The sequence below is a fragment of the Mesorhizobium sp. WSM4308 genome, from assembly GCF_002294905.1.
In the GTDB taxonomy this organism is placed as follows: Bacteria; Pseudomonadota; Alphaproteobacteria; order Rhizobiales; family Rhizobiaceae; genus Mesorhizobium.
This window is the reverse complement of record NZ_NSFW01000026.1, coordinates 1-54,003: the sequence shown is the minus strand read 5'-3', so window position 1 is coordinate 54,003 and position 54,003 is coordinate 1. Positions and strand designations below refer to the sequence as shown.

At 62.0% G+C, this 54,003-nt stretch carries 64 protein-coding genes and 2 pseudogenes (1 of these 66 only partly in view); 11 read left to right on the top strand and 55 right to left on the bottom strand.

Annotated elements, in window-relative coordinates; all coding sequences use genetic code 11:
• The 4 genes from kdsA to CK227_RS37925 all read right to left on the bottom strand — a co-directional run.
• Positions 1-333 carry the start of a 3-deoxy-8-phosphooctulonate synthase gene (gene kdsA / locus CK227_RS33610; protein WP_019858015.1) on the bottom strand. The gene continues 528 nt to the left of window position 1, outside the view, so the window shows 333 of its 861 coding nt (coding positions 1-333); the start codon lies at positions 331-333; its stop codon lies beyond the left edge, outside the window.
• Positions 330-1,220: a VOC family protein gene (locus tag CK227_RS33605; protein WP_095775776.1), complete on the bottom strand. Its 891-nt coding sequence runs from the start codon at positions 1,218-1,220 to the stop codon at positions 330-332. Before CK227_RS33605 ends, kdsA begins: the two co-directional genes overlap by 4 nt.
• An 87-nt stretch (positions 1,221-1,307) precedes the next feature.
• On the bottom strand, positions 1,308-1,598 hold the full coding sequence (locus tag CK227_RS33600) for a Dabb family protein (protein WP_095775777.1): 291 nt from the start codon (positions 1,596-1,598) through the stop codon (positions 1,308-1,310).
• Positions 1,599-1,768: 170 nt separating this feature from the next.
• Positions 1,769-1,903, bottom strand: coding sequence for a hypothetical protein (locus CK227_RS37925; protein WP_257784390.1), 135 nt, complete (start codon positions 1,901-1,903; stop codon positions 1,769-1,771).
• 281 nt (positions 1,904-2,184) lie between these two features.
• Here CK227_RS37925 and CK227_RS33595 point away from each other — a divergent pair, with 281 nt between their 5' ends.
• Positions 2,185-3,441: a cyclopropane-fatty-acyl-phospholipid synthase family protein gene (locus CK227_RS33595; RefSeq protein WP_095775778.1), complete on the top strand. Its 1,257-nt coding sequence runs from the start codon at positions 2,185-2,187 to the stop codon at positions 3,439-3,441.
• 129 nt (positions 3,442-3,570) lie between these two features.
• Here the strand turns inward: CK227_RS33595 and CK227_RS33590 are convergent, their stop codons facing one another.
• On the bottom strand, positions 3,571-5,550 hold the full coding sequence (locus CK227_RS33590) for a bifunctional 2',3'-cyclic-nucleotide 2'-phosphodiesterase/3'-nucleotidase (RefSeq protein ID WP_095775779.1): 1,980 nt from the start codon (positions 5,548-5,550) through the stop codon (positions 3,571-3,573).
• Positions 5,551-5,699: 149 nt separating this feature from the next.
• Entirely contained in the window at positions 5,700-6,965 is a 1,266-nt protein-coding gene (locus CK227_RS33585) for an NAD(P)/FAD-dependent oxidoreductase (protein ID WP_095775780.1), read from the bottom strand.
• Between the two features lie 162 nt (positions 6,966-7,127).
• Between CK227_RS33585 and CK227_RS33580 the strand changes: the two genes are divergently transcribed.
• Positions 7,128-7,778 (top strand): 5-formyltetrahydrofolate cyclo-ligase, encoded by a 651-nt coding sequence (locus tag CK227_RS33580; protein ID WP_095775781.1) that lies wholly within the window; start codon positions 7,128-7,130, stop codon positions 7,776-7,778.
• Positions 7,779-7,810: 32 nt separating this feature from the next.
• On the opposite strand, the gene CK227_RS33575 is transcribed toward CK227_RS33580, so the two are convergent.
• On the bottom strand, positions 7,811-8,284 hold the full coding sequence (locus tag CK227_RS33575; protein ID WP_095775782.1) for an Lrp/AsnC family transcriptional regulator: 474 nt from the start codon (positions 8,282-8,284) through the stop codon (positions 7,811-7,813).
• Positions 8,285-8,441: 157 nt separating this feature from the next.
• Between CK227_RS33575 and ald the strand changes: the two genes are divergently transcribed.
• The 3 genes from ald (at position 8,442) to CK227_RS37640 (ending at position 10,492) form a co-directional block, all read left to right on the top strand.
• Positions 8,442-9,557, top strand: coding sequence for an alanine dehydrogenase (gene ald / locus CK227_RS33570; RefSeq protein WP_095775783.1), 1,116 nt, complete (start codon positions 8,442-8,444; stop codon positions 9,555-9,557).
• Between the two features lie 420 nt (positions 9,558-9,977).
• A complete protein-coding gene (locus tag CK227_RS37645; RefSeq protein ID WP_245318367.1) occupies positions 9,978-10,262 on the top strand; it encodes a hypothetical protein in 285 nt (94 codons plus the stop codon).
• 77 nt (positions 10,263-10,339) lie between these two features.
• Positions 10,340-10,492, top strand: a complete 153-nt coding sequence (locus CK227_RS37640; protein ID WP_245318368.1) for a hypothetical protein — start codon at positions 10,340-10,342, stop codon at positions 10,490-10,492.
• 230 nt (positions 10,493-10,722) lie between these two features.
• Here the strand turns inward: CK227_RS37640 and CK227_RS33560 are convergent, their stop codons facing one another.
• The 6 genes from CK227_RS33560 to CK227_RS33535 form a co-directional block, all read right to left on the bottom strand.
• A complete protein-coding gene (locus tag CK227_RS33560; RefSeq protein WP_095775784.1) occupies positions 10,723-11,190 on the bottom strand; it encodes a DUF1203 domain-containing protein in 468 nt (155 codons plus the stop codon).
• Positions 11,191-11,371: 181 nt separating this feature from the next.
• Positions 11,372-11,929, bottom strand: a complete 558-nt coding sequence (locus CK227_RS33555; RefSeq protein ID WP_095775785.1) for an OmpA family protein — start codon at positions 11,927-11,929, stop codon at positions 11,372-11,374.
• Positions 11,930-12,029: 100 nt separating this feature from the next.
• Entirely contained in the window at positions 12,030-12,593 is a 564-nt protein-coding gene (locus CK227_RS33550) for a GNAT family N-acetyltransferase (RefSeq protein ID WP_095775786.1), read from the bottom strand.
• A gap of 5 nt (positions 12,594-12,598) precedes the next feature.
• Positions 12,599-13,495 (bottom strand): 3-mercaptopyruvate sulfurtransferase, encoded by an 897-nt coding sequence (gene sseA, locus CK227_RS33545; protein WP_095775787.1) that lies wholly within the window; start codon positions 13,493-13,495, stop codon positions 12,599-12,601.
• A 39-nt stretch (positions 13,496-13,534) separates the two neighbouring features.
• Entirely contained in the window at positions 13,535-14,278 is a 744-nt protein-coding gene (locus CK227_RS33540; protein WP_095775812.1) for an alanyl-tRNA editing protein, read from the bottom strand.
• Complete coding sequence (locus CK227_RS33535) at positions 14,278-15,312, bottom strand: cysteine synthase A (protein ID WP_095775788.1); 1,035 nt, start codon at positions 15,310-15,312, stop codon at positions 14,278-14,280. Before CK227_RS33535 ends, CK227_RS33540 begins: the two co-directional genes overlap by 1 nt.
• Positions 15,313-15,538: 226 nt before the next feature.
• Between CK227_RS33535 and CK227_RS33530 the strand changes: the two genes are divergently transcribed.
• Both CK227_RS33530 and CK227_RS33525 read left to right on the top strand, forming a co-directional pair.
• Positions 15,539-16,360 (top strand): SDR family oxidoreductase, encoded by an 822-nt coding sequence (locus CK227_RS33530; RefSeq protein ID WP_095775789.1) that lies wholly within the window; start codon positions 15,539-15,541, stop codon positions 16,358-16,360.
• A 94-nt stretch (positions 16,361-16,454) separates the two neighbouring features.
• Positions 16,455-17,429, top strand: coding sequence for an alpha/beta fold hydrolase (locus CK227_RS33525; RefSeq protein WP_095775790.1), 975 nt, complete (start codon positions 16,455-16,457; stop codon positions 17,427-17,429).
• A gap of 107 nt (positions 17,430-17,536) precedes the next feature.
• On the opposite strand, the gene CK227_RS33520 is transcribed toward CK227_RS33525, so the two are convergent.
• Entirely contained in the window at positions 17,537-18,958 is a 1,422-nt protein-coding gene (locus tag CK227_RS33520) for a DEAD/DEAH box helicase (RefSeq protein ID WP_095775791.1), read from the bottom strand.
• 391 nt (positions 18,959-19,349) lie between these two features.
• On the opposite strand from CK227_RS33520, the gene CK227_RS33515 reads away from it, so the two are divergent.
• The gene (locus CK227_RS33515; protein WP_095775792.1) at positions 19,350-20,882 is read left to right on the top strand and encodes an acyl-CoA carboxylase subunit beta; all 1,533 of its coding nucleotides are present in this window, start codon (positions 19,350-19,352) and stop codon (positions 20,880-20,882) included.
• Between the two features lie 11 nt (positions 20,883-20,893).
• Here CK227_RS33515 and CK227_RS33510 read toward each other — a convergent pair whose 3' ends face one another.
• Entirely contained in the window at positions 20,894-22,423 is a 1,530-nt protein-coding gene (locus CK227_RS33510) for an NAD(P)H-hydrate dehydratase (RefSeq protein ID WP_095775793.1), read from the bottom strand.
• Positions 22,424-22,777: 354 nt separating this feature from the next.
• Here CK227_RS33510 and CK227_RS33505 point away from each other — a divergent pair, with 354 nt between their 5' ends.
• Positions 22,778-23,116: a P-II family nitrogen regulator gene (locus CK227_RS33505; protein WP_006205430.1), complete on the top strand. Its 339-nt coding sequence runs from the start codon at positions 22,778-22,780 to the stop codon at positions 23,114-23,116.
• Positions 23,117-23,178: 62 nt separating this feature from the next.
• A complete protein-coding gene (gene glnA, locus CK227_RS33500) occupies positions 23,179-24,588 on the top strand; it encodes a type I glutamate--ammonia ligase (protein ID WP_010909302.1) in 1,410 nt (469 codons plus the stop codon).
• Positions 24,589-25,205: 617 nt separating this feature from the next.
• Here glnA and CK227_RS33495 read toward each other — a convergent pair.
• Positions 25,206-25,461: pseudogene (locus CK227_RS33495) on the bottom strand (transposase); the annotation flags it as partial.
• Between the two features lie 132 nt (positions 25,462-25,593).
• The gene (locus CK227_RS33490; RefSeq protein ID WP_095775794.1) at positions 25,594-26,634 is read right to left on the bottom strand and encodes a glutamine synthetase beta-grasp domain-containing protein; all 1,041 of its coding nucleotides are present in this window, start codon (positions 26,632-26,634) and stop codon (positions 25,594-25,596) included.
• A gap of 316 nt (positions 26,635-26,950) precedes the next feature.
• On the opposite strand from CK227_RS33490, the gene CK227_RS33485 reads away from it, so the two are divergent.
• Positions 26,951-27,142 carry a DUF2735 domain-containing protein gene (locus tag CK227_RS33485; RefSeq protein ID WP_095775795.1) on the top strand — a complete coding sequence of 64 codons (192 nt, stop codon included), beginning with the start codon at positions 26,951-26,953 and terminating at the stop codon, positions 27,140-27,142.
• Between the two features lie 76 nt (positions 27,143-27,218).
• Here CK227_RS33485 and CK227_RS33480 read toward each other — a convergent pair whose 3' ends face one another.
• The 38 genes and pseudogenes from CK227_RS33480 to tuf all read right to left on the bottom strand — a co-directional run.
• On the bottom strand, positions 27,219-29,108 hold the full coding sequence (locus CK227_RS33480) for an MFS transporter (protein ID WP_095775796.1): 1,890 nt from the start codon (positions 29,106-29,108) through the stop codon (positions 27,219-27,221).
• A 185-nt stretch (positions 29,109-29,293) separates the two neighbouring features.
• The gene (locus CK227_RS33475) at positions 29,294-30,085 is read right to left on the bottom strand and encodes an ATP12 family chaperone protein (protein WP_095775797.1); all 792 of its coding nucleotides are present in this window, start codon (positions 30,083-30,085) and stop codon (positions 29,294-29,296) included.
• Positions 30,086-30,097: 12 nt separating this feature from the next.
• Positions 30,098-30,967 carry a DMT family transporter gene (locus tag CK227_RS33470; protein WP_179296569.1) on the bottom strand — a complete coding sequence of 290 codons (870 nt, stop codon included), beginning with the start codon at positions 30,965-30,967 and terminating at the stop codon, positions 30,098-30,100.
• 47 nt (positions 30,968-31,014) lie between these two features.
• Complete coding sequence (locus tag CK227_RS33465) at positions 31,015-31,995, bottom strand: RluA family pseudouridine synthase (protein ID WP_019857981.1); 981 nt, start codon at positions 31,993-31,995, stop codon at positions 31,015-31,017.
• Between the two features lie 61 nt (positions 31,996-32,056).
• Entirely contained in the window at positions 32,057-32,431 is a 375-nt protein-coding gene (gene crcB / locus CK227_RS33460; protein ID WP_095775799.1) for a fluoride efflux transporter CrcB, read from the bottom strand.
• 47 nt (positions 32,432-32,478) lie between these two features.
• Positions 32,479-34,131: a hypothetical protein gene (locus tag CK227_RS33455; RefSeq protein WP_095775800.1), complete on the bottom strand. Its 1,653-nt coding sequence runs from the start codon at positions 34,129-34,131 to the stop codon at positions 32,479-32,481.
• A 323-nt stretch (positions 34,132-34,454) separates the two neighbouring features.
• Positions 34,455-35,285, bottom strand: coding sequence for an aspartyl/asparaginyl beta-hydroxylase domain-containing protein (locus CK227_RS33450; protein ID WP_095775801.1), 831 nt, complete (start codon positions 35,283-35,285; stop codon positions 34,455-34,457).
• A gap of 159 nt (positions 35,286-35,444) precedes the next feature.
• Positions 35,445-36,122 carry a DUF930 domain-containing protein gene (locus tag CK227_RS37635; protein WP_245318369.1) on the bottom strand — a complete coding sequence of 226 codons (678 nt, stop codon included), beginning with the start codon at positions 36,120-36,122 and terminating at the stop codon, positions 35,445-35,447.
• 5 nt (positions 36,123-36,127) lie between these two features.
• Positions 36,128-37,435, bottom strand: coding sequence for a replication-associated recombination protein A (locus tag CK227_RS33440; protein WP_095775802.1), 1,308 nt, complete (start codon positions 37,433-37,435; stop codon positions 36,128-36,130).
• Between the two features lie 41 nt (positions 37,436-37,476).
• A complete protein-coding gene (locus CK227_RS33435) occupies positions 37,477-38,970 on the bottom strand; it encodes a DegQ family serine endoprotease (protein WP_095775803.1) in 1,494 nt (497 codons plus the stop codon).
• Positions 38,971-39,151: 181 nt separating this feature from the next.
• Positions 39,152-39,583, bottom strand: coding sequence for a 50S ribosomal protein L17 (rplQ, locus tag CK227_RS33430; RefSeq protein WP_095775804.1), 432 nt, complete (start codon positions 39,581-39,583; stop codon positions 39,152-39,154).
• A 104-nt stretch (positions 39,584-39,687) separates the two neighbouring features.
• Positions 39,688-40,698, bottom strand: a complete 1,011-nt coding sequence (locus tag CK227_RS33425; protein ID WP_006205443.1) for a DNA-directed RNA polymerase subunit alpha — start codon at positions 40,696-40,698, stop codon at positions 39,688-39,690.
• A gap of 104 nt (positions 40,699-40,802) precedes the next feature.
• Positions 40,803-41,192 (bottom strand): 30S ribosomal protein S11, encoded by a 390-nt coding sequence (rpsK, locus tag CK227_RS33420; protein WP_006205444.1) that lies wholly within the window; start codon positions 41,190-41,192, stop codon positions 40,803-40,805.
• A gap of 136 nt (positions 41,193-41,328) precedes the next feature.
• Entirely contained in the window at positions 41,329-41,697 is a 369-nt protein-coding gene (rpsM, locus tag CK227_RS33415; protein ID WP_006205445.1) for a 30S ribosomal protein S13, read from the bottom strand.
• A 218-nt stretch (positions 41,698-41,915) separates the two neighbouring features.
• Complete coding sequence (locus tag CK227_RS33410) at positions 41,916-42,512, bottom strand: adenylate kinase (RefSeq protein WP_095775805.1); 597 nt, start codon at positions 42,510-42,512, stop codon at positions 41,916-41,918.
• Entirely contained in the window at positions 42,509-43,849 is a 1,341-nt protein-coding gene (gene secY / locus CK227_RS33405) for a preprotein translocase subunit SecY (RefSeq protein ID WP_095775806.1), read from the bottom strand. Before secY ends, CK227_RS33410 begins: the two co-directional genes overlap by 4 nt.
• A gap of 194 nt (positions 43,850-44,043) precedes the next feature.
• Positions 44,044-44,517, bottom strand: coding sequence for a 50S ribosomal protein L15 (rplO, locus tag CK227_RS33400; RefSeq protein WP_095775807.1), 474 nt, complete (start codon positions 44,515-44,517; stop codon positions 44,044-44,046).
• Between the two features lie 22 nt (positions 44,518-44,539).
• Positions 44,540-44,737 carry a 50S ribosomal protein L30 gene (rpmD, locus tag CK227_RS33395; RefSeq protein WP_006205449.1) on the bottom strand — a complete coding sequence of 66 codons (198 nt, stop codon included), beginning with the start codon at positions 44,735-44,737 and terminating at the stop codon, positions 44,540-44,542.
• Positions 44,738-44,761: 24 nt separating this feature from the next.
• Complete coding sequence (rpsE, locus tag CK227_RS33390; protein WP_032933400.1) at positions 44,762-45,325, bottom strand: 30S ribosomal protein S5; 564 nt, start codon at positions 45,323-45,325, stop codon at positions 44,762-44,764.
• Positions 45,326-45,401: 76 nt separating this feature from the next.
• The gene (rplR, locus tag CK227_RS33385) at positions 45,402-45,761 is read right to left on the bottom strand and encodes a 50S ribosomal protein L18 (RefSeq protein ID WP_010909284.1); all 360 of its coding nucleotides are present in this window, start codon (positions 45,759-45,761) and stop codon (positions 45,402-45,404) included.
• A 140-nt stretch (positions 45,762-45,901) separates the two neighbouring features.
• Positions 45,902-46,435: a 50S ribosomal protein L6 gene (rplF, locus tag CK227_RS33380; protein WP_010909283.1), complete on the bottom strand. Its 534-nt coding sequence runs from the start codon at positions 46,433-46,435 to the stop codon at positions 45,902-45,904.
• An 87-nt stretch (positions 46,436-46,522) separates the two neighbouring features.
• Positions 46,523-46,921: a 30S ribosomal protein S8 gene (gene rpsH, locus CK227_RS33375; protein WP_006205453.1), complete on the bottom strand. Its 399-nt coding sequence runs from the start codon at positions 46,919-46,921 to the stop codon at positions 46,523-46,525.
• Positions 46,922-46,933: 12 nt separating this feature from the next.
• Entirely contained in the window at positions 46,934-47,239 is a 306-nt protein-coding gene (rpsN, locus tag CK227_RS33370) for a 30S ribosomal protein S14 (protein ID WP_010909282.1), read from the bottom strand.
• A 27-nt stretch (positions 47,240-47,266) separates the two neighbouring features.
• Positions 47,267-47,845, bottom strand: a complete 579-nt coding sequence (gene rplE / locus CK227_RS33365) for a 50S ribosomal protein L5 (RefSeq protein ID WP_010909281.1) — start codon at positions 47,843-47,845, stop codon at positions 47,267-47,269.
• Positions 47,838-48,152, bottom strand: a complete 315-nt coding sequence (gene rplX, locus CK227_RS33360) for a 50S ribosomal protein L24 (RefSeq protein ID WP_095775808.1) — start codon at positions 48,150-48,152, stop codon at positions 47,838-47,840. The genes rplE and rplX overlap by 8 nt, the downstream gene beginning before the upstream one ends.
• 12 nt (positions 48,153-48,164) lie before the next feature.
• The gene (gene rplN / locus CK227_RS33355; RefSeq protein WP_006205457.1) at positions 48,165-48,533 is read right to left on the bottom strand and encodes a 50S ribosomal protein L14; all 369 of its coding nucleotides are present in this window, start codon (positions 48,531-48,533) and stop codon (positions 48,165-48,167) included.
• Between the two features lie 84 nt (positions 48,534-48,617).
• Positions 48,618-48,857: a 30S ribosomal protein S17 gene (gene rpsQ, locus CK227_RS33350; RefSeq protein ID WP_010909280.1), complete on the bottom strand. Its 240-nt coding sequence runs from the start codon at positions 48,855-48,857 to the stop codon at positions 48,618-48,620.
• An 11-nt stretch (positions 48,858-48,868) separates the two neighbouring features.
• A complete protein-coding gene (gene rpmC, locus CK227_RS33345; RefSeq protein WP_006205459.1) occupies positions 48,869-49,069 on the bottom strand; it encodes a 50S ribosomal protein L29 in 201 nt (66 codons plus the stop codon).
• Between the two features lie 13 nt (positions 49,070-49,082).
• Complete coding sequence (gene rplP / locus CK227_RS33340) at positions 49,083-49,496, bottom strand: 50S ribosomal protein L16 (RefSeq protein ID WP_010909279.1); 414 nt, start codon at positions 49,494-49,496, stop codon at positions 49,083-49,085.
• A gap of 27 nt (positions 49,497-49,523) precedes the next feature.
• A complete protein-coding gene (gene rpsC, locus CK227_RS33335) occupies positions 49,524-50,249 on the bottom strand; it encodes a 30S ribosomal protein S3 (protein ID WP_027028840.1) in 726 nt (241 codons plus the stop codon).
• Positions 50,249-50,638: a 50S ribosomal protein L22 gene (gene rplV, locus CK227_RS33330; RefSeq protein ID WP_006205462.1), complete on the bottom strand. Its 390-nt coding sequence runs from the start codon at positions 50,636-50,638 to the stop codon at positions 50,249-50,251. The genes rpsC and rplV overlap by 1 nt, the downstream gene beginning before the upstream one ends.
• A 2-nt stretch (positions 50,639-50,640) precedes the next feature.
• Positions 50,641-50,919 carry a 30S ribosomal protein S19 gene (gene rpsS, locus CK227_RS33325; RefSeq protein ID WP_006205463.1) on the bottom strand — a complete coding sequence of 93 codons (279 nt, stop codon included), beginning with the start codon at positions 50,917-50,919 and terminating at the stop codon, positions 50,641-50,643.
• Positions 50,920-50,935: 16 nt separating this feature from the next.
• Complete coding sequence (gene rplB, locus CK227_RS33320) at positions 50,936-51,769, bottom strand: 50S ribosomal protein L2 (RefSeq protein ID WP_095775809.1); 834 nt, start codon at positions 51,767-51,769, stop codon at positions 50,936-50,938.
• Between the two features lie 22 nt (positions 51,770-51,791).
• Positions 51,792-52,085 (bottom strand): 50S ribosomal protein L23, encoded by a 294-nt coding sequence (locus CK227_RS33315; protein WP_010909275.1) that lies wholly within the window; start codon positions 52,083-52,085, stop codon positions 51,792-51,794.
• Entirely contained in the window at positions 52,082-52,702 is a 621-nt protein-coding gene (gene rplD, locus CK227_RS33310) for a 50S ribosomal protein L4 (protein WP_019857964.1), read from the bottom strand. The genes CK227_RS33315 and rplD overlap by 4 nt, the downstream gene beginning before the upstream one ends.
• The gene (gene rplC / locus CK227_RS33305; protein ID WP_095775810.1) at positions 52,702-53,430 is read right to left on the bottom strand and encodes a 50S ribosomal protein L3; all 729 of its coding nucleotides are present in this window, start codon (positions 53,428-53,430) and stop codon (positions 52,702-52,704) included. The genes rplD and rplC overlap by 1 nt, the downstream gene beginning before the upstream one ends.
• A 61-nt stretch (positions 53,431-53,491) precedes the next feature.
• Positions 53,492-53,800 (bottom strand): 30S ribosomal protein S10, encoded by a 309-nt coding sequence (gene rpsJ, locus CK227_RS33300; RefSeq protein ID WP_010909272.1) that lies wholly within the window; start codon positions 53,798-53,800, stop codon positions 53,492-53,494.
• 69 nt (positions 53,801-53,869) lie between these two features.
• Positions 53,870-54,003 (bottom strand): annotated as a pseudogene (tuf, locus tag CK227_RS33295) (elongation factor Tu); the annotation flags it as partial.

Genomic DNA, 54,003 nt, shown 5'->3' with positions numbered 1-54,003 from the left:
CTGTTCCTCGGTGTGGACATCGGTCAGCACGGGGAGCGAAAATTCCTTGCGCAACTCGTCGAAGACCGGAAGTGCGGCGTCCATGCCGGCGCCGCGCGTTGCCGACAGCGAGGTGCGGTTGGCCTTGTCGTAGCTGGTCTTGTAGACGAGGCCGATGCCGAGCTTGGCAGTCAGTTCCTTCAGCGCGCCGGCCATGTCGAAGGCATGCTGGCGCGACTCGAACTGGCATGGGCCGGCGATCAGCGCCAAAGCCGCCTTGTTGTCGAACACGACATTACCGACCGTTACCGACGAATTGGGTGCCATCGAATTGGGCACTTGGGGCTTGTTCATTGTATCTCCCGGAAGATGAAAGCCGCGCCCTGTCCGGATGCCGGCCGCACGACAATATCAGTGCCCGCTATATCGTGCTGGACAGCATTGGCTGCAAGCAGGCTCGACGTGGCATCGATGCTGCGGACAGCAAAGACGATCGCGGCGAAGCGCAGCTTTGTGGACGAACCCGCCGGAATGCCAAAGCGAGCGGTGAAGAATTTGGGGTCGAGCACGCTCAAGGTTGCGTTTGGCAGGAAAAACGCCCCGCCCTCGCCGCTGGCAGCAGGATCGTTCGCCGCGATGGACACCAGCCTATGCTGTTCGGCGGGCTGGTCGCTGATCGCCACCACCTCCAAAATGCCGGTGGCGCCATTGGCGTGGGCCTGCAAAGCCGTACGGTCCAAGTCAGGCGCATTGATCCGCTGACAGGCAAACAGGAACGCGTCGGTTGCTCCGCGGGTCGCAGCAAAGGCGAGCTTGAACGATGCGATATCGCTCTTGCCCGACGTATCGGCGAAAGCGCGCGAAAAGCTCAGAATGTCTCCCGCCGACAGACCGGCGCCGACAAAGCGTGAATGGTCAGCATCGGCATTGTCGGTCGCCAGGACCACAGCCGAAAACCCCTCATCGCCACGGCTGTCGCGATAGAGGCGATCGCGCGCGACGAAGACGTTGCCGGCGGCCGTCGCATCGATCGCTGCCTGCTCATCGCCAATCGCGAGCGGCTCCAGATAGGTGCCGTCGGCGAGGAAGACGCAGCAGTTTACCGTTCCAAAGGGATGGATACCGGTCGGCGCAACGACGAAGCCCAGCGCAGTGAGCCGGGCTCGCGCCACCTCGAGGTTCTGCGTCGGCAGAACGAGATGGTCAAGCGGATGCGTGCCGGTGGTTGGTCTGTCGGTCATCGGGCGCGGTGTGCATCATTCGGGAGCGCGGTTCAAGGCCGTTTCCGGTCGGCGGCCGCAGGCACTTGTCGAGATCCGCGCCCGGGATCAGCTGCCGGCGACGACATCGGCGGAATAGCGCAGTTCGCGTAACGGTTTGACCTTGGCTGTGGTCTGTGCATAGAGCGGATGCGCCTTGTAGGCGGCCAGCGCCGCGTCGTCGGCGAACTCGGCGTAGACGACGACATCAATTTCATCCGACAGCGGGTCGACCTTGGTGTTCAAAGTGACCTCGAAGAAACTGGAATGCGGAATTTTGCCGAGTGCCAGCAGGCCGGTGCGCACCGCCTCCACATCCTCCTTGCGCCGCGCGCTGAAGAAAACGATATGCCGGATCAATCCCGCCTCCTCGATCTGAATGCCGGGGTCTTTTGTGACGGCGGTTTCGTCGCGTCAACCGTTCATGGCGCCACGCGTCCTTGCGACGCGCCCCAAACGATGCGAGTGCCAATCCCGCGGCGACGGGCACATCGTGCGACGCGCCAGGCTGCGCTCTTCGGGAGGGAAATTCAGGCCTTGCCGGTCACGTAACGCACGACGTGGTTGAGCTCCCTGACCGAGATGTCGAGATACCGGCCCTGGTTGTAGAGACCGTCCCAGATCAGGAAAAACGCGATTGCCGCAATGACGATTACATAACGCATGGCTAAAGCTATCGCACATGCGCTGCGACGACCATAGACGTTTTGGATCGTGGACAGCAGCAACTTGACGCAAGGCGCCGATGCCAGACGCCACGTGGCACAGCCCAGCCAGTGGCCTGCCTCTTGAAGTTCCCCCTCATCACGTGGAAGATTGTGGCAGGCATTCACTGGGAAGCACTGGGAGCTACCTGGACAGGCAAGGCTTTCGAACCTGGCGAATGATCCAAGAGAACCGTGACCCGGCAATTTGCGCCGGCACCACGGAAATCCAGGGGCGTGAAATGGCAGACGGGGACCATCAAAGCGTAGCGCCGGGCGAAGCGGTCAGGCTCGACGAGTTCAATTTCGCCGAGATCGTCAAGGGCCTGCCCGCCAAGGCGCGCATGGTGCTGTCGGCGGCAATGAACCTGCCGCGCGGTTCGCTCAAGGTCAGGATGCCGGATGGCCGCGCCGTTCTGGTTGGCGGCAAGGGGCCCGGCCCGGACGCCGAGCTGGTGCTCAAGAACTGGCGCCTGCCAGGCCGCGCCTTTTCCGGCGGTACGATCGGCGTTGCCGAATCCTACATGGACGGCGATTGGGAAAGCCCCGACGTCACCAGCTTCCTGGAATTGTTCGTGGTCAATTCGGCGATCGGCGAACGCGTCGCTGGCGGCGCCAGCTGGCTCATCAACACCGTCCAGCGCATCCGCCACTGGTTCAACGAGAACACACGCACCGGTTCGAAGCGCAACATCTCGGCGCATTACGATCTCGGCAACGCCTTCTACAAGGAGTGGCTCGATCCGAGCATGACCTATTCCTCGGCGCTCTACGCGAATGGCGCCAACGACCTGGAGAGCGCCCAGGCCGCCAAATATCGGGCGCTGGCCAGGGACACGGGTATCGGCGGAAAGGACCATGTGCTGGAGATCGGCTGCGGCTGGGGCGGTTTTGCCGAATTCGCGGCACGCGAAATCGGCTGCCGCGTAACCGGGCTGACGATCAGCCGCGAACAGCACGATTTCGCCAAGGCACGCATCGCCAAGGCCGGGCTTGCCGACAAGGTCGACATCAAGTTGCAGGATTACCGCGACGAAACAGGGACTTACGACCGAATCGCCTCGATCGAGATGTTCGAAGCGGTCGGCGAGAAATACTGGCCGGTGTTCTTCTCGAAGATGAAGTCCTGCCTGAGGCCCGGCGGCACCGCGGGCCTGCAGATCATCACCATCAACGAGGCCTCCTACGACACCTATCGCGCCAGGCCGGATTTCATCCAGCGCTATGTGTTCCCGGGCGGCATGCTGCCAACACCGTCGATCCTGAAGGCGCTCGGCAAGGACCATGGCCTCGCGCATCTGTGTGAGCGCGTGTTTCCCAACGACTATGCGCGCACGCTCGCCGAATGGCGCAACCGCTTCTGGGGATCCTGGGAGAAGATCGTGCCTCTCGGCTTCGACGACCGCTTCAAGAAGCTCTGGGAGTTCTACCTGCACTATTGCGAAGCCGGTTTCCGCGCCAGCTACATCGACGTGCGGCAGGTGGTCTACAAGGCGTAGGCTTTACACGCGTCGGTATCATTTGCCTGCGGCAGACGCCGATACCCCGCAACCAACGGAAGCCGCCGTTTCGCGACCAAGCCCACGCTTGTATGGCGTGGGCCTGTCTCCAAGGGATCGCCGATACCCTCAAAGAAGGATGCGATATTTCGCAAACCCTGCTTCGCCCTCGCCCGCCGGTTCGATCTTCAGCGCCTTCACATCGGCAATGAAATCCTTTGCCTTTACGCCTGTCTCGAACACGACGCTGGTTCCCGGCAGTGGTGCGAACGACCAGTTGCCGTCGGCCGACGGGTTGATCGTGCCCTGGCTCACAATGTAGCGAACGATGACGTCGCGGTTGGTGTCCGGCGCCTCGTAGATGATCTTCGAGGCATTGATGTCGGGGAAATTGCCGCCGCCGCCGGCACGGTAATTGTTGGTCGCAACGACGAATTTCTGATTGGAATCAATTGGTTCGCCGGCGAACATCAAGTCGACGATGCGATTGGCGCCGGCATTTGCCACTCCGCCCTTGGTGTCATATTTCGGCGGCTGCGCGAGATCGATCTTGTAGGAGACGCCATCGATGACATCGAAATTGTAGGACGGGAAATCGGTGTTTATGAGAGCCTGGTCGGCCTTCCCCACCTCTATCCTGTTGAAAATGCCGGCCGACATCTCCAGCCATTCCTTCACCTGGGCCCCCGTGATCTCCACGGCCCGCACGGTGTTCGGGTAGAGATAGAGGTCGGCGACGTTCTTGATGGCGATGTCGCCGGCCGGCACGTCGGTATAGTAGTCGGCGCCGTTGCGCCCGCCCGCCTTGAAGGGAGCAGCGGCCGACAGCAGCGGCACGTCCTTCCACTGCGTACTTTTGAGAATATCCTTCAAGTACCAGGTCTGCGCCTGGCTGACGACCTGCACCGACGGATCGTCGGCGACCAGCGCGAAATAGGAATAGAGCGGCGCGGAGGTCTTGCCGACCGGACGGCGCACATAGGTCAATGTCGCCTGGTGGTCCTGTTCGAGGGCGGCGATGATGCGCTTGTCGTCGGGGACAGTCGGCTTGTTCTTGTTGTCGACGCGCTCGAAGATCGGCCGCGCTTCGGAGGTCGCGGAGACAACCTTCCATTTCGATCCGTCACGCTCCAGCATCAGGTCGATCAGACCCATATGCGAGCCCCAGAAACCGCCCATCACAGCGGGCTTGCCCTGCAGCGTGCCTTTCTGCGTGTCGACGCCTTCGAGCGACTGGAAGTCCTTCTTGCCGGGGAACACCAGATGCTGGTGGCCGGTGAACACGGCATCGATGCCATCGACGCCGGCAACGAAGAACGAGGCGTTCTCCATCATGTCGCCCTGCTTCACGTCGATGCCGGAATGCGAGAGCGCGATGACGATGTCGGCGCCCTCTTCCTTCATCTGAGGCACCCAGGCCTTGGCCGCCTCGACGATGTCTCGCGTCTTGACGTTGCCTTCGAGATTCTTGAGATCCCAGACCATGATCTGTGGCGGCACGAAGCCGATGATGCCGATCCTGATCGGCTGTTCGGCGCCCGAACCGTCCTTGATCTTCTTGTCGAGGATCACATAGGGCTTGAGATAGAGCTTGTCGTCGCGCGGGTTGGCGGCAAGCTCGGTGCCGCGGATCAGATTGGCGCAGACGAAGGGGAAATTGGCGCCCGCCAGCACCTTGTCCAGGAAGGAGAGGCCGTAGTTGAACTCGTGGTTGCCGAGCGTCGAGCACTCGTAGCCCAGCAGGTTCATGCCTTTCATGATCGGATGCAGATCGCCGTCCTTCAGGCCCTTCTCGTAGGCGATGTAGTCGCCCATCGGGTTGCCTTGCAGCAGGTCGCCATTGTCGATCAGCATCGAATTGACGGCTTCCTTGCGCACCGCGTCGATCAGCGACGCCGTGCGCGAGAGACCCATCGTGTCGTTGGCTTTGTCGGCGTAGTAATCATAAGGCAGCACGTTCACGTGGATGTCGGTGGTCTCCATGATCCGAAGATGCGCCTGGTTGGCTTGAGCGCGGGCGGAGAAGGGATGAAGCACGATCAGCGCCCCTGTGGCTGCGGCGCCGGCGAGGAAACCGCGGCGGGAGACTGGATGGAGCAGTTGCGACATGTTTTCTCCTCATTGACGACGTGACACGCCCTGCCCCAAGCAAACTTCGCGCCGAAATCAGCTCAAGTCCATTCAAGAAGTCGCGCGCATCCGCACGTCAATCCATCAGCACCAGATGACGGGCGGATGAATGGGACAGCGAAGAAGAGTCAGGTCTTGTCGTTGTCACCCTGGGTGATCAGCCGGGCGCTGCGCTGGCCCGTCAAGTAGATCCATAGCCAGCTCAGGGAAACCGCAAGCCGGTTGCGGAAACCGATCAGGAAATAGATGTGCGCGATGCCCCACAGCCACCAGGCGAGCCAGCCCGTGAGCTTGATCCAGCCGAAGTCGATCGCGGCGGCGCGTTTGCCGATCGTCGCCAGATCGCCGGCATGTTTGTATTGAAATGGCCGCGTGGTGTCGTCACCGCCGAGCCTGGACTTGATGGTCGCGGCGACGTGGCGACCCTCCTGCTTGGCGGAAGGCGCCACGCCGGGTACCGGCCGTCCATCGGGCCGCAGCACAAGGGCGGCGTCGCCGATGACGAAAATCTCCGGGCTGCCCGGCACGCTGAGGTCAGGCTCGACGAGCACCCTGCCCGCGCGGTCCGCCTTCGCTCCCAGCCATTCGGCGGCGGGCGAAGCGGCAACGCCAGCTGCCCACAGGATCGTTCGGGCTGCCAGCTGCTTGTCGCCAAACACGACACCTTCGGCGTCGCAGCGTGTGACGGCCCGGCCGAGCTCGACCGTCACGCCGAGCCGCTCGAGCGCCTTGCTGGCATAATCTGAGAGTCCTGGCGCGAAATTGGCCAGGATGCGGTCACCGGCCTCGATCAGCACCACGCGCGTTTGCCGCGTGTCGATGTTGCGGAACTCGCCGCGCAGCGTGTCGTGCGCCAGCTCGACGATGGTGCCGGCCAGTTCGACGCCAGTCGGCCCGCCGCCGACGATCGCAATGGTCAGCAGCGCCTGGCGTCTGGCGGGATCGGTTTCCCGCTCCGCCTGCTCGAAGGCCGTGAGAATGCGCCGGCGAATGGTGGTGGCGTCCTCCAGCGTCTTCAGGCCTGGCGCGAAAGGCTCCCATTCGTCGTGGCCGAAATAGGCGTGACGGGCGCCGGTGGCGAGCACCAGCGTGTCATAGGCGACTGTGCTGCCGTCGTCGAGCAATACGCGTTTGCCGGTACGGTCGACGCCGGTGACATTGGCCAGCAGCGTCGTCACGTCCTTGCGTTTGCGCAGAAGATGGCGGATCGGCCAGGCAACCTCGGAGGTCGCCAGCGCGGTCGTCGCCACCTGGTAGAGCAGCGGCTGGAAAAGATGGTGGTTGCGCTTGTCGATCATGGTGATGCGCACGGGCTGTCCAGCCAGCGCGTGGGTGAGTTCGAGGCCGCCGAACCCCGCGCCGACGACGACAACATGGTGGCTGACCTGGTTCATCTCGTTCACCCCAATGGCAAGATGCCTGTCCCGGATGTAGGTATTTTTGTGCAATGCAACAACAGAAGGATAGTGCCCGGGACTCGCCGTCCCATGTCGTGAATGCACAAGTTGTATCGTGTCGCGAGGTATAGCGTCACCGAATACGCTATGAGGTGACGCATGGCCAACAATCATGACGACCAGGGTCCGGCACAGTATGCCTCGCCGCCCTGTTTCATGCATGAACTCGATCCGGAATTCCGGGCGCCGCTGTCCGACTGGACCGATGTGCGGCGCTGGCGCAAGGCCGAACGCGAGCGGCTGATCGCAGCCCGCCTTGGAGTTTCGGCCGACGCGCGAACGGCAATGTCCCGGCGCATCGCCGAAGGGCTCGACACGATCATAGGCGAGATCCGCGGTCGCATGGTCAGCCTTTACTGGCCGTTTCGCGGTGAACCGGATCTGCGGCCATGGATGGCGTCCGTCAACGAGCGCGGCGGCAGCACGGCGTTGCCCATCGTCGTCGAGAAAGGGCACCCCCTGATCTTCCGTGCCTACAAACCGGGCGACCGATTGGAAAAGGGCGTCTGGAATATCCCGATCCCGGCCGAGGGCGATCCGGTGCTGCCTGACATCGTCATCGCGCCGATCGTCGGCATTGATCCGGCAAATTATCGCCTGGGTTATGGCGGCGGCTTCTTCGACCGCACGTTGGCCGCCATACCGTCCAAGCCGCTGGTCATCGGCGTCGGCTACGAACTGCAGCGCATCGCCACCATCTATCCGCAGCCGCACGACATTCCGATGAATCGGATCGTCACTGAAGCCTGAAGCCTGTTTAGAGCAAGGTCAGGCCGGCAAGCTCAAGCCATCTCCGGCTTCATGCCCATGGCGGTGCGGTCGACGATTTCGCGCAAAGCGAAGGACGAGTTGATCTTGGTCACATGCGGCATCGCCGACAGCCATTCCTTGTGGATGCGCTCATAGTCGACCAGGTCTTTCGCTGCGATGCGCAGGATGTAGTCGTACTCGCCCGACATCAGGTGGCAGGACAAGACATTGGGGCAACGCTTGATGGCTGCTTCGAAATCCGACAGCGTCTTCTCGAACTGGCCCGACAGCGATATATGCACGATGGCCGTCATCCGATGGCCGAGCGCGGCATTGGACAGCCGGGCGTGGTAGCCACGAATGGTTCCGGATTTTTCCAAATTATCGAGCCGGCGCGAACAGGCCGACTGCGACAGGCCAACCTTCTCCGCGAGCGCCGCATTGGGTATCCTGCCATCCTTCTGCAAAGTCTCAAGAATGGCGATATCGATCCTGTCGAGCGGCATTTTTCGTGAATCCTGCGAATATCCTGCTATTTCGCGCAAGGATTATCGAAACCTGCCTGTCCGCGCAAGCGCATTCGCAAACACTTGCGAGCCGATTCATGGTTCACTCCGACAATACAGGGAGTGAGCCCAAAAGGGCCCGGATCAGGAGAAGAAAATGCGCGTCGGCTGCCCCAAGGAAATCAAGAACCACGAATATCGTGTCGGCCTCACACCAGGCTCGGTCCGCGAATATGTGGCGCACGGCCACGAAGTTCTGGTCGAAGCCGGCGCCGGCGCCGGCATCGGTGCCGATGACAACGCCTATCGCGCCGCCGGCGCCAGCATCGCCAAGACCGCCGCCGACGTGTTCGCCAAGTCGGACATGATCGTCAAGGTCAAGGAGCCGCAGCCCAATGAGTGGGTTCAGCTGCGCGACGGCCAGATCCTCTACACCTACCTGCATCTGGCTCCGGATCCGGAGCAGACCAAGGGCCTGCTCGCTTCGGGCGTCACGGCGATCGCCTACGAAACCGTGACCGACGATCGTGGCGGCCTGCCGCTGCTCGCGCCGATGTCGGAAGTCGCCGGCCGCCTGTCGATCCAGGCCGGCGCCACGGCGCTGCAGAAGGCCAATGGTGGCCGCGGCGTGCTGCTCGGCGGCGTGCCCGGCGTGCTGCCCGGCAAGGTCACCGTGCTCGGCGGCGGCGTCGTCGGTCTGCACGCGGCCCGCATGGCCGCCGGCCTTGGCGCCGATGTCACCATCATCGACCGCTCCATCCCGCGCCTGCGCCAGCTCGACGACCTCTTCGCCGGCCGTGTGCACACCCGCTACTCCACCGTCGAGGCGCTCGAGGAAGAATGCTTCTCGGCCGACATCGTCGTCGGCGCCGTGCTGATTCCCGGTGCCGCAGCACCGAAGCTCGTCACCCGCGAAATGCTGTCGGGCATGAAGAAGGGCTCGGTGCTGGTCGACGTCGCCATCGACCAGGGCGGCTGCTTCGAGACCTCGCATGCGACGACTCACGCCGAGCCGACCTACGAGGTCGATGGCGTCATCCACTATTGCGTCGCCAACATGCCAGGTGCGGTGCCGGTCACTTCGGCCCACGCCCTCAACAATGCGACGCTGCACTACGGCTTGCAGCTCGCCGACAAGGGCCTGAAGGCGCTGGTCGACGACCATCACCTGCGCAACGGCCTCAATGTCCACAAGGGCAAGATCACCAACCGGGCGGTCGCCGAAGCGCTCGGCTACGAGTTGGTCGAGCCGAAAGCTGTTCTGGCCGCCTGATACACCCAGAAAAAGTCAACTTGCTATTGTTGCCCGCCGGTCCACGCCGGCGGGCTTATTATTGGCCGATCTAGGGCGGTGGCCTGGTTACTGGGCAGAACAGTGTCAGCCGCAGGTTTTGGTTTGCCCAAAACTATTGCACATTTGTCATTCCTAATCTGACCGACTCCCTGCTAGAGACGCGGTGGGTTTATTGATTACCGTTATACGCGCTTCGGCACCAAGGAGGATCTCCTCTCGGAGGCCGGCCTTATCGGGGCTCCGGATGGCCTTCTCAACCTCGATACGTCGCGGCATACGTTCCAGATTGCGGCCAACTATCGTTTTGGCGCCCGGAATGGCGGCGGTGCTACTTTTGAAACCCCTGCATACAACTGGACCGGCTTCTATATCGGCGGCGCGGCTGGCGCGGGTGCGTCCGTGCACCAAATCGAAATCCCGCCGCTCGGCGGCGCCAAGTTCAATGGCCTCGGTGGCGAAGGCGCGTTTGGCGAGTTGAACGTTGGTTACGACCAAGACTTTGGCAACTGGGTTGCAGGCGTTATGGTCGACGCCCGCTACTCCGGCATGACCTCGAAGCTGGACCTTGGCGGCGGATCGATCAATGTCGACACCGACTACGGTTTCGACGTGCTCGGCCGCGTCGGCATGAAGATGAACGAATCGACGCTTGCCTACGCACTGGCTGGCAGCATTTCGACATAAATGCTTCCGACCCGATCGGCGATATCCTCGACTGGGGTTCCAGCGGTTTCTCGGTTGGTGGCGGTCTGGAAACGGCAGTGTCCAGCAACGTCACGGTCGGTGTCGAGTATCGCTATTCGCAGTTTGCCAAGAAGGATTTCTCGTCGGAGTTGGGGCTGCCCGACGACTCCATCACATCCACTTCTTCTTTCCATACCGTGCGTCTCGGCGCGAAGTACAAGTTCAACTAAAGCCCTCCAGGTAAAAGTTGCGGCCCGCCGGCCTAGCCGGCGGGCTTTTTTTTGCGCTGAAGGCTTTTGCGCTGGACCCAAGCAACAAAAAAGCGGAGCCAAAGCCCCGCTTCCTCGGTATCGAGATTGCCGCCGGTTCATCCGCGGTCGGCCAATCTATCGACAATCGGGTTCTATCGCATCTATGCGACGGGAGTACGACAGGCTTCCCGAGCGCAGTCCTTTGCGTTTCAGGCCCGCTCAATCCGGCACTGGTAGCAGTTGTTACGCGCCGAGCGGACATGCACATAGGCGATGTCGTCGCGCTCGAACAAAGTCTCGGCCCGTGCCGCAATCGCTTCGGTAGGAATGACCCCGCCACTGCCGTAGACGATTCGATCATCCCTGCCATAGCCGCGCACGATGTAGTCCGGGCTTTCGAGGACCTCGGGAAGCAATTCGGTCTCGGCCGCACGCTCGCACTCTTCCGCATGCAGAAAGATCGGCCCGGTTTCAGCATAGGGCTGAAGCTCCGGAAAGGGGCGGTAGGCAAGGATGAGATAGGCATCGCCGGCGGCGATGTTCTTCAGGCAATGCCGGCAAGGCATGCCGTCGCCGTCGGAAATCCTCCGCTCTGGCCTCTGGCCGTAAGCGTCGAGACCGCCGCGTTGCAGCGTCCTGACTTGTTCGCTGGGTAGCGCCTTGAACTGAATGGCCATGATGAAAACCTCCGGTTTGCTGACCGGAAATTATGTGCTCGGGCCAATGTTTCCCACCCGATTCTTGCCAAGGGATCGAGGGACCGATCCGATGTCGGTCCCTCCCATAGATCAAAAAGCATCATCGATAGGGCCGACCGATTAAAACAAGCCAGCTAATTAAAGTTGATCGAACCCTGGTTCACCGAATGAAATCGTCGAAGCGTCGCAATGTCACCCTGCGATTCTGCCAGTTTTCGTTCTGCGTCGGCACGAGCAGGAACTCCTCGCCGTAGCCCACGGTTTCCAGGGCATAGCCGGGCACGCCGAATTCGCGCACCAGCGTACGTTTCAACGAAGCGGCCCGTCGTTCGGAAAGGATCTGGTTCGACTGGAAGGAACCGACGGCATCGGTATGCCCTTCGATCAGCACGCGGGCGCCGGGATCGCGGCGCAGGATGCGCCGCAGCGCGTCGGCGATATTCTCGATCTTGTCGTATTGCGAACTGGAAATAGCCGCCGAGCCGAAGGCGAAATTGATCGACTGGATGTCGATCGAGCGCGCCATGCGGCGCAAATCCGGCCGGCGCTTGAATTCGCGGATGGTGACACGCTCGTTGGGCCGCAGCTTCACCCGGGGCGCCGCCTCGAGCTTGCGCTCGATCGTCGCGGCCGAAGGCGTCGTCGCTTGGGCGGCGGCAAGGCTCGGCATGGCGATCGCTGCGATCAGCGCGGCGACGAGTGTACGGCGTGTCAGCATATCTATTTCTCCTTCGGCCTCGGCCGCATTGATGATGCGGGCAAGATGCCAAAGGCAGGCTGAAGCGCCGATGAACGGCCGGTTCAGGTTCCGGCCAATGTCACGGGCGCATGACGCTGGCCGAGCGCTCGGCGAAAGGCAGCGGATGCACGACCTCGTTCTTCTGCGCGACCGGCTTGAAGCCGAGCTTCTGGTAAAGCGGCAGAGCTGCCGGATGGTCCAGCGTGCAGGTCTGCACCGTTACCCGTTTTGGCCCATGCGACCAGGCGGCTGAAATCGCCGAACCCAGGAACCAGCGGCCAATGCCTTGCCCGGTGGCATGTTCCATCATGCCGAAATAGGCGAGTTCGACTTCATCAGGCAGATGCGGCTTGAGGTCAAAGAAGCCGGCTGGCGCGCCGTCGAGGTAGAGCACCCTAATGTCGCGGTCCTCGCGGTGGATGCCGGCCGAAAGCTCCTCATCGTCCAGCCTGAGAACATTCACCCAATGCCATTTGCGGCCGACCCGGTCCATCAGATAGCGATAGAAATGCAAGGGGATGTCCCTGGTCTTCAGCAGCGCGATCTGGCGGTTGTAGGGCACTGGCGGGGAGACCGCAGGAGGGGCATGCATTTCGAGAAAAGTCACCGTGACTTCAATGTCCTGCAGCACACCGTTTTCCATCGCGTTCATTCCTTGCCGCCCTTGGCGGGGCCGGTCTTGGCGGGGCCAACCGTCGCGGGGCCGGTCACGACAGGCGTATCGGAGAGCCCGCCCCATTCCGTCCATGAGCCGTCATAAAGCCTGTTGTCGGTGTGGCCAAGCGTCTCCAGCGCGAGCGTAACCACCGCGGCGGTGACACCGGAGCCGCAAGACGTGACGACGGGCTTCGACAGGTCGATGCCGGCGTCCTCGATCACCTTGCGCAAACGGTCCTTCGACAACAGCATGCCGTTTTCCGACAGTGCGGAGTACGGCACGTTGCGTGCGCCCGGCATATGGCCGGAGCGGACACCCGCGCGCGGCTCGGGCTCGACGCCGGTGAAGCGGCCGGGTCCACGGGCATCGGCAATCTGGCTGGCGCCGGTCTCGACGATCCCTCGCATGTCGGCAAGGCTGGCGACGCGGCCGGCGTCGAAATCGGCATGGAACACGCTTGGCGCGATCTTCGTCGGCTCAGACGTTACCGGGCGGCCGGCCGCCTTCCAAGCGTCGAAACCGCTATCCAGGATATAGGTCTGGAAAACACCCATGATGCGGAACATCCACCATGCCCGGGGTGCCGAGAAGAAACCCGGACCATCATAGACGACAATGGTGTCGTCGGCGGACACGCCCATCGCACCGACATATTGCGCGAAATGCTGAGGCGAAGGCAGCGTGTGCGGCAAGGCAGCGTCGGGATCCGACACCGCGTCCTGGTCCAGGAAGCGGGCGCCTGGAATATGGGCGGCATTGTATTCGGCGCGCGCGTCGCGCTTTTGCGCCGGCAGGTACCAGGACGCGTCCACGATGGACAGGCCGGGCTCGCCCAGGCGCGCCTGCAGCCAGTCCGCGTCGACGGTGAAAGGACTGTCTTCGGCCATTCTGGTTCTCTCTATTGCGGGTACGGCAAGGGTTGCGTGTCAGGCGGCCGGCATCGGGCCGAAACGGATGCGGAAGCGCCTGTTCTCGCGACCCTTCTTTTCGATCTTGCCGATGTGGATTTCACCGATTTCGCCGGTGCTTTTCACGTGTGTGCCACCACAGGGCTGGCTATCGACCGCGCCATTCTCACCAATGCAGACCAGGCGGATCCTGCCGGTGCCGACCGGCGGCCGGACGTTCTTCGACTTGACCAGGCCGGGGTTAGCGGCGAGTTCCTCGTCGCTGATCAGCCTGGTGAAAATCGGATGATCGGCGCGCACCAGATCCATCAGGCTGGCGGTGACCTCTTCCTTCGAGAAACTGGCGTCCGGAATGTCGAAATCGACCCGGCTATCGTCCTCGGAAACCGCCGCACCGGTGATTGGAAACGGACAAACGACGGTAAGCAGATGGCAAGCCGCGTGCATGCGCATCAACAGGTGCCGACGTTCCCAGTCTATCGCGAGGTTGACCTTCTCGCCAACCACCAGATCCGCCTGCTCCGGCGCCGGCACATGGATGATCTCGTCCTTGGTCTCACCTGTGATGGTGGCGGCAATGGCGATGCGGCTGCCATCGGCACGTACGAGATAGCCGGTATCACCCGGCTGGCCGCCCGAGGTGGCATAGAAGATCGTCCGGTCGAGGATGATGCCGCCACGATCATTGACTGCGGCAACCGCCGCATCCGCCGTACGCAGATAGGCGTCGTCGCGAAACAGCGCTTCCGTCTTGTGCGCCATCATGCGACCTTTTCGAAAGGCACCGAAATCTTGCTCTGCAGTTCCATCCAGCCCGGCACCGGGAGATTCTTCTCACGCAGGAATTCCGGATTGAACAGCTTCGACTGGTAGCGTGTGCCGTAGTCGCAAAGAATGGTCACGATGGTGTGGCCCGGGCCCAATTCCCTGGCGAGCCGGATAGCGCCGGCAATGTTGATGCCTGTCGAGCCGCCGACGCACAGGCCTTCTTCCTGGATCAGGTCGAAGACGATCGGCAGCGCGTCCTCGTCCTTGATCTGGAACGAGAAATCCGGCGTGAACCCTTCGAGATTGGCGGTAATACGCCCTTGCCCGATGCCTTCGGTGATCGAACTGCCTTCGGACTTCAATTCGCCGCTGGTATAGAAACTGTGGAGCGCGGCGCCAAGCGGGTCGGCAAGCGCGATTTTCACATCCTTGCTCTTGGCCTTCAGCCCGAAAGCGACGCCGGCCAGCGTGCCGCCTGAACCCACCGCCGAGACGAAACCGTCAACCTTGCCGCCGGTCTGGGTCCAGATTTCCTCCGCCGTGGTGCGGATATGCCCATCGCGGTTGGCGACATTGTCGAACTGGTTGGCCCAAATTGCGCCGTTGGGCTCGGTCCTAGCCATCTGCTCGGCCAGCCGCCCCGACAGTTTCACGTAATTGTTGGGGTTCTTGTAGGGCACGGCCGGCACCTCGATCAGCTCGGCGCCGAGCAACCGGATCGTGTCCTTCTTCTCCTGGCTCTGCGTATCGGGAATGACGATGACGGTGCGATAACCCAATGCCTTGGCGACCAGCGTCAGCCCGATGCCCGTATTGCCTGCCGTGCCCTCGACGATGACGCCGCCCGGCTTCAACAGGCCGCGCTGTTCGGCGTCGCGGATGATGAAAAGGCCGGCGCGATCCTTGACCGATTGCCCCGGATTCATGAATTCGGCCTTGCCCAGGATCTCGCAGCCGGTTTCTTCGGACGCTTTGTTAAGGCGGATCAGAGGCGTGTTGCCGATCGCGTCGATCACAGAACGGGGCATTCAGGATTCCTTGTGTGCGTGCGCCGAAACCCTAGAAACCCGAAGCTTCGGTTTCAAGGCAAGAATTCGCCTGGTCCAGTCGCATTTCCGGCACTGCTGTGCGTCTACACCCTTTGCAGCCTGCTCGATATCCCACAGTTCATTTGCATCCGTGGTCGAAAAGCACTCTTTTCATTCGATTCCCTGACCGCTAGAGCAAGGCACCAACAACTCGGCAGGGCGCAGCATGACACTCTATCGGGCAGATCCGAAACACGGCGTCGCCTGGGTCACGGGCGGCAGCAGCGGCATTGGCCGCTCGCTGGCCAGGGATCTGGCGTCCCAGGGCTATGCGGTGGCGGTAACGGCTCTGGATGACGATCCGATCGACACGCTCATCGTCGAGACCGCGCAGATGCCGGGCAGCGTCACGGCCTTTCCCTGCGACGTCACGGACGAGCCGCGCATGGCAAGAACGGTGGCCGCGATCGAGAAGGAGCTCGGCCCCATCGTGCTCGCCGTCTTCAATGCCGGAAACTACATTTCGACGCCTGGAGAGGCTCTCGTCGTCAAAGACTTTCGCCGGTCCTTCGAGGTCAACTATTTCGGCATCATCAACGGCTTGGTGCCGGTCGTGGAGTATATGCGCGTGCGGTCGCGCGGCCATGTCGTGCTGGTCGGATCGGTCACCGCCTATTTCGGCTGGCCAACGACGGCCGCCTATGGCGGCACCAAGGCGGCGATCAATATCCTGGCCGAGTCGCTGAAGTATGATTTCGACAAGATGAACATCCGCGTCCAGGTGATAAACCCCGGCTTTGTCGACACGCCGCTGACCGAAAAGAACATGCTGCCAATGCCAGGCCTGATGCCGGTCACCCGGGCGACGCGCCGCATGGTGAAGGCAATCAAATCCGGCGGCTTCGAAGTCACTTTCCCGTACCGCACGAGCTGGCCGCTGAAATTTCTCGCTTTGTTGCCCAGGCCGATAAGCCGATGGGTGATCACCTTGATGACCAGCTGGAAGGCACGGCCGCTGCATTACGAGCGCAAGTCACCCAACGAATAGGATGCCCACAGGATTTGGTGGTGCGACGGCCTGAACGGTCGTTGCCTGTTCATGGCCACCGCCATAGGCTTGTTGTTGTTGCGTGGAGTCTGCGATGGGGCGACGGATCGTGCTTGCTGTGCTGACCCTGGTCGCCGTCCTCGCATTGGCTTTCGTCTTCGGCCCGCGCGTTCCCGTCGACACCACGATCCGCTTCGATCCTTCCGTCATCGGTGACGATCCGCAGGCCTATGTGGCGAAGGTGGAAGCCGCCGTGCCCGGTATCCGCGACGGGCTCGAGAAGGAGATCGTCTGGGCCAACCCCATGGTGCATGCCAAGACGCCGCTGTCGATCGTCTACATCCACGGTTTCTCGGCCTCGAAGGGCGAGGTCCGCCCCCTGCCCGACGACGTGGCCGACCTGCTGGACGCCAATCTCTTCTACACCCGCCTGACCGGTCACGGGCGGGACGGCGCGGCGATGACGCAAGGCAGCGTCAACGCCTGGATCAACGACTATGAGGAAGCGCTCGCCATCGGCCGGGCGATCGGCGACAAGGTGATCGTCATCTCGACCTCGACCGGCGGCTCGCTGGCGGCATGGGCGGCAACGCAGCCGGGTGCATCGGATGGGGTGGCGGCGATTGCATTCATCTCGCCCAATTTCGGCGTCAAGGCATCCGGCGCCGAGATCCTGACGATGCCCTGGGGCAAGCAGATCGCGGAACTCGTCATCGGCAAGGAGCGCAGTTTCGTGGCGCGCAACGCGCTGCACGAGAAATTCTGGACCACCAAATATCCGGTTGCCGCGACGCTGCCGATGCAGGCGTTGACGGAACTCGCCTATAGGGCGCGGGTGGAGAAGGCTGATATCCCTGCCCTGTTCATCTTCTCGGATTCGGACAGGGTGGTGCGGCCAGACCGCACCCGCGAAATCGCCGGGCGCTGGAGGGCACCCCACGAACTGGTGCCGGTCGACGACACCGGCGACCCGGACAACCATGTCATTGCCGGCGATGCGCTGTCGCCATCGACCACGGCATTTCTGGCGCAACGGATTGCCGTCTGGATCGAGGCGGTGGCGAAGTAAGGTGCGCAGACGAAAAAGGCGGCTGAAGCATCGCTTCGGCCGCCTTTTTCTGTGTCAATCAGGCAACCAGCCAAGCGCCAAGGCTTGGCCCGCCTTCATGAGGCTGGTCAGGCAGCCCGCGCTGCCGGACGCTTGCCGCCGAAACGGCGCTTGTTGTTGCCCTTGAAGGGCTTGGCGCCTTCCGGCTTGCGCTCACCGGCAAAGGCCGGCTTGTCGCCGAAGCGCTTCTTGCCAAAGCCGTTGCCCTTGTTCTCGCCGCCCGGCCGCCGGCCGTCACGACGGCCATTGCGGTCGTTGCGATCATTGGCGGGCTCGAAGCGTTCGTGCTTTTCAGCCGGATTGCGCTGCGGATCGGGGCTGCCGAGATGGTCGGCGACGATCGGCAGTTTGGTGCGGATGATGCGCTCGACCTGGCGCAGCTTGCTGTTTTCCGAAGGATCGCAAAGCGTGATCGCAATGCCGTCCATGCCGTTGCGGCCGGTGCGGCCGATGCGGTGGACATAGCTTTCAGCCTCGTCCGGCAGGTCGAAATTCACGACATGGCTGATACCGGGGACGTCGATGCCGCGCGCCGCGATATCGGTCGCGACCAGAATGCGGACCGATCCATCGCGAAAATCGTTCAACGCCTTCTGACGGGCATTCTGCGACTTGTTGCCATGGATGACGGCGGCCTTGAAGCCATCGCGCTCGAGATCCTTGGTCACCCGGTCGGCGCCATGCTTGGTGCGCGAAAAGATGATGACGGACTTCATCGCCTCGTCGGCAAGCATCGTCGACAGCACCTGGCGCTTCTGCTTGGTGCGGGCGAAGACGACGCCCTGGACGATCTCGGCCGCCGCGGTGCTTTGCGGCGAGACTTCGATACGGACCGGGTTCTTCAGAAGACCCTTGGCCAGTTCGGCGATCTCGTCCGGCATGGTGGCCGAGAACAGCGCCGTCTGGCGGTCAGGCGCGGTCGCCTTGGCGATGCGCTTGACGTCGTTGATGAAGCCCATGTCGAGCATGCGGTCGCCCTCGTCCAGCACCAGCCATTTGGTGTCGGAGAGGATGAGGTCGCCCTCGCGCACCAAGTCGGTCAAGCGGCCGGGCGTGGCAATCAGGATGTCGACGCCGGGAGCAACCTTCTTCACCTGGCTGAAGCGCGAGACGCCGCCCAGCACGAGTGCCGTCGAGACATGCGCGCCCTTGGCGAGGATCTTGATCGTGTCCTCGATCTGCACGGCGAGCTCGCGGGTCGGCGCCAGGATGAGCGCACGGGTCGTCTTGGCGCGCCGCTTGGTGCCGAGCGCGATGATCTTCGACAGGATGGGCAGCGCAAAGGCCGCGGTCTTGCCGGAGCCGGTCTGCGCGATGCCAAAAATGTCACGGCCTTCCAGCTGCGGCGGGATGGCCTGCATCTGGATCGGCTTCGGCTCCGTGAAGCCGGCATTGTGGGTGGCCTTGAGCAGCGCACCCGTGATTCCCAGTGCTGCGAAGCCGGAGAGTTCCACGGTTTCGTTGCTGGGCAATGTGTTTTCGTTGGTCAAAATATTCTTCTTTCACGCGGCTTCTTGGCCGCAAACATCAATGGCGGCAGGGCGCAACCTGCCGTCGAAAAACTGATATGAAACGACAAGGCGGGCGGACGCGTGCGTCCGCTCGGCTGCGCTGTCGTGCCCGCAGGCATCATGCCACGGGGCTTTTTCGCCGCCTTACCGATTTGCCGGAAAGAGGGAAAACAGACGCAACCAGTCTCATTTGTCGAGAAGGCCGGAATCTCCCGGCCCAAGCGCCTATGGGCTGCATATGGCTGAGTTCGCCCCGGAATGCAAGGGGCGTCATGTTGCAGCGCAGCAAAACCGGCTGGGAAAGCCGACGCTTGCACTCCCCGACGGGCATCATTACCACAAATGCAGCTTCTATTTTGGGGACCGAGCGATGAAGGACGTGCTGAAGGAACTCGAGCGCCGGCGCGACATCGCCCGCATGGGTGGCGGACAGGCGCGCATCGATGCCCAGCACAAGAAGGGCAAGCTCACCGCGCGCGAACGCATCGAGGTGTTCCTCGACGAAGGCTCCTTCGAAGAGTTCGACATGTATGTCGAGCACCGCTCGACCGATTTCGGCATGGAGAAGACCAAGATCGCCGGCGATGGCGTCGTCACCGGCTGGGGCACGGTCAACGGCCGTCCGGTCTACCTCTTCGCCAAGGACTTCACCGTATTCGGTGGCTCGCTGTCGGAAGCGCATGCCGAAAAGGTCATCAAGGTGCAGGAGATGGCGCTGCGCAACCGCGCGCCGATCATCGGGCTCTACGATGCCGGCGGCGCGCGCATCCAGGAGGGCGTGGCGGCGCTCGGCGGCTATGCCGAGATTTTCCAGCGCAACGTGCTGGCCTCCGGCGTCATTCCGCAGATTTCCGTGATCATGGGTCCGTGCGCCGGCGGCGACGTCTATTCGCCCGCCATGACCGACTTCATCTTCATGGTGCGCGACACCTCCTACATGTTCGTCACCGGCCCGGATGTGGTGAAGACCGTCACCAACGAGACGGTGACCGCCGAAAGCCTCGGCGGCGCTTCGGTGCACACGACGAAGTCCTCCATCGCCGACGGCGCCTATGACAATGACGTCGAGGCGCTTTTGCAGATGCGCCGGCTGGTCGACCTGTTGCCTGCCTCGAACACATCTGACATTCCCGAGATCGAATGCTACCAGTCAGTCACTGACCACGATTTGTCGCTCGACCGGCTGATCCCCGACACCGCCAACAAACCCTACGACATCAAGGAGCTGATCCTGAAGGTCGCCGACGAGGGTGACTTCTTCGAAATCCAGCAGAGTTTCGCCAAGAACATCGTCACCGGCTTCGGGCGCGTCGAGGGCCGCACCGTCGGCTTCGTCGCCAATCAGCCGATGGTGCTGGCCGGCGTGCTCGATTCCGACGCCAGCCGCAAGGCGGCGCGCTTCGTGCGCTTCTGCGACTGTTTTTCGATCCCGATCGTCACCTTCGTCGATGTGCCGGGCTTCCTGCCCGGCACCGCGCAGGAATATGGCGGGCTGATCAAGCACGGCGCCAAGCTGCTGTTCGCGTATGCCGAAGCGACCGTGCCGAAGATCACCGTCATCACCCGCAAAGCCTATGGCGGCGCCTATGACGTGATGGCCTCGAAACATCTGCGTGGCGACATGAACTATGCCTGGCCGACGGCGCAGATCGCGGTGATGGGAGCGAGAGGCGCGGTCGAGATCATCTACCGCAAGGACATTGGCGATGCGGAAAAGATCGCAGCCCATACAAAGACTTACGAGGATCGCTTCCTGTCACCCTTCGTCGCCGCCGAACGCGGCTATGTCGACGAGGTGATCATGCCGCACTCGACCCGCCGCCGCATCGCCCGGGCGCTGCGGATGCTGCGCAACAAGGACATGCAGAACCCCTGGAAGAAGCACGACAACATCCCGTTGTGAAGCGACGGCCTTCAGCGCCCGCCTCGATCCGCAACCAGTTCGCGCAGCACAGGCACCAGCGCCAGCGGCAGATCCTCGGCAATCAGCCCCGCACCGAACCGGCTGCCGGCCTCGGCATGGATCCAGACCGCGGCGCAGGCCGCTTCGAACGCCGGCATGGCTTGCGCCAGCAGACCGGCTGATATGCCGGACAGCACGTCGCCAGACCCGGCAGTGGCAAGCCAGGCCGCGCCATTGGAATTGACCGCCGCCCGGCCGTCGGGAGCAGCGATCACCGTGTCGGCGCCCTTGTAGACGATAACGGCATTGGCTCGTGCGGCCGCCGCGCGTGCCTTGTCGAGTTTGGACGAGGCATTGTCAGAGGCGATGTCAGGAAACAGCCTGGCGAACTCACCGTCATGCGGCGTCATTACCAGGGCTGGCGCATGTGGCCTGCGCGCCGCTTCGAACAGGACGTCCGGCGCGTCGCGAAACGCGGTGATCGCGTCGGCGTCGAACACGAGGCCATCAACCTGTGTGGCAGCAGCTTGAGCCTGTCCGGAGGCGAGGAGTGCCAGCCCAAAGGTCCGCGTTTTGTCACCAACGCCGAAGCCGGGGCCAAGAACGAAGGCCGAAGGCCGGCGTTCGCCGACAAATTCCCTGATGTCGGCGACATCATCGGTTTTGCGCAGCATGATCGAGGTCAGATGGCCGGCATTGACCTGCATGGCATTGCCCGGCGACAGCACGGTCACCGCCCCTGCCCCGCTTCGAGCCGCGGCAAGCGCCGACAGCCGCGCGGCCCCGGTAGCGCTCGGCCCGCCGGAAAAGACGCCCACATGGCCGCGCTTGTACTTGTGTGCGTCGACAGCCGGCACCGGGAAATCGCGCAGCCAATGCGCCGGCCTGTTCTCGAATATCCGGGACTGGAGCCGTGCAATGATGTCGTCGCCGATGCCGATATCGGCGAGCACGATGTCGCCGCATCGCTCTCGGCCCGGCAGAAGCAGATGGCCTGGCTTCTTGCGCGCGAAGGTCACAGTGGCGGCTGCGGCAAACGCCAAGCCCAAAACTCTGCCGCTGTCGCCGGAAACGCCCGAGGGCAGATCGACCGCGACAACCGGCAAACGCCGATCAGTGGCGACCCCCACCGCCCTGACGGCATCGCCCGACAGCGGCTTGGACAGCCCTGCCCCGTAAAGCGCATCGACCACGATCGAGCCGAGCTCCGCTTCAAACCTGGACAGCGGCCGGGGCGCGATTGGGCACTCCGCCGCGGCAAGTGCTGCGTCGCTTTGCGGCCTCGGTGCACCGGACGCCCAGATCGTGGTGGTGACGCCGCTGCCGGCCAGGATGCGGGCGACAACATAGCCGTCGCCACCATTGTTGCCGGGCCCGCACAACACATGGACATGCGTCGCTGACGGGTAACGCCTGAGAACTTCGCCCGCGACCGCTTCGCCGGCACGGCGCATCAGGCCGATGCCGTCGATTGGACCGGCGGCAATCGTCAGCCGGTCCGCCTCGCCCATTTCGGCGGAAGTAAGAAGTTCATCGCTCATGGATTGCCGATCCGCATTCGATCAAGCATTGTCCAGTTTTCGAGCCGACGCAAACAAAGAGGAGCGCATCACCAACTGCGGCCATGCCACCAAGGCGGGTATCAAGGCAAAATCGCACACCAGATGAGCATCCTGCCTAATTGTTAGGCGGACGCAATCATGGGGACTGTGTCGCTTCAGCAGGCCATGCCGCATCCGATACTGCGAATGACGCGAATTTGCATCTCGGCGCGGCATAGGTTGGAAATCGTATGAAACCGCTTCGAATCCAGCTATCTGGCACAGTTCGTGCTTGATGGAGGCGCAAGCGGGGGTTCACAACCCGTTTTTTTGGCAGTGGAGGCCACTTTTTACATGAAAAAGATCGAAGCGATCATCAAGCCATTCAAGCTGGACGAAGTGAAGGAAGCGCTTCAGGAGGCCGGACTGCAAGGCATCACCGTGACCGAGGCCAAAGGCTTCGGGCGTCAGAAAGGCCATACCGAACTCTATCGTGGCGCCGAATATGTCGTCGATTTCCTGCCCAAGGTGAAGATCGAGGTCGTGCTCGGCGACGACGCGGTCGAAGGCGCCATCGAGGCCATCCGCAAGGCGGCCCAGACCGGCCGCATCGGCGACGGCAAGATCTTCGTCTCCAATATCGAGGAAGTCGTGCGCATCCGCACCGGTGAGACCGGAATGGACGCGGTCTGACGCCACCAGCCTTCCAAGAAACGTCATCCATCAAAAAACGTCATCAAACAGGGATACATGACATGACGACAGCCAAAGACATCATGAAGCAGATCAAGGACAACGACGTGAAATTCGTCGACCTGCGCTTCACCGACCCGAAGGGCAAACTGCAGCACGTAACGATGGATGTCGTCGAGGTCGAGGAAGACATGTTTGCCGATGGCGTCATGTTCGACGGCTCCTCGATTGCCGGCTGGAAGGCCATCAACGAGTCCGACATGGTGCTGATGCCCGATCCGGACACGGTCCACATGGACCCGTTCTTCGCCCAGTCGACCATGGTCATCCTGTGCGACATCCTCGACCCGGTCTCGGGCGAATCCTACAACCGCGACCCGCGCGGCACGGCCAAGAAGGCCGAAGCCTACATGAAGTCGGAAGGCATCGGCGACCAGATCTTCGTCGGCCCGGAAGCCGAGTTCTTCGTGTTCGATGACGTCAAGTACAAGGCCGATCCCTACAACACCGGCTTCAAGCTCGACTCCACCGAACTGCCGTCCAACGACGACACCGACTACGAGACCGGCAATCTCGGCCACCGCCCGCGCATCAAGGGCGGTTATTTCCCGGTGCCGCCGATCGACAGCGCGCAGGACATGCGCTCCGAGATGCTGACCGTGCTCGCAGAAATGGGCGTACGCGTCGAAAAGCATCACCACGAGGTCGCGGCTGCGCAGCACGAACTCGGCATCAAGTTCGACACGCTGGTCCGCAACGCCGACAAGATGCTGATCTACAAGTATGTCGTGCATCAAGTCGCCAACGCCTATGGCAAGACGGCCACCTTCATGCCGAAGCCCATCTTCGGCGACAATGGCTCGGGCATGCACGTCCACCAGTCGATCTGGAAGGGCGGCAAGCCGACCTTCGCCGGCAATGAATATGCCGGCCTGTCCGAAAGCTGCCTGTTCTACATCGGCGGCATCATCAAGCACGCCAAGGCGATCAACGCGTTCACCAACCCGCTGACCAACTCCTACAAGCGTCTGGTGCCCGGCTATGAAGCGCCGGTGCTGCTCGCCTACTCGGCGCGCAACCGTTCGGCCTCCTGCCGCATCCCGTTCGGCTCGTCGCCGAAGGCCAAGCGCGTCGAGGTCCGCTTCCCCGATCCGGGCGCGAACCCCTACCTCGCCTTCGCCGCCATGCTGATGGCCGGCCTCGACGGCATCAAGAACAAGATCCACCCGGGCCAGCCGATGGACAAGGACCTCTACGACCTGCCGCCGAAAGAGCTGAAGAAGATCCCGACCGTCTGCGGTTCGCTGCGTGAAGCCCTCCAGAGCCTCGACAAGGACCGCGGCTTCCTGAAGGCCGGCGGCGTCTTCGACGACGATCAGATCGACAGCTACATCGAGCTGAAGATGGCCGAGGTGATGCGCTTCGAAATGACCCCGCATCCGGTCGAATACGACATGTACTATTCGGTGTAAGAACCCGTACCGGTAGCGTTGAAAAGGCCTTTGAAGGATATCCGCCTTCAAGGGCCTTTTGCTGTTCGTCAATGCTCATCGACCAATGCTCACCGATGGGCGCGCACGTCGCCAGCCACGCAAGCGCTGCTATTTCGTTCCAAAGATCGTTTGATGTCCCGTGCCAGGGTCGTGACCACCGGCGGAAATCACAAATGAAGGCTTGTGGGTGGCAGTTTCGAGCGCGCAATCGAACGCCAGGAGCGAGCGGCGCACTGCCTCAGGCTGCAATGCCCGCTCGTCCGGCGCCCCCGCCAATGCCGTCGTTCAAGAAACCCCGCCCCGTTCGAACAGCATCGCTTTGGCGTAACCACATGGCCACGAATACGCATGCCGCAGCGTGATCTGTCAACGTCGCCGGACGAAGGCATAAATCGCCGATTTCGATGTATGAACAGAGGCTTATAGAAAGGATCGTTGGACTACGGATGAGATGAAACAGGCCGTTTTTCGGGCTTTTCCGGCGAAGTGGAAAGCGCACCACACCGGGTGGCGGCAAGTAGTATCAGCCAAAAGCCTCTCCATCCGGCAAATTTGCCCGGTCTTTTTCAACCTGACTTTTTTTGGGGGTATTCGCTCCGCCAGGCGACATTGACCTCGATCTCGCGCAGCAACTGCCTTTCCGAGCGCACGCCGAACAGGTAGCCCACAAACAGCGCCTTGAACATCAAAGTCGGATCAAGCGGCGGCCGGCCATTGTCGGCGCAGTAGAGCGGGTGCCGTCAGATCGTGGATGAGGGAAAAGTCGACTGCGCGGTCGATCTTGCGTAACAGGTGGTCAGCAGGATCCAACTGATCCAACGTTACCATCTCAAGCGCGGGTCGCTTCAACATAACCCATTGAATCAAAAACCCCCGGCAATTGCCAGGGGTTTGTCAGAAACCTGAGCCCTGGCGTTTCCGCCAGGGCTTTTTGTTATCGAGTTCTGGTCGAGGCGAAGACCTTGCGTTCGGCGCCGCGAACAATCAGGCGGCGGCCGAAACCTTCGCGTCGGTCGCGACCTGCGAGATCGTCTTCAGCACCTGCGAAGCGATCTGGTAGGGGTCGCCCTGGGAGTTCGGACGACGGTCTTCCAGATAGCCCTTGTAGTCGTTCTTGACGAAGGAGTGTGGCACGCGGATCGACGCGCCACGGTCGGCGACGCCATAGCTGAACTTGTTCCACGGCGCGGTCTCGTGCTTGCCGGTCAGGCGCTTGTCGTTGTCCGGACCGTAGACGGCAATGTGGTCCATCAGGTTCTTGTCGAACTGCGCCATCAGGGCCTCGAAGTAGGCCTTGCCGCCGACTTCGCGCATGAACTTGGTCGAGAAGTTGCAATGCATGCCGGAGCCGTTCCAGTCCGTGTCGCCGAGCGGCTTGCAGTGGAACTCGATGTCGATGCCGTAAGCCTCGGTCAGACGCAGCAGTAGGTAGCGCGCCATCCAGATCTGGTCGGCGGCCTTCTTGGAGCCCTTGCCGAAAATCTGGAATTCCCACTGGCCCTTGGCCACTTCGGCGTTGATGCCTTCATGGTTGATGCCGGCCGCAAGGCACTGGTCGAGATGCTCCTCGACGATCTTGCGCGCGACGTCGCCGACATTCTTGTAGCCGACGCCGGTGTAGTACGGGCCCTGCGGCGCGGGATAACCGCTCTCGGGGAAGCCGAGCGGGCGGCCGTCCTTGTAGAAGAAGTATTCCTGCTCGAAGCCGAACCAGGCGTCCTCGTCGTCGAGGATGGTCGCGCGGCTGTTCGATTCATGCGGGGTGACGCCATCGGGCATCATGACCTCGCACATGACGAGAATGCCATTGGTGCGGGCCGGATCCGGGTAAAGCGCCACAGGCTTCAACACGCAATCGGAGCTGCGGCCTTCGGCCTGCATGGTCGAGGAACCGTCGAAGCCCCACAGCGGCAGCTGTTCGAGCGTCGGGAATTCGGCGAATTCCTTGATCTGCGTCTTGCCGCGAAGGTTGGGGACCGGGGTGTAACCATCGAGCCAAATGTACTCGAGCTTGTATTTCGTCATTCTAGCCTCTCGTTGCTTGTTCACCGAACACCAAACGGCCTCGACACACGTCTGCCGTCGGCAGCCGGCGCTGCCGATCCCTAAAATGCAATTCATGTGCCACTCCGACTTCGGCGGGTGCGGCAAAATGGCAGGGGTATCGCGTCGAATTTCATGAGCCGCCTCAACACTGGGCCCAAATCAATCAAGCTCGAATTATGCATAAATATTAGGCAATTGCTGATCTTTTCGTAGGCATATTGCCTAAAGGAATCGCAGGACCTATCTTGTGCGAAAGCTGAATCGACAAGCTCCTGAAAACGAAAGGAGACCGCCCATGGAAGTCGTCCCCTCCCGTCCGTCGGCAAAAATTCTGATGTTCCCTCTGGCAGCGCGAAATTCTGCCTCAAATTTAGGCGCAAAGGCGAAATTCGCGGCAGAGATCGCCTCGTTGCGCTGCACGTACGCCGATTTTGACGGCTGGTATCACGAAGCGGCCATCGAGGAAGAAAATCAGCCAAAGAGCTGATCCGCTTCTTCGGAGTCTCAGACACAGAAAGCCCGGCGTGAGCGATCACGCCGGGCTTTCTGTTGGCCGAGGACGGCTACTCCTTGCCGTACAGGTCGGTGCCAAGCGTATCCTTGACGAAGATCATGCCGATGATCAGCGTCATCGCCGCGATCACCACCGGATACCACAGGCCATAGTAGATATCGCCCTTGTAGGCGCTGAGCGCGAAGACTGTTGCCGGCAACAGACCGCCGAACCAGCCATTGCCGATATGATAGGGCAGCGACATGCCGGTGTAACGAATGCGGGTCGGGAACATCTCGACCAGGATCGCCGCGATCGGCCCGTAGACCATGGTCACGAACAGGACCAGGATGAACAGGATGCCGATCGTCATCGGCCAGTTCACGGCGGCCGGATCGGCGAACATGGCGAAGGCACCGCCGCCCGGTATGTTGTAGACGGTGACCTCTGGCGCGCCGGCGGCCTCCTCCGACGTCAACAATTTGTCCTTGACCGCCTGATCGGTCGGCACCGCGGTTTTTTCGCCGCCGCGAATGGCAGCCGCGTCGAGCTTGAGTTCGGGATTGGCCGCGACGAAGGCGTCGAGCTTCTGGTCCGCTACCTTGATCGCCGCACGCTTCAGCGGATACCCGCCGTCCTGCAGCGACATGTTGACCGCCTTGACGAAGGCGGCGTCCTTGGCCTTGGCCTGATCGCCAGCAGCGACCGCGTCGTAGGACGGCACCGTCTCGTTACCGATCTTGACGGTAGCAGCCGTTCCGGCTGCCGCCGTCGATACCACGTCATAGGGAACCGAGTTCTTGGTCAGGAACGAAGTCGCTATGTCGCATGACGTCGTGAACTTGGCGGTGCCAACCGGGTTGAACTGGAACCTGCAGTCGCCGGGTGCTGCCGTGACCGTTGCCTTTGTGTCCAGCTGCGCCTTGGCGAGTGCCGGATTGGCGGCCCAGGTCAATGCCTTGAACAGCGGGAAGGTGCAGACGATGGCGAGCGCAAGGCCAGCCATGATGATCGGCTTGCGGCCGATCTTGTCGGAAAGCCAGCCGAACACGACGAAGAAGATCGAGCCGAGTGCCAGCGCGATCGCGATCATGATGTTGACCGACTGCGCATCGACTTTCAGCACGTTCTGCAGGAAGAACAGCGCATAGAATTGGCCATTATACCAGACGACGGCCTGGCCAGCAGTCAGGCCAAGCAGCGCCAGCAATGCGATCTTGGCATTCTTCCACTGACCGAAGGCTTCCGAAAGCGGTGCCTTCGAGCCCTTACCTTCGTCCTTCATCTTCTGGAAGGTCGGAGACTCCGAGAGAGACAGTCGAATCCAGATCGAGACGGCGAGCAGCACGAAGGAAACGATAAACGGAATACGCCAGCCCCAAGCGGCGTAGGTTTCCTTGCTCAGGGAGCTCTGAACAGTCAGAATGACGATCAACGACAGGAACAGGCCAAGTGTCGCCGTCGTCTGAATCCACGACGTGTAGAAACCGCGGCGGTCATCAGGCGCGTGCTCAGCGACATAGGTCGCCGCACCGCCATATTCGCCGCCGAGGGCTAGGCCCTGCAGCATGCGCAGCCCGATCAGGATCACCGGAGCCGCGATACCCAAGGTCGCATAACCGGGCAGCAAGCCGACCAGGAAGGTCGACAGACCCATGATCGTCATGGTGACGAGAAAGGTATACTTGCGGCCGACGAGGTCACCGATACGGCCAAACACCAGGGCGCCGAACGGGCGGACGAGAAAACCGGCGGCAAAGGCCAGCAGCGCGAAGATGTTGCGCGTCGCCTCCGGAATGGTCGGGCTGAAAAAGGTCGAGCCAATGAAGGCCGCCAATGAACCGTAGAGATAGAAATCGTACCATTCGAAAACGGTGCCGAGTGAGGAAGCGAAGATGACCTTCTTCTCTTCCCGAGTCATGCCGCGGCTCGTTTTGCCGGCGGTCGATGCCATTGCCATTGAGTTGTCCTCCCGTGAGACCCTTGTCCTCGATGCCGGGCGCCAGTGTCAGCGCTCTCCTCCGAACGCGGACTCGGAAAATGCCGGGCCATCACGGGAAAAATGACAGAAAGCGCCCGCCGACGGCAGAGCGACGATGGGATTATGACTTTGGTATTAGGTGCGGTGCGGCAATCGCCGCATAGTCAGCCCTTGAGTGCTTCGAGAAGGCTGACGGCAGCCATCATATCGCGTTTGCGGGAGGCACGGCGCGCAACCGCTTCGGCATCCTGCCCCCAATGCTCGATCTGCCAGTCCTCGTCGACATGGCTGGCGGCCCAGGCAGTCTCGGCATCGAGCTTGCCGAAATCGACCGCCAGCGCCAGCAGCGCCGAACCCGTCAGCGAGGTCATGAGGTGGATGGCGGCCAGCCGCAGCGGCTCGGCGCGCTGATTGAGATGACTGCCCAGAACGGCGATCGTCTCGCGCGGCTGCTCGACATGGATGATCCCCTCGGCAAGGTTGAAGCGAGCCCCCAATGTCGTGCGCGCCCAATCGATGACCGGATCCCACTGCTCGTTCTGCCGCTCGACCAGCCCCTGGGGGGCGTCGGCGCGGTAACAGAGCAGATCCGATGAGGCAAACCGCAGTATGTCTTCCAGCACCGCCTGCGGATCGCTGGCAACGCCGTCGATGGCGGTGTTGACCAGGCGCATCACCGGCATCGTCACCGGATTGATCGTCTCGCCCTGTTCCGCGAATTCGCCTGCAACCAGCACTGCCGCCGCCTCGGTCGGCAGCGCCAGCAGCGCCTTGCCCGGCGTGCGCACCGGCTTGCCGTCGAGATGCACGGCGAAACCTCCCGCTATCGGCGCAACCGAAGCGGTTTTGTAGAAGCGCTTGGGCAGCGGCGTCTTCATCTGGATCTGGGCGCGACGCACCGGATCCGGATCGGAAAGATACTTGCCCGCTTCGAGGTCGTTGAGGATGTCACGCATGAAAAGCCTCTCTCACACCGGTGTCAGCTTGCGCGCCGGCCGGTTAACGATGATCAGGCCCGCCGCAATCAAGCCAAGTGCCAGGAAAATGCGAATGGTCAGCAGCTCGTTCAAGATGATCGCGCCGCACAGGACACCAAAAACCGGCGACAGGAAGGTAAAGCTGGACAGGCCGGAGGCCGGATAGCGACGCAGCAGCCAGAACCACAGGACATAGGTGAAGGCGACGATATAGATCGCCTGGAAAAGCAGCGCCAAAGTCGGCAACAAGGACGGATCGCGCACCGGCGGGCCGGCGAGAGGCAGCACCAATATGCCGACGATCGCCGCGCCGGCGAGTTGGTAGAGCAGCAGCTTCTCGGCGCTCGCCTCAACCAGTTTCGAGCGCTTGATGAGGATATTGGTCAAAGCCCAGAAAAATCCGGAGCCAAGACTGAGCAGATCGCCGAACAGCATGTCGCCGCCGCCAAGCTTGTCGGAAAAGACGGCGGTGAGGCCGGCAAAAGCCAGCAGCAGGCCGAGGAACTTGCGCATGGTGATCTGTTCGCCAAGCAGGAAGTGACCGCCAATCAGCATCCAGAACGGCATCGAGTTGACCAGCAGCGTGTTGCGGGCAACGGTCGTATGCTCCAGGCCGACATAGAGGCAGAGGAACTCGATGCCGAAAAGCACGCCCACGGCAATGCCGGCGAGCAATGTGCCATCGCGCCTGAACAGAGCGATGCCGCGCCAGCGGCACCAGAGGAAGACGCAGACGCCGCCGATGATCGAGCGTGCGATCGACAGGAAGACGGGGTCGTAGCCGGCATAGGAGATTTTGGCGGCGACGTAGTTCAAGCCCCAGGAAAAGGTCAGACCGACCATGATGGCGGCGGCGGCCATGTCGACCGTGTCGCGCCGATCGAGCGCGTCAGTGGCGCCGCTCAAGATCAATCCTCCGCGCTGGCGTCGTCGAAGCCGATCAGATTCCAGCTCTGGCGCATATGCGGCGGCATCGGCGCGGTGACGTCGATGACGCCTTTGTCGGGATGCGGAATGATGATGCGGCGCGCATGCAGATGCAGGCGATTCTGAATACCGCCGGGGAAGTCCCAGTTGGTGTCGGCCTCGAAATATTTCGGGTCGCCGATGATCGGGCAGCCGATATAGGCGGCATGGACGCGAAGCTGGTGGGTGCGGCCCGTATAAGGTTCCATCTCCAGCCAGGTCATGGTCTGCGCCGCCTGCTCGATGATACGGTAGTAGGACACGGCATGGTCGGCGCCTTTTTCACCATGCGCGGCGACCCGGACACGGTCGCCATCCTCGGTCGGCTCCTTGATCAGCCAGGTCGAGATCTTGTCCTCGCGCTTCGGCGGCACGCCCTTGACCAAGGCCCAGTAGGTCTTCTTCGTTTCGCGGGCGCGGAACGCCTCCGACAGCTTCATGGCGGCCAGTCTCGTGCGGGCGACGACCAGCACGCCCGATGTGTCGCGATCGAGCCGGTGGACCAGCCGCGGCTTCTCGCCCTTCTGGTTGCGCCAGGCCTCCAGCATGTCGTCGACATTGCGGGTGACGCCCGAGCCGCCCTGCACCGCCAGGCCCGCCGGTTTGTTGAAGACGAAAACCTTTGGGTCCTCGTGGATCAGCATTTTCGCCAGGACGTCGGCATCGCCCTGGTTGCGGATCGAATGGCCAGTCAGCGCGCTCTCGCCCTTCTTGTCGACCTCGAGCGGCGGGATACGCACCACCTGGCCGGGCTCGACACGGCTGTCGGCCTTGACGCGGCCGCCATCGACGCGGATCTGGCCGGAGCGCAGCAGCTTCTGCAAATGGCCGAAACCTAGGCCCGGGAAATGCGTCTTGAACCAGCGATCGAGCCGCATGCCCGCCTCGCCGGCCTCCACCGTGATCTGTTCAACGCCTGCCATTTTTTCTTCGCTTATCCGTTTCCAAAGCAGGGCTCGGCCTGCGCTTGGCGCGGCAATAGCATTAAGGCAGGCTTCTTGCGAGCCAAAGACCTAAAAACAGGGCGATGATCGCGCCAATGACACTGGCCAGCGCATATCCAAATGCCGGCAGCGTGGCTCCCCGTTCCCACAGCGTCGCGAAATCGAGCGAAAACGCGGAAAAGGTAGTGAAACCGCCAAGAATGCCGGTGGCGACGAACAGCCTGACTTCGTTCGACCCGCCACGCCGCACCAGGATGGCGATGAACAGGCCCATGGCAAAGGAGCCTACGATGTTGATGGCCATCGTGCCCCAGGGATAATTGGGGCCGACAAGACGCAGCGCGCCCATACTGGTGAGATGGCGAATGCCGGCGCCGATGCCGCCGCCGACGACCACGAGAAGCAGATTGAACATTATGGTCTACTGCCCGTGTCGAGGCGGTGGCGTCAATCCCTTCACCGTCACCATTCAGGCGCTGCCCAGTCCGGATACTTCTTCCTGAATTCAGCGTAGAGGGCGTCGACCTCGGCTTTGCTGACCGGGCGCACCTGTTCGTAGAGATAGCCGGCGACGCCGCCTGACAATTGGTACTGCGCAATGCGCCCGTACGCGGCACCGATACCCTTGCCTTCAAGAATATACTGGTTCGGGAGCGTGACGCAGATCTGCGCGCCCGGTTGCAGATGAGTAACCGGCCGGTCGGTCACGACAACGTATCTGGATTTCAATGCGTCCGGTCGGAACCGGTCACGACTGTCCACCTGGCAAATCCATCCGACATGGGCAACAAGATCCCGTTTCATGCCGAACAACAGGGCGTCGCTCATCACAGGACCCGACGCAAATACCGAAAAGCGGTCCTTCGGTTCCATCCTGTCGACGAGGTCATCGATCAGGCGGCTGTATTCGGCGAGATTGTCGAGGTGAAGGGGAAGCGTGGCTTCCCTGGCGAAGACGAAGCCAACCGGGGACAACAACTGACGGCCGGCTGGAAAAAACGTGCCCAAAAAAGCAAATCCGGCAACAGCGACCATAGCGACGGTCGGCCATCGTGATTTCAGGCCCGGCACGGAGACGATCGAAACAATTGCCTGGGCATAGGCGGGAAAGAGCCAAAGAAACATCGGCAAGGAATGATGACGTTCCGGGTCCTGCGTCCGGATGAAAGCCAGGAAGGCAAGCACCGAGGCCATGGCACAGAACACCGCAAATCTGTTGCGGCGCACAACCGAGATGTGGAGGCCCACCACAATCAACGCCCAGTTCAGATAGCTGAGCCGGGATCCGACGTCACCGAGCTGAGTGACAAAGGTCGTCTTGTATCCGCTGTAAAGGTCAGCGTAGCTGGTTTGCAGAATCTTGGCAATCAACGGCAGCTGGAAGTTCAACGCCGTCGCGGCAATAAGGAAAATCGCGCACGCGCCGCCCAGGGCCGCGTTGCGGAGGGCCGGCAAATCCCGCTCCCTTGCAATCTGCAGCAAACCCAGGAATGCCGCTGACACGGTGATCCCTATGTCCGCATAGGCGTACCAGCGGCGCAGCATGAACGCCAACCACAGGCAGGCGCCGACGGATATTCCGCTCATCACCGGTTCGCGGGTCAGGAATTTGGATTTCCAGAGAAAATAGGTTGCCGCGGTCAAGGCGAGACAGCCGGCAATGTCAGGCATTCCCCGAAGCGTCGGCGCCCAGAATGGCGTGTACAGGAAGGCCGCGATCCATACGGCGATCCAACTACGGGAGGGCGTCTCGGAGACCGCCTCCTGATAGCTTATTCTGCCTATCAAAAGAACCGCCGGAACCAGGTAGACCGCGACTATTCCGGTAACGAAGGAAAGCCTTGAACCGCCAAAAACAAGGTGAAACGGCATCAGGGGCACCAGGATCGCCACGCCGTAATCTTCCGTGGCGATGGAGGTGCCCAATTGGCTCAGCCATTCGAAAGGGCTCTCGACAAGCAGAGCGCCCTGCTGGTTGAACATGTTGAAATAGGCCGCGAAGTCCCAGTAGTAGACGGGCTCTTCGAGATTTATGTACGCGGCGCTCAGAGCGGCGCCAAGTAACACGGTGCAGATGTAAGCACCCCAGAATCCGAAGATTTTTTTCCCGATCACCTGAAGCCGCCAACAAAGGAAGAGACGGGTTTGTAGCAGTCTAATTTAAGCTATTTCTAATGCACTCGAAGTGCCGTTCCACCAATCGGGATTACCAAATTCGTATCACGAATTATTGATGACTTGATAAATATGTATACTTAAACGCATGGACATCACAAGCGTCGACGACGCACAGTAATACCGCCGAAGGGACCGCTTCTTCCAAACGGCCGTTCGATATATTATACATATGTGATATACAGAAGCCGTGCGCGCGGCAGAGATAAAATGCATCGCGCCCTGACGCTGCCAGCAGAGCCGGCAGCGTCGACGTTTTCAGGTCAGGTGGTTTCGGCGTTCTTCGGCTTGGTCGAGCCGATCATCTTCCAGTTCTTGTAGAACATCGAATTGATGCGCTCGACGCTGACCGAGACAACCGCGAGCATGCCGGCAATGAGTCTCGGGAACGGGGACGGCCTGATGATGTCCATGAACACGCAGTAGCGGCGGCCGTCATATTCGTTGACCGAACGGTGCAACAGCGTGTCGTCGAAAATGAACTGCGGATTGTCGTACCAGTAGTTCTTGACGTTGCCGCATTCGACGAAGATTTCCGCTTTCACGGGGATCAGGTTGTAGAGGATACGCAGGCTGAGCCGCAGCGGGCCGAAATGCCAGGAAGTCGATTCGCGCTTGCTGAAGACCGAAACGGCGATGGTCTTGATGTATTTGAAATCCTTGTTGAACTCGGCGACGTTGTCGATCCGGTGCTTGCCGTACCACTGGTAGACATACATGCCACGCCGGCCGGCGCCGAAATTGGCGTCGATGTCGGCGATGATCTCATCCTTGCGCGCCTTGAAGATGTCCAGGACCTCATTGACCTCGCGCTGATAATCCTCCGGAAACTGCTCCAGCTTCCACACGCCGGGATTCCGGTAGCAGAGCAGATCGACCAGCAGGTTGAACGGCGACAAGAGCCAGGTGAACAGGCCGTTGCCGAGGAAGTAGCCTGAGAACAGCGCCAGATCCTTCCTGTCGTTGCGCAGCACGTCAATCAGGCCGCAGACGATGAAGATCGTCGTCAGAATGGGGATAAAGTAGAAGCCAAGGGCGAGAAGCGGGATGGCGATGGCGAATTTGCGAAGGGATTTGCGAAGGGCTTTTGTCATTTTTCCACGCGCGGAGCGCGATCCTGTTGCGAATGAGTGTGCCAAATCTCGGCAACGACCACCGCCCGGTCGTGCGCCTTGATAAGGTTTTTTGGGTCGCCGCACAACGCCACGACATCGTGGCCCGGCAGTTGCCTGGTGGAATTTACCAGCCGTCGGTCAATGCACCGCTGGCAAGCTGAGCTCGTCCCATTTCTCCCTGGCCACGGGATCGCCGACCAGGAACTCAAAGCCGATGACGCTTTCGCCGTCCCGCGCGAGCTGGCATTTGAACTTCAGACCATACCAGTTTTTGCGACTGCGGAAAGCCGCGCCGTCCGCGGTGATCGCGGTGCCGCTGATCTTCTCCTCGGCCGTTGCATAAGGCACGACGCGTTCCGGCTCAAAGTCCGCGCGCCATCGCTGGATCTGGTCCATGGCCTCGAGATTGCACAATTGCACCATGCGTTCATCGGAAGCGAAGGTCGCGAGATCTGCGCGCGCCTGCCGGCTGCGCGGATCGGCGAGCGTCTTGGCCGACAGCATTTCGGTCGGCCGAATCATGGTCGGCGCGGTGGGTGGTGTAGATCGAGGAGCGCTCGGCGTTGGCGTTGGTGCGGGCGCTTGTGCCTCGGGTGCTGAAGGCGGTGCTGGCGCCGGCGGCGGCCTTGTCGAGGCCTCGAACTGCTGGGGTGTCAGAATGTCGACCGACACCCGTTCCTCGTCCAGCCGCTTCGGCCGCTTTGGCAGCGGCATGAGCGCCAGCATCGCAGCCAGCAGGGCGTGGAGAGCAACCGAGGTTGAGATGCCCCATGGCGAGGCCTCGCTTCGAAGCGTGACGACCGCCGGGCCGCGCAATCCTATTATTCCCGTTCCTTGCGCAGCTTCGCCCAATAGTCGAGCCGCTTCCTGATGTCGCGCTCGAAACCACGCTCAGGCGGATCGTAGAAGGTCTGGCGGCCAATCTTCTCCGGAAAATAGTCCTGGCCCGAAAAGGCGTCAGGCTCATCATGATCGTAGCGATAGCCGGCGCCGTAATCCTCTTCCTTCATCAGCTTGGTCGGCGCGTTGAGGATATGCTTCGGCGGCAGCAGCGAGCCATGCTGCTTGGCTGCCTGCGTGGCCGCCTTGAAGGCGGTGTAGACGGCATTGGATTTGGGCGCGGTCGCGAGATAGACGGTGGCCTCGGCAAAGGCGAGTTCGCCTTCCGGAGAGCCCAGATAGTCGTAGGCGTCCTTGGCGGCATTGGCGACGACCAGCGCCTGCGGATCGGCTAGGCCGATGTCTTCCATCGCCATGCGCACCAGCCGGCGGCCGAGATAGAGCGGATCCTCGCCGGCGTCGAACATGCGGGCGAGATAGTAGAGTGCCGCGTCGGGATCGGAACCGCGCACCGATTTGTGCAGCGCCGAGATCAGATTGTAGTGCCCGTCCTGGCCCTTGTCGTAGATCGGCGCACGGCGCTGGACGATGCGCTGCAGCCCCTCGGGATCGAATATCTCGCCGGGCTTGGCGGCGCGCCAGACTTCCTCGGCGAGGGTCAGCGATGCGCGACCGTCGCCGTCGCTCATGCGGATCAGCATGGCGCGGGCCTCGTCGTCGAGCGGCAGCGCCCTGCCCTCCGTCTCCTCCGCCCGCACCATCAGCTTGGCTATGCTCTCCTCGCCGAGCGAATGGAAAACCATGACGCGCGCGCGCGATAACAGAGCCGCGTTGAGCTCGAAGGACGGGTTTTCGGTCGTGGCGCCGACTAGGACCACTGTTCCATCCTCCATGACAGGAAGAAAGGAATCCTGCTGTGCGCGGTTGAAGCGATGGATCTCGTCGACGAAAAGCAGGGTCTGGCGGCCGTTGGCGCGGCGCAGCTTGGCCGTCTCGAACACTTTCTTCAGGTCGGCAACGCCGGAAAACACCGCCGAAATCTGCTCGAAGGCAAGGCTGGTCTCGCCGGCGAGCAGCCTTGCCACCGTGGTCTTGCCGGTGCCCGGCGGCCCCCAGAAAATCATCGAGCCGAGTGAGCCCGAGCCGATCAGCCGCGTCAGCGCGCCATCGGGGCCGGTCAGATGCTCCTGGCCGACGACCTCGCCTAGATTTCTCGGCCGCAGCCTGTCGGCCAGCGGCCGCCCGGGCGGCGCCTTTTCCGGTTCATCGACACTGAACAGATCGGCCATGTACTTCTTTTGGTTTGGAGCGCGATCCCTTCAGATCGAACTCAATAACGCAACACCTGGCGCAGTATCTGCCCGCCGCGCTCGACGGTAAAGCGCCACCAGCGCGTATCCTGCTGGGCGACCTGCGCCAGTGTCGCGGCGGTATCGATGGTGGTGCCGTTGACCTCGCGCACGATGTCGCCCGGCAGGAAGCCGAAATCGGCGGCCGGCGAATCGCGGTTGATATCGATCACCGTCACGCCCTTGAGATCGGTGCGCAGGCCAAGCTTCTGGGCAAGGCGCGGCGACAATTCCGCAACCTTGGCGCCCGAGAACGGGCTGCGGCCATGCAGCGTCACTTCCGAGGCTTTCGCACCTTCGGGCGCGCGCTCCAGCGCGATGTCCATGGCCGCTTGCTGGCCCTTGGTCAGGATCGCGAAATTCGCCTTGGTGCCGATCGACAGCGTCGCCATGCGATAGTCCAGCGCCTCGATGCTCTCGACCGGCTTGCCGTTGATCTGCAGCACGACATCGCCCGCTTTCAGCCCGGCCTTTCCGGCAGGACCGGCGGCATCGACCGAAGACACCAACGCACCGGTCGGCTTTTCCATGCCGAGCGATTCGGCGATCTGCGGCGTTACCGCCTCGAACTCGGCGCCGATATAGGGGCGTTCGAAGAAATCGAGGCCGGCCTTGGCCGCATCGGCGAAAGCCCGCACCATGTTGGCGGGAATGGCAAAGCCGATGCCGATCGAACCGCCGCTGCGGCTGTAGATGGCGGTGTTGATGCCGACCAGCTGGCCGCCCATGTTGATCAGCGCGCCGCCGGAATTGCCGGGATTGATCGCCGCGTCGGTCTGGATGAAATAGCCCGAATCCGAGACGCCGATATGGCTGCGGGCAAGCGCCGAGACGATGCCGCTGGTGGTGGTCTGGCCGACGCCGAAGGGGTTGCCGATGGCCAGCACTAGGTCGCCGACCTCAAGCGCGTCGGAATCACCAATGGCGATGACGGGGAACGGCTTGTCGGATTCGATCTTGAGCACTGCAAGATCGAGCGTCTCATCCTTGAGCATCACCTTGCTGGTGAATTCGCGCCCGTCGGCGGTCGCCACCTTGACCTCGTCGGCATCCTTGATGACATGGAAATTGGTGACGATGACACCGCTCGGATCGACAAGCACGCCCGAGCCGAGCGAGGACTGCGCGCGCGGCTGGGCACGGCCGAAAAACTCCTCGAAGAACGGATCGCCTTCAAAAGGCGATGTGACCTTGGCCGTCTGCGAGGCATAGACATTGACCACGGCCGGCGCCGTCTGCTTGACCAGGGGCGCGAACGAAAGCTGCACCTCCTCGCGGCCGAACGGCACGCGCTTGTCAGGCCCCGAGGTGGCGTTCTCGCCTTCGACGCCATGCAACAGATCGGTCAACACATCGGATAGACCGGGATCGGCGGGCTTTGCGGCGTCTTCGGCCAGCGCCTGCCGGACTGCCGGTGCGGCTGCGAACACCATGAAGGCGCAGAGCAGAACAAGGGACAGTCTTTTGGCGCGCATTAGCGAATCCTCCAAGGCAAGTTCGGGCGCATTGTCCCGACGATTGTGCAAAATGAAAGGCTAAGCCGCTGAAATCCGATTATTTTCGCGCCGGCAGATCGTTTAGGTCACGCCTCGGCGCGCGCAGAACATGAAAAAGGGGCCCGCAGGCCCCTTCAATTCATTCCGGAAAGACGTGGCGTTATGCGGCCGCGGCTTCCGTGTCGGTGCCTTCGGCTTCGAGGCGAGCGCGGTCGGCGGCGCCCTTGGCATCCGTGTCGCGATCGACGAACTCGATGACGGCCATCGCGGCGTTGTCGCCGTGACGGAAGCCTGCCTTCATGATGCGCAGATAGCCGCCGTTGCGGTTGGCGTAGCGTGGGGCGATGGTGTCGAACAGGCGCTTGACGACGCCTTCATTGCCGATCTGCGCGATCACCTGGCGGCGGGCGTGCAGGTCGCCGCGCTTGCCGAGCGTCACCAGCTTCTCGACGATCGGACGCAGGTCCTTCGCCTTCGGCAGGGTGGTGACGATCTGCTCGTGCTCGAGCAGCGACACGGCGAGGTTGGCGAACATCGACTTGCGATGGCTAATGCTTCGGGCGAAGCGGCGGCCTTTGAAACCGTGGCGCATGGCTCTTTTCCTTCTTCAGTTATTCAAGAGGCCAAGGCCTCTGATGGTTTTCCGCATGACCGTCGGATCGAGCGGCGTACGCCGCCGATCCTTGGAATTCATGCTCAATATTGATCTTCGTAACGCTTGGCGAGGTCTTCGATGTTTTCCGGCGGCCAGTCCGGCACTTCCATGCCGAGGTGCAGGCCCATCGCCGCGAGCACTTCCTTGATTTCGTTCAGCGACTTGCGGCCGAAGTTCGGGGTGCGCAGCATCTCGGCTTCGGTCTTCTGGATGAGATCGCCGATGTAGACGATGTTGTCGTTCTTCAGGCAGTTGGCCGAACGCACCGAAAGCTCGAGTTCGTCGACCTTCTTGAGCAGCGCCGGGTTGAAGGCGAGCTCGGTGACGGCTTCGGCGGCGACTTCCTTCTGCGGCTCGTCGAAGTTGACGAACAGGCCAAGCTGGTCCTGCAGGATGCGAGCGGCGAAAGCCACCGCGTCCTCGCCCGAGATCGAACCGTCGGTCTCGATGGTCATGGTCAGCTTGTCATAGTCGAGAACCTGGCCCTCGCGGGTGTTCTCGACCTTGTAGGAGACCTTCTTGACCGGCGAATAGAGGCTGTCGACCGGGATCAGGCCGATCGGCGCGTCCTCGGCGCGGTTGCGCTCCGCCGGCACGTAGCCCTTGCCGGTGTCGACGGTGAATTCCATGCGGATTTCAGCGCCTTCGTCCAGCGTGCAGATGACGTGATCGGGGTTGAGGATCTCGACATCGCCAACCGTCTGGATGTCGCCGGCGAGAACCGCACCCGGTCCCTGCTTGCGCACGACCATGCGCTTGGGGCCATCGCCTTCCATGCGGATGGCGATTTCCTTGATGTTCAAGACGATGTCGGTCACGTCCTCGCGCACGCCGGCGATGGACGAGAATTCATGCAGAACGCCGTCGATCTGCACGGCGGTCACGGCCGCACCGCGCAGCGAAGACAGAAGCACGCGGCGCAGCGCGTTGCCGAGGGTGAGACCAAAGCCACGCTCGAGCGGCTCGGCGACCAGCGTGGTCAGCGTCTTCTTCTTCGACGAGAACTCGATCTTGTTCGGCTTGATCAGTTCCTGCCAATTTTTCTGGATCATGATGCTTTCCTTCCGTTGACCCGCCACCATCCAATCGTGGCGGGCGACCTGGAATACCACGGAGGAACGCCCCTATGAGCGTTCGCGCGGCGTTCGGTAATTTCTTAGACGCGGCGCTTCTTGCGCGGGCGGCAGCCATTGTGCGGGATCGGCGTCACATCACGGATCGAGGTGATGGTGAAGCCGGCCGCCTGCAGGGCGCGCAGCGCCGATTCGCGGCCCGAGCCAGGTCCGCAGACCTCGACTTCGAGCATGCGCATGCCGTGTTCCTGGGCCTTCTTGGCGACGTCCTCGGCAGCCATCTGGGCGGCGAAGGGGGTCGACTTGCGCGAACCCTTGAAGCCCTGGGCACCGGCCGACGACCAGGCAATCGAATTGCCCTGCGCGTCGGTGATGGTGATCATCGTGTTGTTGAAGGTCGAATTGACGTGGGCAACGCCCGACGAGATATTCTTGCGTTCGCGACGGCGAACACGAGCGGCTTCCTTGGCCATGGTATTCCTTTCAGTTGATCTCTACACCGCCGTAATGCCAGCGGCTCCACCTGGAAAGCGAGTAGTGAGTTGGTGAGTAGTGACGAGACGCAGGCGTTGACGCTGCTTCTCACTACTCACCACCGACTACTTCAAATTACTTCTTCTTACCGGCGATCGACTTGGCCGGACCCTTGCGGGTGCGTGCATTGGTGTGCGTACGCTGGCCGCGGACCGGCAGCGAGCGACGGTGACGCAGGCCGCGGTAGCAGCCGAGGTCCATGAGACGCTTGATGTTCATCGACACTTCGCGGCGCAGGTCGCCTTCGACCTGATAGTCACGGTCGATGGTCTCGCGGATCTGCAAGACTTCCGCGTCGGTCAGCTGGTTGACGCGACGCTCGGCCGGGATGCCGACCTTGTCGACGATCTCCTGGGCGAACTTCTTGCCAATTCCGTGAATGTACTGAAGCGCGATGACGACGCGCTTGTTGGTCGGAATGTTGACGCCGGCTATACGAGCCATGTTCTTTCCTTCTCCATGTGGGCCGACCAACCTTTCAAACAAGGCAGGCCTGGCGCTGTCAAAGTTGCCCCGCGTCCGGTGGAGGCCGGCCCTTGCGGGAGTTTCCAGTTCAAAGCGACTGCCTTGCCCTTGCGGACAAGCAAAGTTCGCACCTGATAGGAAGACGGGCCGCCATACCGCAGCGGGCCGCCCCCGTCAAGCCTAATCTTTAAATTCCCTTACAGCGCCTCGGCGGCCGCCATGAGCAGGGCCTCGATCTCGGCGGTCACCGCGTCGATGCTGGCCATGCCGTCGACCGTCTTGAGCTTGCCTTTGGCATAATAATAGCCGGTCAGCGGAGCGGTCTTCTTGTAGTACTCGCGCAGGCGTTCCTCGAACACCGCGGGATTGTCATCCTTGCGCACCGGTTGCCCGGCGGCCTTGGCGTCCTCGGCGCGCTTGACGATGCGGCCGACCAGGGCCCTGTCGTCGACGACCAGTTCGATGACCGTGTCGAGACCGATGCCACGCTGCGAAAGCATCGATTCAACCGCATCGGCCTGCACCAGTGTGCGCGGGTAGCCGTCGAGGATGAATCCCTTGGCGCAGTCGGCCTGGTCGATCCGCTCGGCGACGATGGCGTTGACGATGGCGTCGGACACCAGTTCACCGGCATCCATCACCGCCTTGGCACGCTTGCCGACTTCCGAACCGGCCTGGACGGCGGCACGCAGCATGTCTCCCGTCGAGAGCTGGGGTATGCCGTGTTTGTCTACCAGTCTTTGTGCTTGTGTCCCCTTGCCCGCCCCTGGCGGCCCAAGCAAAATCAACCTCATCTGGCTTTCTTCCCCCCGCGCAGCTTCGACTTCTTGATCAGGCCTTCATACTGGTGCGCGATCAAGTGGCCCTGAATCTGCGCAACCGTATCGAGCGTGACACTGACCACGATCAGAAGCGATGTGCCACCAAGGTAGAATGGTACGCCAGTCGCCGAGATCAGGAACTCCGGCAGCAGGCACACCAGCACCAGATAGATGGCGCCGACGACGGTGATGCGGGTGAGAACGTAATCGATGTAATCGGCGGTGCGCTCGCCCGGACGATAGCCCGGGATGAAGCCCGAATGCTTCTTGAGCTGATCGGCGGTGTCCTTCGGGTTGAAGACAATCGCTGTGTAGAAGAAGGCGAAGAACACGATCATCGCCGCGTAGAACGCCATGTAGAGCGGCTGGCCATGGCCGAGCGAGGCCAGGATGGTGCTCGCCCAGGCGGGCATGTTTGTGGTCTGCGAGAAGCCGGCGACTGTGGCCGGCAGCAGGAGCAGCGACGAAGCGAAGATCGGCGGGATGACGCCCGACGTGTTGAGCTTCAGCGGCAGATGCGAGGTGTCGCCCTGGAACATGCGGTTGCCGACCTGGCGCTTCGGATACTGGATCAGCAGGCGGCGCTGCGCGCGCTCGAAGAACACGATGAGCGCAATGACGACGATGGCCAGGACGATGATCGCCAGGATGAGGCCGGTCGACAGGGCGCCGGTGCGGCCAAGCTCCAGCGTGCCGGAAATGGCGCGCGGCAGGCCGGCGACAATCCCGGAGAATATGATCAGCGAAATGCCGTTGCCGATGCCGCGGGCGGTGATCTGCTCACCGAGCCACATCAGGAACATGGTGCCACCGACCAGCGTGACCACGGTCGAGATGCGGAAGAACATGCCGGGATCATTGACGATGCCGTTCCCGTTCTCAAGCCCCACCGAAATGCCATAGGCCTGCACGAGTGCCAAAAGCACGGTGCCGTAGCGCGTGTACTGGTTGATGACCTTGCGGCCCTGTTCGCCTTCTTTCTTCAGCGCTTCCAGCGACGGGATGACCGAGGTCATCAGCTGCATGATGATGGAGGCGGAGATGTAAGGCATGATGCCAAGCGCGAAGATCGCCATGCGCTGCACGGCGCCGCCGGCGAACATGTTGAACATGCCAAGCACGCCCTTGCTCTGCGAGGAGAAGGCCTGGGCGAAGGCGTCGGGGTTGATTCCGGGAAGCGGAATGTAGGTGCCGAGGCGGTAGACGAGCAACGCGCCAATGGTGAACCAGATGCGTTTCTTCAGGTCCTCCGCCTTGGCGAAGGCCGAGAAATTCAGATTCGAGGCTAGTTGTTCAGCAGCCGAAGCCATGCCTGATTCTCCGCTTGGTAACGCTTGATGGCCCGTGAGGTCAGGCGGTGCGTTTCACCGAAGCTCACGAGATAAGCTCCGGGCTCTAAACATGCAAGCGGCCGCGTTGACGCGGCCGCTTAATTGAGCAGATCAAAGCGCAATCGTGAGCAAAAACGGGATCCCACTCTTGCCGATCGCGCTTCAAATTGCCGTTACTCGGCAGCTGCCTTTTCCGGCAACTTGACCGAGCCGCCGGCCTTTTCGATCTTCTCGATCGCCGCCTTGGAAGCACCGGCGACGTCGAAGGCAAGCTTGGCCTTCAGTTCACCATCGGACAGTACGCGCACGCCATCCTTGACGCGGCGGATGACGCCGGCGGCGACAAGCGCCTCGGCCGTCACGGTTGCCTTGGCGTCGAGCTTCTTGGCGTCGACGGCTTCCTGGATACGGGCCAGCGACACGACGACGAAGCTCTTGGCGAAGATGTTGTTGAAGCCACGCTTCGGCAGGCGCCGGTAGAGCGGCATCTGGCCACCCTCGAAGCCGTTGACGGCGACGCCGGAGCGCGCCTTCTGACCCTTGACGCCGCGACCGGCGGTCTTGCCCGAGCCGGAACCGATGCCGCGGCCGAGACGCTTCTTGGAATGCGTCGCGCCGTCCTTGTCACGCAGATCGTTGAGTTTCATCTGAGTTCTCCTGCGCTTTGGCTCAGCCCTCGTCCACGACGCGGACGAGATGCTGAACGGCGGCGATCATGCCGCGCACGGAAGGCGTATCTTCCAGCGTGCGCTGCTTGTGCATCTTGTTGAGGCCGAGGCCGACCAGCGTCGCGCGCTGCTCCTTCGGACGGCGGATCGGCGAACCGATCTGCTCAACGGTGATGGTCTTGGTTGCTTTCTTGGCCATGGTCAAAATCCCTGGTCAGATCGACTATTCTTCAGCCGCAACGGCGGTGCCGCGGCGGGCCTGAAGGGTCGAATACTTGATGCCGCGAGCGGCAGCCACATCCTTGGGATGCATCTGGCTCTTCAGCGCGTCGAACGTGGCGCGAACCATGTTGTAGGGGTTCGACGAACCCATCGACTTGGCGACCACGTCATGCATGCCGAGCGTCTCGAAAACGGCGCGCATCGGGCCGCCGGCGATGATGCCGGTACCCTGCTTGGCGGCGCGCAGCAGAACGCGTCCGGCGCCCCAGCGTCCCTCGACGTCGTGATGCAGCGTACGGCCCGAGCGCAGCGGCACGAAGATCATGTCGCGCTTGGCCGATTCGGTTGCCTTGCGGATGGCTTCCGGCACTTCGCGTGCCTTGCCGTGACCAAAGCCGACGCGGCCCTTCTGGTCGCCGACAACGACGAGTGCGGCGAAGCCGAAGCGACGGCCACCCTTGACGACCTTGGCGACGCGATTGATGTGGACCAGCTTGTCCACCATGCCGTCGTCGCGCTCTTCGCGCTCGCGGCCGCGGCCGCCTTCCCTACGTTCCTGTGCCATATCCTGTTCCTTGTTCTTTTCCGGAAGCACGGGTTGCTGATTGCCGGCGCCGCTTTGGGTCGCCGACGGTGAAAGATTAGAAGCTCAGGCCGCCTTCGCGGGCAGCTTCAGCCAGCGCCTTGACGCGGCCGTGATAGATGTACGGGCCACGGTCGAAGACGACTTCCTTGACGCCGGCCTTGGTGGCGCGCTCGGCGATCAGCTTGCCGATCGCGGCGGCGGCTGCGGTGTCGGCGCCGGTCTTGAGCGAACCCTTGAGGTCCTTCTCGAGCGTCGAAGCGGCGGCGATGGTGTGGCCCTTGGCGTCGTCGATCACCTGGACGTAGATGTTCTTCGAGGTGCGGTGAACCGACAGACGCGGACGCTCGCCGGCGACCTTCCTGATCTGCCTGCGAACGCGCTGCGCACGGCGCTGCGTGGATTCCTTGGTACCCATGATGGTCTTCCTTGCCTTCAAAAAACGGGGGCCGCCCTGTGCGGTAGGCGAAAGCGCCTCCCGCGGCCGCTCCCCGCGGCGTTACACTTCCTTGGCTTGGTCCTTTCCGAAAAGCCTGCGACTTTTCAGGACCAGGTCCACTACTTCTTCTTGCCTTCCTTGCGGACGATCTTCTCGCCAGCATAGCGAACGCCCTTGCCCTTGTAGGGCTCCGGACCGCGATATTCGCGGATCTCGGCGGCGACCTGGCCAACCTGCTGCTTGTCGATGCCGGTCACGGTGATTTCCGTCGGCTTCGGCACAGCGATGGTGACACCGGCCGGCGTCTCATAGACGACGTCATGGCTGAAGCCAAGAGCCAGCTGCAGGTTCTTGCCCTGCATGGCGGCGCGATAGCCGACGCCGGTGATCTCGAGCTTCTTCTCGAAGCCGTCCTTGACGCCATGCAGGATGTTGACGATCTGCGTGCGCGACATGCCCCACTTGGAGCGGGCGGTCTTGGTCTGGTCGCGCGGCTGGACAGCGATCTCGCTGCCTTCCATCTTGACCAGGACTTCGTCGTTCACCACGAACTTCAGCTCGCCCTTGGGGCCCTTCGCCGTCACGGTCTGGCCGTTGACGGTCGCGGTCACGCCCTGCGGCAGCGAAACGGGTTTCTTTCCAATACGAGACATTTTGTTGTCCTCGTCACTTCTCTTGTTTCAGGTCTCTGTCTTCGGAACGATCCGAAGACCGGATTCCAATTTGCGGTCGCTGCCAGATCAGAAGATCTGGCAGAGGATCTCGCCGCCGACGTTCTGTTCGCGGGCTTCGTGATCGGCCATCACACCCTTCGGCGTCGAAAGGATGGCGATGCCGAGGCCGTTGGCGACGTGCGGGATCGACTTGGCCGAGACGTAAACGCGGCGGCCCGGCTTCGAGACGCGGGCGATTTCGCGCACGACCGGCGCGCCGTCGAAATACTTCAGCTCGATTTCAATCTCGGACTTGCCGTTATCGAAGTCGGTCTGGCTGTAGTCGCGGATATAGCCTTCAGCCTTCAGCACGTCGAGGACGCGGGTGCGCAGACGCGAGGCCGGCGTCGAGACGCTCGACTTCTTGCGGCCGTAGGCGTTGCGGATGCGGGTCAGCATATCGCCGAGAGGATCGCTCAATGACATGTTATGTCCTCCTTACCAACTCGACTTGACCAGGCCCGGGATCTGGCCGTTGTTGCCGAGATCACGAAGCGCGATGCGCGATACTTTGAGCTTGCGATAGTAGGCACGCGGACGGCCGGTGACTTCGCAGCGGTTGCGGATGCGGATCTTGGCCGAGTTGCGCGGCAGGGCAGCAAGCTTGAGCTGAGCGCGGAAGCGCTCCTCCATCGGCTTGGACTGATCCATGATGATCGCCTTCAGGGCAGCGCGCTTGGGACCGTACTGGTCGGCAAGCTTGCGGCGCCTGTTGTTCTTCTCGACTGAGCTGGTCTTTGCCATTTCAGATTTTTCCTTTTCTCGCTGCCGTTACTGGCGGAAGGGGAAGTTGAAAGCCTTGAGCAATGCCCTGGCTTCGTCGTCCGTCTTCGCAGTCGTACAAACGATGACGTCCATGCCCCAGATCTGATCAACCTTGTCGTAGTTGATCTCCGGGAACACGATGTGCTCCTTGATGCCCATGGCGTAATTGCCACGGCCATCGAAGCTCTTGGGGTTCAGTCCGCGGAAGTCGCGGACGCGCGGCAGCGCGATGTTCACGAGGCGGTCGAGGAACTCGTACATGCGTTCCTTGCGCAGCGTGACCTTGGCGCCGATCGGCATGTTCTCGCGGACCTTGAAGCCGGCGATCGAATTGCGGGCGCGGGTGACGACGGCCTTCTGGCCGGCGATCAGCGCCAGGTCTTCGGCCGCGACCGAGGGTTTCTTCGAATCGGCGGTCGCTTCGCCGACACCCATGTTCAGGACGATCTTGTCGAGGCGCGGAACCTGCATGTCGTTGTCGTAGCCGAACTGCTCCTGCAGCGCCTTGCGGATGGTCTCGTTGTAGACCTGCTTCAGACGCGGCGTGTTGGTGGCAGTCGCCTGCTTGCTTTGAGCCTTAGCCATTGATGACTTCTCCCGAGCGCTTGGCGACGCGCACCTTCTTGCCGTCCTTCTGGAAGATGAAACCGACGCGGGTCGGCTTGCCATCCTTGGGGTCGGCCAGCGCGATGTTCGACAGCTGGATCGGCGCTTCCTTGGTGATGATCCCGCCCTCTTGGGACTGGGTCTGCTTCTGGTGACGACGGATCATGTTGACGCCGCGCACCAGCGCGGTGTCATCCTTCGGCTGAACCGAGAGGACTTCGCCCGAACGGCCCTTGTGCTTGCCGGCCAGCACGACGACCTTGTCGCCTTTTCTAATCTTTTGCATTGGTCCGGCTCCTTACAGCACTTCAGGCGCGAGCGAGATGATCTTCATGTGGTTCTTGGCGCGGAGTTCGCGCGGAACCGGTCCGAAGATACGCGTGCCGATCGGCTCTTTCTTGTTGTCGACGAGAACGGCCGCGTTCTTGTCGAAACGGATCACGCTGCCGTCCGGGCGGCGGATGTCCTTGGCCGTGCGTACCACGACCGCCTTCATCACATCGCCCTTCTTAACGCGGCCGCGCGGAATGGCTTCCTTGATGGACACCACGATGATGTCGCCCACGGAAGCGTATTTCCGCTTCGAGCCGCCCAGCACCTTGATGCACATGACACGACGCGCGCCGGAATTATCCGCCACGTCGAGGTTTGTTTGCATCTGAATCATGACTGGCCGCCTTCTTCTTTTCTAACGGGACGGGCTCGAAGCCCCTCCCCGGTCTGTCCAAAATTCGTTGTTTACGCCCAGAGGTCAGGCTTGGTCCGAAGACACGACGATCCAGCGCTTGTCCTTGGAAATCGGCTTCGATTCCTGGATGAACACCTGATCGCCAACCTTGTGGGCGTTGTTCTCGTCGTGCGCCTTGTACTTCTTGGTCATGCGCACGGTCTTCTTCATCACGGGATGCGTGAAGCGCCGTTCGACCTTGACGACAACCGTCTTCTCGTTCTTGTCGCTGACGACGGTGCCCTGCAGAATGCGCTTTGGCATGGTTTTCGTCCTTAAGCCTTCTTGGCCGCGGACTTTTCCGCAGCGATGGTCTTGATACGCGCAATGTCCTTACGAACCTGCCTCACGCGCGCGGTCTTCTCGAGCTGGCCGGTGGCCTTCTGGAAGCGCAGGTTGAACTGCTCCTTCTTCAGGCTGGCCAAGTCGTCGGTCAGCTGGTCCTGGGTCTTGGTCCGGATGTCTTCGGCTTTCATGATCAGCCCGTCCTTATTCTGCGATGCGCTGTACGAAGCGCGTCCTGACCGAGAGCTTGGCCGCGCCGAGACGCAGCGCCTCACGGGCGGTTTCTTCACTGACGCCGTCGATCTCGAACATGATGCGGCCCGGCTTGACGCGCGCCGCCCAGTAGTCGACGGCCCCCTTGCCCTTGCCCATGCGGACTTCGGTCGGCTTCGACGTGACCGGCAGATCCGGGAAAATACGGATCCAGACACGGCCAGCACGCTTCATTTCACGAGTGATCGCGCGGCGGGCCGCCTCGATCTCACGCGCGGTGACGCGGTTCGGCTCAAGCGCCTTCAGCCCGAAACCACCGAAATCCAGGTTGGTGCCGCCCTTTGCGGTACCATGGATACGGCCCTTGAACTGCTTGCGGAACTTTGTGCGCTTTGGCTGCAGCATCGTTCTAACTCCAAATTCCTAAATGTCTCAGGCGTTTTCGCGACGACGACCGCGTTCGCGATCACCACCACCGCCATGCGCAGCATCACCCTCGGTCGCGCGACGTTCCGAAGCCATCGGGTCGTGCTCGAGGATCTCGCCCTTGAATACCCAGACCTTGACGCCGCAGATGCCGTACGCCGTATGCGCTTCGGCCGTGCCGTAGTCGACATCGGCGCGCAGCGTGTGCAGCGGCACGCGGCCTTCGCGGTACCACTCCATGCGGGCGATTTCGGCGCCGCCGAGACGGCCCGAGCAGTTGATGCGGATGCCTTCGGCACCGAGGCGCATCGCCGACTGCACGGCGCGCTTCATGGCGCGGCGGAACGCGATGCGGCGCTCGAGCTGCTGGGCGATCGACTGGGCGACCAGGGTCGCGTCGATTTCCGGCTTGCGCACTTCGACGATGTTGAGGTGCGTCTCGGACTTCGTCATCTCCATCAGCTTCTTGCGAAGCTTCTCGATGTCGGCGCCCTTCTTGCCGATGATCAGACCCGGGCGCGCGGCATGGATGGTGACGCGGCACTTCTTGTGCGGGCGCTCGATCACGACCTTGGAGATCGCGGCCTGCTTGAGTTCCTTCTCAAGATACTTGCGGATCTTGATGTCCTCATGCAGCAGCTTGCCGTACTCGCCGGTGTTCGCGAACCAGCGCGAATCCCAGGTGCGGTTGATGCCGAGGCGAAGACCGATCGGATTGACTTTCTGGCCCATTATGCGGCCTCCCCTTTTTCTTCGACTTCACGAACGACGATCGTGAGGTGCGAGAACGGCTTCTCGATGCGGCTGGCGCGACCACGGCCACGAGCGTGGAACCGCTTCATGACGATCGACTTGCCGACATAGGCTTCCGCCACGATCAGCGCATCGACGTCGAGGTCGTGGTTGTTTTCCGCGTTGGCAATCGCCGATTCCAGCGTCTTCTTGACCGTGCCGGAAATCCGCTTGGCCGAGAATTCGAGATCGGAAAGCGCTGTCGCGACCTTCTTGCCGCGGATCAGCGCGGCAACGAGGTTCAGCTTCTGCGGGCTGATACGGATCGTGCGCAACACGGCGCGCGCTTCGTTGTCAGCAAGCCTGCGCGGAGCTTTGGCCTTGCCCATGATTATTTCCTCTTCGCCTTCTTATCCGCGCCGTGACCGTAATAGGTCCGCGTCGGAGCGAATTCACCGAACTTATGACCGACCATGTCCTCGTTCACCGAGACGGGAACATGCTTCTGGCCGTTGTAGACACCGAAGGTGAAGCCGACGAACTGCGGCAGGATGGTGGAGCGACGGCTCCACATCTTGATCACCTCATTGCGACCACCTTCACGAACCTTGTCCACCTTCTTGAGAAGGTAGCCGTCGATGAAGGGGCCTTTCCAAATAGAACGAGTCACTTGGCGTTACCTCTTCTTAGCTCTTGCGCTGATGGCGCGAGCGCAGGATGAACTTGTCGGTCGCCTTGTTGGACCGCGTCTTCTTGCCCTTGGTCGGCTTTCCCCACGGGCTGACCGGATGACGGCCACCGGAGGTGCGGCCTTCACCACCGCCGTGCGGATGGTCGACCGGGTTCATGGTCACGCCGCGATTGTGCGGACGCTTGCCGCGCCAAACCGTGCGGCCGGCCTTGCCGTCGTTGATGTTGCCGTGGTCGGGGTTCGACACGGCACCGACGGTGGCCATGCAGGAGCCGTGAACGACACGCTGCTCGCCCGAGTTGAGGCGCAGGATCGCCATACCCTGGTCGCGACCGACGAGCTGGGCGTAACCGCCGGCCGAACGGGCGACCTGGGCGCCCTTGCCCGGCTTCAGCTCGATGTTGTGGACGATCGTGCCGACCGGCATCGAGGCCAGCGGCATCGCATTGCCCGGCTTCACGTCGACCGCTTCGCCAGCCACGATCTTGTCGCCGGCGGCAAGGCGCTGCGGGGCGATGATGTAGGATAGCTCACCATCGTCGTACTTGATCAGCGCGATGAAGGCGGTGCGGTTCGGATCGTATTCAATGCGCTCGACCGTGCCGACGACGTCGAACTTGCGGCGCTTGAAGTCGATGATGCGGTACGAACGCTTGTGACCACCGCCGATGAAGCGGGCGGTGATGCGGCCGTAATTGTTGCGGCCGCCCGACTTGGTCAGGCCCTCGGTCAGACCCTTGACGGGCTTGCCCTTGTAGAGGCCCGAGCGGTCGACGATGACCAGCTGGCGGGTGCTCGGCGTTACCGGGTTGAATTTTTTCAGTGCCATTGTTCTGTCCTCGCGGCCTTGCTCAGAGACCCGTCGCGACGTCGATCGACTGGCCGTCGGCCAGCGTCACAATCGCCTTCTTGACGTCGCTCTGGCGGCCGATCGTGCCGCGGAAGCGCTTGATCTTGCCCTTGCGGACAAGCGTGTTCACGGCCATCACCTTGACGCCGAACAGCGCTTCGACGGCGGCCTTGATTTCCGGCTTCGACGCCTTCTTGGCGACGTTGAAGACGACCTGGTTCTGCTCGGAAGCCATGGTCGACTTTTCGGTGATCGCCGGGCTGACGATCACGTCGTAGTGACGAAGGTCGGTCATTTAAAGCGCTCCTCGAGAGCCTCGACGGCGGCCTTGGAAAGGACCAGCGTGCCGCGGCGCAGAATGTCGTAGACGTTGATGCCCTGGATGGGCAGCACGTCGATGTTGGGAATGTTGGTCGCGGCCAGCTTGAAGTTCTTGTCAAGCTCGGCGCCACCGATCACCAGGGCGTTGCTCAGGCCCAGCGTCGCGAAATTCGCGATCAGCGCCTTGGTCTTGGCCTCGGTCAGCTTCAGCTCGTCGATGACGATGATCGACGCGCTCTTGGCCTTGGCCGAGAGAGCGTGCTTCAAGCCCAGGGCGCGCACCTTCTTCGGCAGATCGTGCTCGTGGCTGCGAACGACCGGGCCGTGGGCCTTGCCGCCGCCGCGGAACTGCGGAGCGCGTGCCGAATGGTGACGGGCGCGGCCCGTACCCTTCTGCTTGTACATCTTGGCGCCGGTGCGCGCGATTTCGGCGCGGCCCTTGGCCTTGTGCGTGCCCTGCTGCTTCTTGGCAAGCTGCCAGCGCACGACGCGCTGCAGGATGTCCTCGCGCGGATCAAGGCCGAAAATCTCCTCGGAGAGTTTCACCTTGCCGGCGTCCTTGCCGCCAAGCGTTGTGATCTTGAGATCCATTATTCCGCTCCTTCTGTGGCCGGAGCCTCGTTCTTAGCAGCACTTCCTGCTGCAACTGGGCGGATCGCGGCGGGCTTCGGCGCATTGGCCGGCAGTGCCACCTTGGCCGCATCGCGGACCAGGATCCAGGCGCCCTTCGACCCGGGAACCGCTCCGCGGATCAGGATCAGGCCGCGGTCGGCATCGGTCGAGACGATCTCGACATTTTGCGTCGTCACGCGGGTGTCGCCCATGTGGCCGGCCATCTTCTTGCCCTTGAACACCTTGCCGGGGTCCTGGCGCTGGCCGGTCGAACCGTGCGTACGGTGCGAGACCGAGTTACCGTGCGTTGCGCGACCACCACCCATGTGGTGACGCTTGATGACGCCCTGGAAACCCTTGCCGATCGTCGTGCCCGTCACATCGACCTTCTGGCCGGCGACGAAGTGCTCGACGGTGATCTCGGCGCCGACATCGATCATGTTGTCGGCCGAGACGCGGAACTCGGCAACCTTCGCCTTCGGCTCGACGGAAGCGGTCGCGAAATGGCCGCGCATCGCCTTCGACGTGTTCTTCACCTTGGCGAGGCCAACGCCGAGCTGAACGGCGGTGTAGCCATTCTTCTCCTGCGTGCGCTGCGCCACGACCTGGCAGTTCTCCATCTGGAGAACGGTGACGGGAACATGTTCCCCGGCATCGTTATAGATGCGGGTCATTCCCACCTTCTTTGCAATCACACCTGAACGCATCGGTTCAATTCCTTTAGAGTTCCGGGCCAGGGGCACCGCCCCTTACCGCGCTCTCATTCCCTTAGAGCTTGATCTCGACGTCGACGCCGGCGGCCAGATCGAGCTTCATCAAAGCATCGACGGTCTGCGGGGTCGGATCGACGATGTCGAGCAGACGCTTGTGCGTGCGCATCTCGAACTGCTCGCGGCTCTTCTTGTCGACGTGGGGCGACCGGTTCACCGTGAACTTTTCGATCCGCGTCGGCAGCGGAATGGGGCCGCGGACGTTTGCGCCGGTGCGCTTGGCCGTCGACACGATTTCCTTCGTCGAGGCGTCGAGCACGCGGTGATCAAACGCCTTCAGGCGGATGCGGATATTCTGTCCGTTCATGCGTCACTTCCTTGTTCTGGCGCGGCGCGGGCAACTTCCGCGCCCGCGACAGATCGGTTTAAGTCCAAATTACTCTTTGATGGTGACGACGATGCCGGCACCGACGGTGCGGCCGCCTTCACGGATGGCGAAGCGCAGCTTCTCTTCCATGGCGATCGGCACGATCAGCTCGACATCGACCGTGATGTTGTCGCCAGGCATCA

What these genes read in the sequence shown, in the direction of transcription:
- CK227_RS33605 (WP_095775776.1), bottom strand. Translation starts at nt 1,220, where the DNA reads ATGACCGACAGACCAACCACCGGCACGCATCCGCTTGACCATCTCGTT.
- CK227_RS37925 (WP_257784390.1), bottom strand. Translation starts at nt 1,903, where the DNA reads ATGCGTTATGTAATCGTCATTGCGGCAATCGCGTTTTTCCTGATCTGG.
- CK227_RS33595 (WP_095775778.1), top strand. Translation starts at nt 2,185, where the DNA reads ATGGCAGACGGGGACCATCAAAGCGTAGCGCCGGGCGAAGCGGTCAGG.
- CK227_RS33590 (WP_095775779.1), bottom strand. Translation starts at nt 5,550, where the DNA reads ATGTCGCAACTGCTCCATCCAGTCTCCCGCCGCGGTTTCCTCGCCGGC.
- CK227_RS33585 (WP_095775780.1), bottom strand. Translation starts at nt 6,965, where the DNA reads ATGAACCAGGTCAGCCACCATGTTGTCGTCGTCGGCGCGGGGTTCGGC.
- CK227_RS33580 (WP_095775781.1), top strand. Translation starts at nt 7,128, where the DNA reads ATGGCCAACAATCATGACGACCAGGGTCCGGCACAGTATGCCTCGCCG.
- CK227_RS33575 (WP_095775782.1), bottom strand. Translation starts at nt 8,284, where the DNA reads ATGCCGCTCGACAGGATCGATATCGCCATTCTTGAGACTTTGCAGAAG.
- ald (WP_095775783.1), top strand. Translation starts at nt 8,442, where the DNA reads ATGCGCGTCGGCTGCCCCAAGGAAATCAAGAACCACGAATATCGTGTC.
- CK227_RS33560 (WP_095775784.1), bottom strand. Translation starts at nt 11,190, where the DNA reads ATGGCCATTCAGTTCAAGGCGCTACCCAGCGAACAAGTCAGGACGCTG.
- CK227_RS33555 (WP_095775785.1), bottom strand. Translation starts at nt 11,929, where the DNA reads ATGCTGACACGCCGTACACTCGTCGCCGCGCTGATCGCAGCGATCGCC.
- CK227_RS33550 (WP_095775786.1), bottom strand. Translation starts at nt 12,593, where the DNA reads ATGGAAAACGGTGTGCTGCAGGACATTGAAGTCACGGTGACTTTTCTC.
- sseA (WP_095775787.1), bottom strand. Translation starts at nt 13,495, where the DNA reads ATGGCCGAAGACAGTCCTTTCACCGTCGACGCGGACTGGCTGCAGGCG.
- CK227_RS33540 (WP_095775812.1), bottom strand. Translation starts at nt 14,278, where the DNA reads ATGGCGCACAAGACGGAAGCGCTGTTTCGCGACGACGCCTATCTGCGT.
- CK227_RS33535 (WP_095775788.1), bottom strand. Translation starts at nt 15,312, where the DNA reads ATGCCCCGTTCTGTGATCGACGCGATCGGCAACACGCCTCTGATCCGC.
- CK227_RS33530 (WP_095775789.1), top strand. Translation starts at nt 15,539, where the DNA reads ATGACACTCTATCGGGCAGATCCGAAACACGGCGTCGCCTGGGTCACG.
- CK227_RS33525 (WP_095775790.1), top strand. Translation starts at nt 16,455, where the DNA reads ATGGGGCGACGGATCGTGCTTGCTGTGCTGACCCTGGTCGCCGTCCTC.
- CK227_RS33515 (WP_095775792.1), top strand. Translation starts at nt 19,350, where the DNA reads ATGAAGGACGTGCTGAAGGAACTCGAGCGCCGGCGCGACATCGCCCGC.
- CK227_RS33510 (WP_095775793.1), bottom strand. Translation starts at nt 22,423, where the DNA reads ATGAGCGATGAACTTCTTACTTCCGCCGAAATGGGCGAGGCGGACCGG.
- CK227_RS33505 (WP_006205430.1), top strand. Translation starts at nt 22,778, where the DNA reads ATGAAAAAGATCGAAGCGATCATCAAGCCATTCAAGCTGGACGAAGTG.
- glnA (WP_010909302.1), top strand. Translation starts at nt 23,179, where the DNA reads ATGACGACAGCCAAAGACATCATGAAGCAGATCAAGGACAACGACGTG.
- CK227_RS33490 (WP_095775794.1), bottom strand. Translation starts at nt 26,634, where the DNA reads ATGACGAAATACAAGCTCGAGTACATTTGGCTCGATGGTTACACCCCG.
- CK227_RS33485 (WP_095775795.1), top strand. Translation starts at nt 26,951, where the DNA reads ATGGAAGTCGTCCCCTCCCGTCCGTCGGCAAAAATTCTGATGTTCCCT.
- CK227_RS33480 (WP_095775796.1), bottom strand. Translation starts at nt 29,108, where the DNA reads ATGGCAATGGCATCGACCGCCGGCAAAACGAGCCGCGGCATGACTCGG.
- CK227_RS33475 (WP_095775797.1), bottom strand. Translation starts at nt 30,085, where the DNA reads ATGCGTGACATCCTCAACGACCTCGAAGCGGGCAAGTATCTTTCCGAT.
- CK227_RS33470 (WP_179296569.1), bottom strand. Translation starts at nt 30,967, where the DNA reads ATGGCCGCCGCCGCCATCATGGTCGGTCTGACCTTTTCCTGGGGCTTG.
- CK227_RS33465 (WP_019857981.1), bottom strand. Translation starts at nt 31,995, where the DNA reads ATGGCAGGCGTTGAACAGATCACGGTGGAGGCCGGCGAGGCGGGCATG.
- crcB (WP_095775799.1), bottom strand. Translation starts at nt 32,431, where the DNA reads ATGTTCAATCTGCTTCTCGTGGTCGTCGGCGGCGGCATCGGCGCCGGC.
- CK227_RS33450 (WP_095775801.1), bottom strand. Translation starts at nt 35,285, where the DNA reads ATGACAAAAGCCCTTCGCAAATCCCTTCGCAAATTCGCCATCGCCATC.
- CK227_RS33440 (WP_095775802.1), bottom strand. Translation starts at nt 37,435, where the DNA reads ATGGCCGATCTGTTCAGTGTCGATGAACCGGAAAAGGCGCCGCCCGGG.
- CK227_RS33435 (WP_095775803.1), bottom strand. Translation starts at nt 38,970, where the DNA reads ATGCGCGCCAAAAGACTGTCCCTTGTTCTGCTCTGCGCCTTCATGGTG.
- rplQ (WP_095775804.1), bottom strand. Translation starts at nt 39,583, where the DNA reads ATGCGCCACGGTTTCAAAGGCCGCCGCTTCGCCCGAAGCATTAGCCAT.
- CK227_RS33425 (WP_006205443.1), bottom strand. Translation starts at nt 40,698, where the DNA reads ATGATCCAGAAAAATTGGCAGGAACTGATCAAGCCGAACAAGATCGAG.
- rpsK (WP_006205444.1), bottom strand. Translation starts at nt 41,192, where the DNA reads ATGGCCAAGGAAGCCGCTCGTGTTCGCCGTCGCGAACGCAAGAATATC.
- rpsM (WP_006205445.1), bottom strand. Translation starts at nt 41,697, where the DNA reads ATGGCTCGTATAGCCGGCGTCAACATTCCGACCAACAAGCGCGTCGTC.
- CK227_RS33410 (WP_095775805.1), bottom strand. Translation starts at nt 42,512, where the DNA reads ATGAGGTTGATTTTGCTTGGGCCGCCAGGGGCGGGCAAGGGGACACAA.
- secY (WP_095775806.1), bottom strand. Translation starts at nt 43,849, where the DNA reads ATGGCTTCGGCTGCTGAACAACTAGCCTCGAATCTGAATTTCTCGGCC.
- rplO (WP_095775807.1), bottom strand. Translation starts at nt 44,517, where the DNA reads ATGAAACTCAACGATCTGCGTGACAAGGACGGCGCGACGCATTCCAAG.
- rpmD (WP_006205449.1), bottom strand. Translation starts at nt 44,737, where the DNA reads ATGGCCAAGAAAGCAACCAAGACCATCACCGTTGAGCAGATCGGTTCG.
- rpsE (WP_032933400.1), bottom strand. Translation starts at nt 45,325, where the DNA reads ATGGCACAGGAACGTAGGGAAGGCGGCCGCGGCCGCGAGCGCGAAGAG.
- rplR (WP_010909284.1), bottom strand. Translation starts at nt 45,761, where the DNA reads ATGGGTACCAAGGAATCCACGCAGCGCCGTGCGCAGCGCGTTCGCAGG.
- rplF (WP_010909283.1), bottom strand. Translation starts at nt 46,435, where the DNA reads ATGTCTCGTATTGGAAAGAAACCCGTTTCGCTGCCGCAGGGCGTGACC.
- rpsH (WP_006205453.1), bottom strand. Translation starts at nt 46,921, where the DNA reads ATGTCATTGAGCGATCCTCTCGGCGATATGCTGACCCGCATCCGCAAC.
- rpsN (WP_010909282.1), bottom strand. Translation starts at nt 47,239, where the DNA reads ATGGCAAAGACCAGCTCAGTCGAGAAGAACAACAGGCGCCGCAAGCTT.
- rplE (WP_010909281.1), bottom strand. Translation starts at nt 47,845, where the DNA reads ATGGCTAAGGCTCAAAGCAAGCAGGCGACTGCCACCAACACGCCGCGT.
- rplX (WP_095775808.1), bottom strand. Translation starts at nt 48,152, where the DNA reads ATGCAAAAGATTAGAAAAGGCGACAAGGTCGTCGTGCTGGCCGGCAAG.
- rplN (WP_006205457.1), bottom strand. Translation starts at nt 48,533, where the DNA reads ATGATTCAGATGCAAACAAACCTCGACGTGGCGGATAATTCCGGCGCG.
- rpsQ (WP_010909280.1), bottom strand. Translation starts at nt 48,857, where the DNA reads ATGCCAAAGCGCATTCTGCAGGGCACCGTCGTCAGCGACAAGAACGAG.
- rpmC (WP_006205459.1), bottom strand. Translation starts at nt 49,069, where the DNA reads ATGAAAGCCGAAGACATCCGGACCAAGACCCAGGACCAGCTGACCGAC.
- rplP (WP_010909279.1), bottom strand. Translation starts at nt 49,496, where the DNA reads ATGCTGCAGCCAAAGCGCACAAAGTTCCGCAAGCAGTTCAAGGGCCGT.
- rpsC (WP_027028840.1), bottom strand. Translation starts at nt 50,249, where the DNA reads ATGGGCCAGAAAGTCAATCCGATCGGTCTTCGCCTCGGCATCAACCGC.
- rplV (WP_006205462.1), bottom strand. Translation starts at nt 50,638, where the DNA reads ATGGGCAAGGCCAAAGCTCCGCGCAGGCTTGCTGACAACGAAGCGCGC.
- rplB (WP_095775809.1), bottom strand. Translation starts at nt 51,769, where the DNA reads ATGGCACTGAAAAAATTCAACCCGGTAACGCCGAGCACCCGCCAGCTG.
- CK227_RS33315 (WP_010909275.1), bottom strand. Translation starts at nt 52,085, where the DNA reads ATGACCGACCTTCGTCACTACGACGTGATCGTCAGCCCGGCGATCACC.
- rplD (WP_019857964.1), bottom strand. Translation starts at nt 52,702, where the DNA reads ATGGATCTCAAGATCACAACGCTTGGCGGCAAGGACGCCGGCAAGGTG.
- rplC (WP_095775810.1), bottom strand. Translation starts at nt 53,430, where the DNA reads ATGCGTTCAGGTGTGATTGCAAAGAAGGTGGGAATGACCCGCATCTAT.
- rpsJ (WP_010909272.1), bottom strand. Translation starts at nt 53,800, where the DNA reads ATGAACGGACAGAATATCCGCATCCGCCTGAAGGCGTTTGATCACCGC.